Annotated in this window: 52 protein-coding genes (2 of these 52 cut by a window edge); 17 read left to right on the top strand and 35 right to left on the bottom strand. The window is 54.1% G+C overall.

Annotation, left to right across the window (positions count from 1 at the left end):
* Together ubiA and ACQKE4_RS06805 are read right to left on the bottom strand one after the other, a co-directional pair.
* Positions 1-521, bottom strand: the 5' portion of a protein-coding gene (ubiA, locus tag ACQKE4_RS06810; protein WP_427387505.1) for a 4-hydroxybenzoate octaprenyltransferase. Its footprint begins 370 nt before the window's first position; 521 of the gene's 891 nt are visible here — the first part of the coding sequence; the start codon lies at positions 519-521; the stop codon falls past the left edge of the window.
* A gap of 35 nt (positions 522-556) precedes the next feature.
* A complete protein-coding gene (locus ACQKE4_RS06805; RefSeq protein WP_427387504.1) occupies positions 557-1,120 on the bottom strand; it encodes a chorismate--pyruvate lyase family protein in 564 nt (187 codons plus the stop codon).
* A gap of 154 nt (positions 1,121-1,274) precedes the next feature.
* Here ACQKE4_RS06805 and ACQKE4_RS06800 point away from each other — a divergent pair, with 154 nt between their 5' ends.
* From ACQKE4_RS06800 to ACQKE4_RS06785, 4 genes are all read left to right on the top strand, one after another.
* The gene (locus tag ACQKE4_RS06800; protein WP_427387503.1) at positions 1,275-2,465 is read left to right on the top strand and encodes an NAD(P)/FAD-dependent oxidoreductase; all 1,191 of its coding nucleotides are present in this window, start codon (positions 1,275-1,277) and stop codon (positions 2,463-2,465) included.
* A gap of 128 nt (positions 2,466-2,593) precedes the next feature.
* Positions 2,594-2,866 (top strand): HU family DNA-binding protein, encoded by a 273-nt coding sequence (locus ACQKE4_RS06795; RefSeq protein WP_290825659.1) that lies wholly within the window; start codon positions 2,594-2,596, stop codon positions 2,864-2,866.
* Positions 2,866-3,222, top strand: coding sequence for a hypothetical protein (locus tag ACQKE4_RS06790; protein WP_427387502.1), 357 nt, complete (start codon positions 2,866-2,868; stop codon positions 3,220-3,222). The genes ACQKE4_RS06795 and ACQKE4_RS06790 overlap by 1 nt, the downstream gene beginning before the upstream one ends.
* A gap of 71 nt (positions 3,223-3,293) precedes the next feature.
* Positions 3,294-4,232: a LysR family transcriptional regulator gene (locus tag ACQKE4_RS06785; RefSeq protein ID WP_427387501.1), complete on the top strand. Its 939-nt coding sequence runs from the start codon at positions 3,294-3,296 to the stop codon at positions 4,230-4,232.
* Here ACQKE4_RS06785 and ACQKE4_RS06780 read toward each other — a convergent pair.
* The 6 genes from ACQKE4_RS06780 to ACQKE4_RS06755 all read right to left on the bottom strand — a co-directional run bounded on the left by ACQKE4_RS06780 (position 4,211) and on the right by ACQKE4_RS06755 (position 10,639).
* Positions 4,211-5,779 (bottom strand): aldehyde dehydrogenase family protein, encoded by a 1,569-nt coding sequence (locus ACQKE4_RS06780; protein ID WP_427387500.1) that lies wholly within the window; start codon positions 5,777-5,779, stop codon positions 4,211-4,213. The two genes, ACQKE4_RS06785 and ACQKE4_RS06780, sit on opposite strands and share 22 nt — an antisense overlap.
* Positions 5,776-6,666 (bottom strand): NAD(P)-dependent oxidoreductase, encoded by an 891-nt coding sequence (locus ACQKE4_RS06775; RefSeq protein ID WP_427387499.1) that lies wholly within the window; start codon positions 6,664-6,666, stop codon positions 5,776-5,778. Before ACQKE4_RS06775 ends, ACQKE4_RS06780 begins: the two co-directional genes overlap by 4 nt.
* Before the next feature lie 143 nt (positions 6,667-6,809).
* Positions 6,810-7,967, bottom strand: a complete 1,158-nt coding sequence (locus tag ACQKE4_RS06770; RefSeq protein WP_427387498.1) for a M20 aminoacylase family protein — start codon at positions 7,965-7,967, stop codon at positions 6,810-6,812.
* 10 nt (positions 7,968-7,977) lie between these two features.
* Positions 7,978-8,472 carry a hypothetical protein gene (locus tag ACQKE4_RS06765; protein WP_427387497.1) on the bottom strand — a complete coding sequence of 165 codons (495 nt, stop codon included), beginning with the start codon at positions 8,470-8,472 and terminating at the stop codon, positions 7,978-7,980.
* Positions 8,459-9,277 (bottom strand): DUF3100 domain-containing protein, encoded by an 819-nt coding sequence (locus ACQKE4_RS06760; RefSeq protein WP_427387496.1) that lies wholly within the window; start codon positions 9,275-9,277, stop codon positions 8,459-8,461. Before ACQKE4_RS06760 ends, ACQKE4_RS06765 begins: the two co-directional genes overlap by 14 nt.
* Before the next feature lie 138 nt (positions 9,278-9,415).
* Entirely contained in the window at positions 9,416-10,639 is a 1,224-nt protein-coding gene (locus ACQKE4_RS06755) for an MFS transporter (RefSeq protein ID WP_427387495.1), read from the bottom strand.
* Between the two features lie 254 nt (positions 10,640-10,893).
* Between ACQKE4_RS06755 and yccS the strand changes: the two genes are divergently transcribed.
* Positions 10,894-13,104 (top strand): YccS family putative transporter, encoded by a 2,211-nt coding sequence (gene yccS / locus ACQKE4_RS06750; protein WP_427387494.1) that lies wholly within the window; start codon positions 10,894-10,896, stop codon positions 13,102-13,104.
* Here the strand turns inward: yccS and recG are convergent.
* Together recG and ACQKE4_RS06740 are read right to left on the bottom strand one after the other, a co-directional pair.
* Entirely contained in the window at positions 13,095-15,173 is a 2,079-nt protein-coding gene (gene recG / locus ACQKE4_RS06745; protein ID WP_427387493.1) for an ATP-dependent DNA helicase RecG, read from the bottom strand. The two genes, yccS and recG, sit on opposite strands and share 10 nt — an antisense overlap.
* Positions 15,170-16,099, bottom strand: coding sequence for a hydrogen peroxide-inducible genes activator (locus ACQKE4_RS06740; RefSeq protein ID WP_427387532.1), 930 nt, complete (start codon positions 16,097-16,099; stop codon positions 15,170-15,172). Before ACQKE4_RS06740 ends, recG begins: the two co-directional genes overlap by 4 nt.
* 245 nt (positions 16,100-16,344) lie before the next feature.
* On the opposite strand from ACQKE4_RS06740, the gene ACQKE4_RS06735 reads away from it, so the two are divergent.
* Complete coding sequence (locus ACQKE4_RS06735) at positions 16,345-17,226, top strand: SDR family oxidoreductase (protein ID WP_427387492.1); 882 nt, start codon at positions 16,345-16,347, stop codon at positions 17,224-17,226.
* Positions 17,227-17,237: 11 nt separating this feature from the next.
* Here ACQKE4_RS06735 and ACQKE4_RS06730 read toward each other — a convergent pair whose 3' ends face one another.
* The 4 genes from ACQKE4_RS06730 to gmk all read right to left on the bottom strand — a co-directional run bounded on the left by ACQKE4_RS06730 (position 17,238) and on the right by gmk (position 20,956).
* Positions 17,238-17,627: a RidA family protein gene (locus ACQKE4_RS06730; protein WP_427387491.1), complete on the bottom strand. Its 390-nt coding sequence runs from the start codon at positions 17,625-17,627 to the stop codon at positions 17,238-17,240.
* A gap of 159 nt (positions 17,628-17,786) precedes the next feature.
* Positions 17,787-19,919 (bottom strand): RelA/SpoT family protein, encoded by a 2,133-nt coding sequence (locus tag ACQKE4_RS06725; RefSeq protein WP_427387490.1) that lies wholly within the window; start codon positions 19,917-19,919, stop codon positions 17,787-17,789.
* A gap of 30 nt (positions 19,920-19,949) precedes the next feature.
* Complete coding sequence (gene rpoZ / locus ACQKE4_RS06720; protein WP_007112267.1) at positions 19,950-20,207, bottom strand: DNA-directed RNA polymerase subunit omega; 258 nt, start codon at positions 20,205-20,207, stop codon at positions 19,950-19,952.
* Positions 20,208-20,323: 116 nt separating this feature from the next.
* A complete protein-coding gene (gene gmk / locus ACQKE4_RS06715) occupies positions 20,324-20,956 on the bottom strand; it encodes a guanylate kinase (protein ID WP_427387489.1) in 633 nt (210 codons plus the stop codon).
* Positions 20,957-21,106: 150 nt separating this feature from the next.
* Between gmk and ACQKE4_RS06710 the strand changes: the two genes are divergently transcribed.
* Positions 21,107-21,802: an extensin family protein gene (locus ACQKE4_RS06710; RefSeq protein ID WP_427387488.1), complete on the top strand. Its 696-nt coding sequence runs from the start codon at positions 21,107-21,109 to the stop codon at positions 21,800-21,802.
* Between the two features lie 16 nt (positions 21,803-21,818).
* Here ACQKE4_RS06710 and ACQKE4_RS06705 read toward each other — a convergent pair whose 3' ends face one another.
* Both ACQKE4_RS06705 and ACQKE4_RS06700 read right to left on the bottom strand, forming a co-directional pair.
* Complete coding sequence (locus ACQKE4_RS06705; RefSeq protein WP_427387487.1) at positions 21,819-22,070, bottom strand: hypothetical protein; 252 nt, start codon at positions 22,068-22,070, stop codon at positions 21,819-21,821.
* Between the two features lie 100 nt (positions 22,071-22,170).
* Complete coding sequence (locus ACQKE4_RS06700; protein ID WP_427387486.1) at positions 22,171-23,382, bottom strand: MFS transporter; 1,212 nt, start codon at positions 23,380-23,382, stop codon at positions 22,171-22,173.
* Between the two features lie 185 nt (positions 23,383-23,567).
* Here ACQKE4_RS06700 and ACQKE4_RS06695 point away from each other — a divergent pair, with 185 nt between their 5' ends.
* Positions 23,568-24,179: a DNA-3-methyladenine glycosylase family protein gene (locus tag ACQKE4_RS06695; RefSeq protein WP_427387485.1), complete on the top strand. Its 612-nt coding sequence runs from the start codon at positions 23,568-23,570 to the stop codon at positions 24,177-24,179.
* Positions 24,180-24,190: 11 nt separating this feature from the next.
* Here ACQKE4_RS06695 and ACQKE4_RS06690 read toward each other — a convergent pair whose 3' ends face one another.
* The 7 genes from ACQKE4_RS06690 to ACQKE4_RS06660 form a co-directional block, all read right to left on the bottom strand.
* A complete protein-coding gene (locus tag ACQKE4_RS06690; protein WP_427387484.1) occupies positions 24,191-25,066 on the bottom strand; it encodes a pirin family protein in 876 nt (291 codons plus the stop codon).
* A 146-nt stretch (positions 25,067-25,212) separates the two neighbouring features.
* Positions 25,213-26,952: a D-lactate dehydrogenase gene (gene dld, locus ACQKE4_RS06685; protein ID WP_427387483.1), complete on the bottom strand. Its 1,740-nt coding sequence runs from the start codon at positions 26,950-26,952 to the stop codon at positions 25,213-25,215.
* 35 nt (positions 26,953-26,987) lie between these two features.
* Positions 26,988-28,265, bottom strand: coding sequence for a TRAP transporter large permease (locus tag ACQKE4_RS06680; RefSeq protein ID WP_427387482.1), 1,278 nt, complete (start codon positions 28,263-28,265; stop codon positions 26,988-26,990).
* Positions 28,262-28,753, bottom strand: a complete 492-nt coding sequence (locus tag ACQKE4_RS06675) for a TRAP transporter small permease (RefSeq protein WP_427387481.1) — start codon at positions 28,751-28,753, stop codon at positions 28,262-28,264. The genes ACQKE4_RS06680 and ACQKE4_RS06675 overlap by 4 nt, the downstream gene beginning before the upstream one ends.
* Entirely contained in the window at positions 28,750-29,826 is a 1,077-nt protein-coding gene (gene dctP / locus ACQKE4_RS06670; RefSeq protein ID WP_427387480.1) for a TRAP transporter substrate-binding protein DctP, read from the bottom strand. The genes ACQKE4_RS06675 and dctP overlap by 4 nt, the downstream gene beginning before the upstream one ends.
* Positions 29,827-29,883: 57 nt before the next feature.
* Positions 29,884-31,470 (bottom strand): aldehyde dehydrogenase (NADP(+)), encoded by a 1,587-nt coding sequence (locus ACQKE4_RS06665; protein WP_427387479.1) that lies wholly within the window; start codon positions 31,468-31,470, stop codon positions 29,884-29,886.
* A gap of 42 nt (positions 31,471-31,512) precedes the next feature.
* Positions 31,513-32,646 (bottom strand): iron-containing alcohol dehydrogenase, encoded by a 1,134-nt coding sequence (locus tag ACQKE4_RS06660; protein WP_009288396.1) that lies wholly within the window; start codon positions 32,644-32,646, stop codon positions 31,513-31,515.
* Positions 32,647-32,762: 116 nt separating this feature from the next.
* On the opposite strand from ACQKE4_RS06660, the gene ACQKE4_RS06655 reads away from it, so the two are divergent.
* A complete protein-coding gene (locus tag ACQKE4_RS06655) occupies positions 32,763-33,734 on the top strand; it encodes a LysR family transcriptional regulator (protein ID WP_427387478.1) in 972 nt (323 codons plus the stop codon).
* A gap of 12 nt (positions 33,735-33,746) precedes the next feature.
* Here ACQKE4_RS06655 and ACQKE4_RS06650 read toward each other — a convergent pair whose 3' ends face one another.
* Both ACQKE4_RS06650 and ACQKE4_RS06645 read right to left on the bottom strand, forming a co-directional pair.
* Positions 33,747-34,787: a zinc-dependent alcohol dehydrogenase family protein gene (locus tag ACQKE4_RS06650; RefSeq protein WP_427387477.1), complete on the bottom strand. Its 1,041-nt coding sequence runs from the start codon at positions 34,785-34,787 to the stop codon at positions 33,747-33,749.
* Between the two features lie 82 nt (positions 34,788-34,869).
* Positions 34,870-35,445 (bottom strand): histidine phosphatase family protein, encoded by a 576-nt coding sequence (locus ACQKE4_RS06645; protein ID WP_427387476.1) that lies wholly within the window; start codon positions 35,443-35,445, stop codon positions 34,870-34,872.
* Between the two features lie 292 nt (positions 35,446-35,737).
* Here ACQKE4_RS06645 and ACQKE4_RS06640 point away from each other — a divergent pair, with 292 nt between their 5' ends.
* The 3 genes from ACQKE4_RS06640 (at position 35,738) to ACQKE4_RS06630 (ending at position 38,874) form a co-directional block, all read left to right on the top strand.
* Positions 35,738-36,808, top strand: a complete 1,071-nt coding sequence (locus ACQKE4_RS06640) for a Fic family protein (protein WP_427387475.1) — start codon at positions 35,738-35,740, stop codon at positions 36,806-36,808.
* Positions 36,809-37,321: 513 nt separating this feature from the next.
* On the top strand, positions 37,322-37,627 hold the full coding sequence (locus ACQKE4_RS06635; RefSeq protein ID WP_008957106.1) for a helix-turn-helix domain-containing protein: 306 nt from the start codon (positions 37,322-37,324) through the stop codon (positions 37,625-37,627).
* Positions 37,624-38,874 (top strand): type II toxin-antitoxin system HipA family toxin, encoded by a 1,251-nt coding sequence (locus ACQKE4_RS06630; protein ID WP_427387474.1) that lies wholly within the window; start codon positions 37,624-37,626, stop codon positions 38,872-38,874. The genes ACQKE4_RS06635 and ACQKE4_RS06630 overlap by 4 nt, the downstream gene beginning before the upstream one ends.
* A 205-nt stretch (positions 38,875-39,079) precedes the next feature.
* Here the strand turns inward: ACQKE4_RS06630 and ACQKE4_RS06625 are convergent, their stop codons facing one another.
* The 7 genes from ACQKE4_RS06625 to ACQKE4_RS06595 all read right to left on the bottom strand — a co-directional run bounded on the left by ACQKE4_RS06625 (position 39,080) and on the right by ACQKE4_RS06595 (position 50,474).
* The gene (locus ACQKE4_RS06625) at positions 39,080-39,898 is read right to left on the bottom strand and encodes a hypothetical protein (protein WP_427387473.1); all 819 of its coding nucleotides are present in this window, start codon (positions 39,896-39,898) and stop codon (positions 39,080-39,082) included.
* Positions 39,899-39,900: 2 nt separating this feature from the next.
* Complete coding sequence (locus ACQKE4_RS06620) at positions 39,901-41,820, bottom strand: AAA family ATPase (protein WP_427387472.1); 1,920 nt, start codon at positions 41,818-41,820, stop codon at positions 39,901-39,903.
* 13 nt (positions 41,821-41,833) lie between these two features.
* On the bottom strand, positions 41,834-43,999 hold the full coding sequence (locus ACQKE4_RS06615; RefSeq protein ID WP_427387471.1) for a restriction endonuclease subunit S: 2,166 nt from the start codon (positions 43,997-43,999) through the stop codon (positions 41,834-41,836).
* Entirely contained in the window at positions 44,000-45,046 is a 1,047-nt protein-coding gene (locus ACQKE4_RS06610; RefSeq protein ID WP_427387470.1) for a PDDEXK nuclease domain-containing protein, read from the bottom strand.
* Complete coding sequence (locus ACQKE4_RS06605) at positions 45,043-46,824, bottom strand: type I restriction-modification system subunit M (protein WP_427387469.1); 1,782 nt, start codon at positions 46,822-46,824, stop codon at positions 45,043-45,045. Before ACQKE4_RS06605 ends, ACQKE4_RS06610 begins: the two co-directional genes overlap by 4 nt.
* 21 nt (positions 46,825-46,845) lie before the next feature.
* Entirely contained in the window at positions 46,846-49,290 is a 2,445-nt protein-coding gene (gene hsdR / locus ACQKE4_RS06600) for an EcoAI/FtnUII family type I restriction enzme subunit R (protein ID WP_427387468.1), read from the bottom strand.
* A 305-nt stretch (positions 49,291-49,595) separates the two neighbouring features.
* Positions 49,596-50,474 carry a YicC/YloC family endoribonuclease gene (locus ACQKE4_RS06595; RefSeq protein ID WP_427387467.1) on the bottom strand — a complete coding sequence of 293 codons (879 nt, stop codon included), beginning with the start codon at positions 50,472-50,474 and terminating at the stop codon, positions 49,596-49,598.
* Positions 50,475-50,608: 134 nt separating this feature from the next.
* Here ACQKE4_RS06595 and rph point away from each other — a divergent pair, with 134 nt between their 5' ends.
* The gene (gene rph / locus ACQKE4_RS06590; RefSeq protein ID WP_427387466.1) at positions 50,609-51,358 is read left to right on the top strand and encodes a ribonuclease PH; all 750 of its coding nucleotides are present in this window, start codon (positions 50,609-50,611) and stop codon (positions 51,356-51,358) included.
* Positions 51,359-51,450: 92 nt separating this feature from the next.
* Here the strand turns inward: rph and ACQKE4_RS06585 are convergent, their stop codons facing one another.
* Positions 51,451-52,218 carry an exodeoxyribonuclease III gene (locus ACQKE4_RS06585; protein ID WP_290837757.1) on the bottom strand — a complete coding sequence of 256 codons (768 nt, stop codon included), beginning with the start codon at positions 52,216-52,218 and terminating at the stop codon, positions 51,451-51,453.
* 141 nt (positions 52,219-52,359) lie between these two features.
* On the opposite strand from ACQKE4_RS06585, the gene pyrE reads away from it, so the two are divergent.
* Genes pyrE through rep form a run of 4 tightly spaced genes read left to right on the top strand, consistent with a single transcriptional unit; the run spans position 52,360 to position 56,181 of the window.
* A complete protein-coding gene (gene pyrE, locus ACQKE4_RS06580) occupies positions 52,360-53,031 on the top strand; it encodes an orotate phosphoribosyltransferase (protein WP_427387465.1) in 672 nt (223 codons plus the stop codon).
* 47 nt (positions 53,032-53,078) lie between these two features.
* A complete protein-coding gene (locus ACQKE4_RS06575) occupies positions 53,079-53,633 on the top strand; it encodes a YfaZ family outer membrane protein (RefSeq protein ID WP_427387464.1) in 555 nt (184 codons plus the stop codon).
* 5 nt (positions 53,634-53,638) lie between these two features.
* Positions 53,639-54,124: a tRNA (uridine(34)/cytosine(34)/5-carboxymethylaminomethyluridine(34)-2'-O)-methyltransferase TrmL gene (gene trmL, locus ACQKE4_RS06570; RefSeq protein ID WP_427387463.1), complete on the top strand. Its 486-nt coding sequence runs from the start codon at positions 53,639-53,641 to the stop codon at positions 54,122-54,124.
* Positions 54,121-56,181: a DNA helicase Rep gene (rep, locus tag ACQKE4_RS06565; protein ID WP_427387462.1), complete on the top strand. Its 2,061-nt coding sequence runs from the start codon at positions 54,121-54,123 to the stop codon at positions 56,179-56,181. Before trmL ends, rep begins: the two co-directional genes overlap by 4 nt.
* A gap of 124 nt (positions 56,182-56,305) precedes the next feature.
* Here rep and ACQKE4_RS06560 read toward each other — a convergent pair whose 3' ends face one another.
* On the bottom strand, positions 56,306-57,130 hold the full coding sequence (locus ACQKE4_RS06560; protein ID WP_427387461.1) for a c-type cytochrome: 825 nt from the start codon (positions 57,128-57,130) through the stop codon (positions 56,306-56,308).
* A gap of 196 nt (positions 57,131-57,326) precedes the next feature.
* A protein-coding gene (locus ACQKE4_RS06555; RefSeq protein WP_427387460.1) for a GNAT family N-acetyltransferase crosses the window boundary here: on the bottom strand, positions 57,327-57,671 show its 3' portion. 585 nt of this gene lie beyond the right edge of the window; 345 of the gene's 930 nt are visible here — the last part of the coding sequence; its start codon lies off the right edge, out of view — the gene reads right to left on this strand; it ends in the stop codon at positions 57,327-57,329.

The raw sequence follows: 57,671 nt of genomic DNA, 5'->3' as shown, positions 1-57,671 counted from the left end.
CATGCTTCCAGCGGGACATAGCCCAACACGGCACCAAAGGCCATGGGAATTGCCCACGAGAACGCAGCCCCCAATACTACTTGTGGGAAATGGGTGTAGCGCTTCATAAACGGATAAATGATTGCCAGCGCCACACCGCCTAACGACAGTGCCACCGTAAACCAATTGGTCAGTAGCACTAAAATAAACGCCGCTGCCACTAACGCGATAAACAGCAGCTGCGCCTCGGTTTCGCTAATACGGCCAGTGGCTAGCGGACGGTGTTTAGTGCGTTTTACATGGCCGTCAAAATGACGGTCGGCATAATCATTGACCACGCATCCAGCCGCGCGCATGACGTAAACACCTGCCACAAAAATAAGCAGCACGTTTCGGCCTGGTACGCCTTCAGCGGCAATCCACAGCGCCCAAAGCGTCGGCCACATTAATAGCCAAGTGCCAATTGGCCGATCCAAACGCATCAGTTGGAAAAAATCTGCCACGCGAGCGAATCCTTTCGGCCGCAACAGTGAACGATCCATGCTTACCTCACGAAAAATAAGATGCAGACGTTAGCCTAGCGCGAAGGCAAATCAAGTTCATCCACCATCGCCCGCAAAAAATGCTCCTGCACTAACAGCGATAGTCCGCCATGCTGGAACACTGAGCGCCTTCCCCAGGGTCCTTCGCTGTTAAGATCATGCAGACTCGCGAAGTTAGCCGAATGCCTTGTCACTTCTAAGGGACCACGTACTAGATCTGGCTGTTGAAATAACCAACTCCCTAGCGACCGCTCACCCAGACGCTCCAAACGCTGCCCTTTTAATTGTGTCAGCGGAGCAACTGAGCGCGCCACCACCCAGGGGGTATCATCTAAACTGAGTGCCACTTCACGCAGCCATGCGTAACATTTGGGCCTAATGCCCAATGCTTGAGCCTCATCTGGCAACGGCCAGCCCACCCCTTGGCGTAATAGACGCACACGGAAAGACTTACCCTCGCCTGCTGCGGTTAACCGAGCAGTTAGCGAGTCCGTGGAGGCTACCCACTGCCACCAGGGGGCACTCATCGCCGGACGCGCCGCCGAGACAGGGCGCCAGCGTGGGAATATCTGTACTTGCCGGGAAGCAGGAGGCGTCACCGAGTTCTCCAAGCCAATAATCGGGGCTGCTAGTGTAACATGGCGCTCTGAATGGCTTTTATCTCAGCGGTTTTTTTAACGGCTCTGTTATAACGAACCTGTTTTAACGCCCCTGTTTAGCGACTCTTTCTTTAGCGACTTTCTTGGTGTTCGCATGTCCGCATCACATACACAGCTCTCTTCGTCACATGCTGCGCTGGTGATTATTGGGACTGGCATGGCTGGTATTGGCCTTGCCCGCGCCTTGCGCCGCCTGGGCGACCAACGTTCAATAGCGCTGATTAGCGCTGACAGCGGCGATGACTATAGTAAGCCACTGCTCTCCACTGGCTTTGCCAAAGGTTTAACGCCTGACCAACTAGCCCAACGAAGCGCCGCGCAACTTGGTGACGAGCTGAATGCCCAGATAGTTACCCACACCCAAGTAAGCGCTCTGGATGTGGATAACAAATTAATCCTTTTGGAAGATGGCAAAGCGTTCGGTTACGACGCTTTAGTATTAGCCACCGGCGCTGCGCCTCTGGTGCCTTTTAAGATCGCTGCCAGCGTGGCATCGCGCTGTTTTACCATCAATAATTTAGATGATTACCGCCGCTTTCATACCGCCCTAGGCCACCATACTGCCCGGGTCGCGATTATTGGTGCAGGACTAGTCGGCTGTGAATTTGCTAACGACCTGCATGCCGGAGGCCATCACGTCAGCGTCATTGCCCCTGAGGGAAGTCTATTGCCTCGTTTATTGCCCGCACCACTAGGCACTGCCTTGGGCGATGCCTTTAGCATGGCAGGCATTGATCTTCACCTCGGCCGCAAAATTGAATCGATAGCGTCAGGTCACGGTAAAGATATCGTCTTGCATTTAAATAATGATGAACCACTCAGCGCTGACTGCGTACTCATGGCAACAGGTCTTACGCCGCGCATAGCACTGGCCGAAGCCGCAGGGTTAACGGTATCGCCTAGCGGCATTCAGGTTGACCGCTACTTGCGTACATCGCACCCCGATATTTACGCATTAGGCGATGCCGCCTGTGTGGAGGGTATTAATGCAATGTATGTACAACCGCTGCAAGCAAGCGCTAAAGCACTGGCGGCAACCCTTGCAGGTACCCCGACCCCCGCGAGCTTCGGTGCTTGGCCCATCATTGTAAAAACACCGCTGCTGCCCGTGGTTGCCTATCCTCCACAAACCACGCCTGAACACTGGCGAATTGAAGGCGAAGGCGGCGATCTCAGCGCCTTGGCGGAAAATAAAGACGGACGTTTGATTGGTTTTGCGTTGACAGGGGGCTGTGTGAGAAGGAAAGTGGAGCTTTCCAGAGCAGCGCCTGCGCTGCTAGGCTGATTTTCGTCGCGTTCACGACTAGGATAGATAAGCTAACCTAATCATGGTGACGCACCCAACAACATGCATTTGCTGTACGTTCGATTATTTATCCAACGTTCGATTGTTTAATTAAAAGGAGATTCCTTATGCGCAAACCTGAACTCGCTGCTGCCATCGCTGAAAGTGCCGACCTGTCTAAAGATAAAGCAGGCCAAGTGCTAAACGTTATTCTGGATGAAATCACCAACAGCGTCGCCAAAGGCGAAGATGTTGCTCTCATCGGCTTTGGCACTTTCACTGTACGTTCACGCGCAGCTCGTACAGGCAAAAATCCGCAAACCGGTGCACCGCTGCAAATTCCAGCCAGCAAAAATGTCGCCTTTAAGCCTGGCAAAGCGCTTAAAGACGCCGTTTCCTAATGAAACTCAAGCTGACGCTGTGGCTACTGGGCTTAATGCTCAAACGTGCCCTGCGCCGCAAGCCGCGCTTTCGTGAACAGCTAGAACGTATGCGCGGCTTGGATTGGGGCATTGCTACAGAAGACCTTAGCATTGCCCGCCACTATCGCATGTCGCCGAAAAGCATCAGTACCGGTAAAGGGCTGCCCGTTGACTTGGACCTTGAGCTGCGTTTCCGGGATCAGGATACCGCCCTGAAAGTGCTCAAAAAGCCAACTCAACAGGCCTTTCTTGACGGCATGATGGACGGCAGCGTGCGCTTAGTGGGCGACTCAGCCGATATGAACAAGCTGCAGAAACTACTTAAGTATTTGTAGGATTGGCACAGGATAGCGGTGTAGTTAACATGAATTTTTTCTACACCAAAGCAGAGGTATAACAGCTTTCGATGGACATACCTCATCAGCGCTTAGTGTACTTCCGCGTTACCCTGGAGTCAGGCTCCGTGCGTCGCGCAGCGGCGCGCTTAGACATTGCCCCCTCGGCGGTTAGTCGGCAAATTGCATTGCTGGAAGAAGCTTTGGGGGCCACGCTCATGGAGCGTCAGCGCGACGGCATTTCTCCTACCCCGGTAGGAGAAATGCTGCTTGAGTACTGTGAACGCCGCGGTGCGCTTGATGAAGGCTTTATCACCTCACTTGAAGCCTACCAGCGTATGGAAACCGGCAAAATATCGCTCACCGTCGGTGAAGGCTTTGTCAGTGACTTAGTGGCTTCCCCGCTGCATGAATTTACCCAGCTTTACGCGGGCATCCAACTTGATATTCATATTGCAGGTACTTCCGGCATTATTGAGGCGGTGGTCGAAAACCATAGCCATATCGGCTTAATGTTTCACGAGCGAACCCACCCGCAACTGCGTTTCTGGGCCTCTAGCCCTCAGCCACTCATGGCGATCTTGTCCCCTGAACACTCCTTAGCCAACCAAACCTCACCGCTCACGCTTACCCAGCTTAGCGACCAGCCAATGGCAATGTGGGACCCCAGCCACGGGGTTCGCCAAATGGTCGATCAAGCCTTTCAACAGGCACGTATTGCGCCACGCCTAGCCATGAACACTAATTCAATGGTGGTGTTAGCTCAGTACGTTCGTAGTGGCATGGGCATTACCCTGCTGCCCGCTTTTGCCGTCGCCCATGATTTAGAGATTGGCACGCTCGTCGCCCGTCCAATAGATAACCCGCTATTTCAGCGCTCTCATGCCCACATGGTCACCCGCGTTGGCCGCCAGCAACCTAAGGCCAGTATTCTGCTGCTTCGCCATCTACAGCGCTGGATGCAGGCGTTTCGCGACCCAGCGTTACATCAGCCAACGCCACTGCCGTAACCAAAAGCGACGCTGGCCTCTGGCGCGGTTTCCACCCAGACGCTTTGTGGCACGGTATAATCGCGTAGGCCATCCAAACCACTGGAACGTCCAAAGCCGCTATCGCCAAAGCCACCGAACGGTGACATGACGCTGATCGCCTTATAGCTGTTAATCCACACCGTTCCCGCCCGCAATTGCCCGGCGACACGGTGCGCTCGCGCCACATCCTGGCTCCAAACGGCCCCGGCTAAGCCAAAGCGAGTTTCGTTGGCCAGTTGAATGGCCTGGGCTTCATCATCAAAGGCCATGGCCACCAATACCGGTCCAAACACTTCTTGCTGAGCAATCTCCATATCGGGCGTAACATCGACCAACACGGTAGGGGCAATAAAATACCCCTGGGCTTCGTCAGGCAAGCCTTCAGGACGCTTCCCCCCCGTTAACACTCTCGCGCCTGCTGCTTCGGCGGCCTCAATCATGCGGGTCACCTGCTCAAATTGGCGGCGATTCTGCAGCGGCCCCATGCGGGTTGCTTCGTCGCTGGGCAGGCCCACCGCAATCTGTTCCGCCGCCCGCGCCAAGCGAGTGGTAACTTTTTCAAACACCGAGCGCTCAATCAGTAAACGCGAGCCTGCCACACAACTTTGGCCAGCGGCGGCAAAAATAGCAGCTTGGGCGCCCGCTACCGCTTCATCCAGCTTGGCATCGGCAAACACAATATTGGCCGATTTGCCGCCCAGTTCTAATACACTGGGCACTAACCGCCGCGCGCCTGCTTCGGCAATCATCCGCCCACTTTGGGGCGAGCCGACAAATACTAACTTGCTGATGGTGGGGTGGTCGGTCAGTGCCGCGCCGGTCGTTTTGCCCAGCCCGTTGACGATATTGATCAGCCCTTTAGGCAGACCTTGGGACGCTCCTTTGCCCCCCTCTTCCAACAGCTTGGCAATCACCACAGAGGTGAACGGCGTTAACTCAGAAGGTTTTAATACGGCGGCGTTGCCTGCGGCAATGGCCGGAGCCAACTGCCAGGCACAGGTAAACATCGGCGCGTTCCAGGGGGTAATCTGCCCCACTACGCCATAGGGCACGTGGCGCACATAGTTAAGATGCGAGGTAGGCACCGGGATCACTTCACCATGCTGTTTATCGCACCAGCCCGCATAGTACTCAAACATCTCGCGCACTTTGCCCACTTCAGCCCGGCAGTCACGAATCGGTTTACCTGCGACGACGCTCTCCAACTGCGCCAGCGCCTCTTCATGGCCCTCCAAACCGCGCAAGGCGGCATTCATACGCCGCCCACGCTCGCTGGCGGTTAGTGCCATCCACTCACGCTGACCCCGCACAGCTGCTTGAGTGGCGCGTTCAATTAGCCCAGCGCCCGCATCGCGATAGCTCACTAGCGCTTCGCCAGTGGCAGGATTAATCAGGGTGATCTCTTCGCCTTCTCCAGCGACTAACGCGCCATCAATCCAGTTACTTAACAGCGTGTCAGTGGCTAAACCGAAGCCTTTCAGTAGTTCTGCAAGGTGGTCGCAGGCGTGTTGGCTGAGTGAGCTCATTGGTTGCTCTCCGCTTGGCTGGCACGGGCTAAAATTGGCGTAGTGATATGGTTGAAGTCATCGCTGTCGGTGGGCTGTTCGGGGCTTTCGTGCCAAGCATCGACCACGGCTTGTAGCAGAGGTAGCGGAATGCCCAGTTGCTCAGCAGCGTCTCGCGCTAGGCGCAGATCCTTACGCATCAAGCCGGTGGTAAAGCCAGAGTCAAAACGCTCGCTCAACACCCACTCGGGGAAGTTCACCTCGCTAATCGCGCTACGCCCGGAGCCACTATTGAGGCCCGCCAAACAGGCCGCGGGTTCAACGCCCGCCTTGGCTGCCATCGCAACGGCTTCGGCAGTGGTTATCAAGTGCGCTGCACACAGGTAGTTATTGGCAAGTTTCACCACATGACCGCTGCCTGGGCCACCCACATGGGTACGCTTGGCCGACATCGCCTCCAGCATCGGCATTACCCGCTCAATGGTCGCTTCATCGCCGCCCAACAGCATCCCCAGCTTGCCACTGGCCGCGCCTTTCGGCCCACCGCTTACCGGGGCATCCAACCAAAGAAGGCCTGCGGCGGTGACTTTTTCGGCTAATTCACGACTCACGGCGGGGTCGCTGGTTGACGTATCGACAATCACGCTGCCTTTCGGCGCCAGCGTAAGCAGGCCCGGTGATTGCTCAATCACTTCACGCACATGGGCTGACGTAGGCAGCGACAGCAGATAAACATCACTTGCGGGCAGGGCATCAGGAGCAACAACGGCTAGACCAAGGCCCTCAAGCCGTGAGCGTGCAGCGTCGAACAGATCGCTGCCCGTGACGGCAAACCCTGCGGCTTTAAGGGTAAGCGCCATATTGCCCCCCATCTGACCAAGTCCAATGACGGTAATGGTTAAAGACATCTTAAAACTCCCTAAGCGTTTTGTTAGTGGCGTAACGCTATGTTCGGTATCAATATTGGGCGTAGACGCTCCCCTACCCATTGGGCATCAGAGGAGCGAATAACGCAGTTAGTTAAGAAGAATCGCTGAATGACGATAATGAGTTAGACGAGTAGCGCTCTTACCAGCTCTACCCAGTAGCGCGCCCCTAGCGGTAACAGCGCGTCGTTAAAGTCATAGTGAGGGTTATGCAACGAAGCAGAATCCTCGCCGTTGCCCATCCAAATGTAAGCCCCTGGCCGCTCGGCCAGCAGAAACGAGAAATCCTCAGAAGCCATGCTCGGTGGCGGATTGCGGATCACATTGCCTTGGCCTAATAAGCCTTCCAGCACCGTGGCGCAGTGCTGGGCATGCTCCGGCGTATTAATGGTGGCGGGGTAGCAGCGCTGGTAATCCAGCTCAACGGTTAAGCCGTGAAACTCGGCTAAGCTGGCAATCGCCTGTTTGAAGCGCGCTTCCAAGTGCTCTTTAAGCGCCATATCGAAACAGCGCAGCGTGCCACGCAGCGCTACCTGCTCAGGAATCACATTAAACGTATCCCCTGCGTTAATACTGGTGAAACTCAGCACCGCCGATTTATCCGGGGGCGTTTCGCGGCTCACTAACCCTTGCAGTTGGCTGATCAATTGGCAACTTGCCAGCACCGTATCAATGCCCAAATGCGGCATCGCCGCGTGGCAGCCTTTACCGGTTAATGTCAGGCTGAAAATATCAAAGGCGGCCATCACGTCGGTATCGTGTACCGCCGCGACACCCACCGGCAGCCCAGGCCAGTTATGCAGCCCGTACACAGCATCCATTGGGAAGCGTTCAAACAGCCCTTCTTCGACCATCACCCGGCCGCCGCCGGCGTTCTCTTCGGCGGGCTGAAAGATAAACACCACCCGGCCTTTGAAATCCGGCTGCTGCTTTAGCGCCCAGGCAGCGCCTAACAGCATCGTGGTATGGCCATCATGGCCGCAGGCGTGCATTTTTCCAGGCGTTTGCGAAGCGTAAGCAAGCGCCGTCTCTTCGCGAATATCCAAGGCGTCGATATCGGCCCGCAGGCCGATGGTCTTGCCTTCACCGTGCAGGCCATCCAAGGCGGCAACCACTCCTGTGCCCGCGATGCCCGTGGTCACCTCAAAGCCCCACTCTGTCAGTAACGCTGCAATGCGCGCGCTGGTGCGGTGCTCCTCAAAAGCCGTTTCAGGGTGCTGGTGGAAATCGTGGCGCCAAGCGGCGAGCTCAGCATTGTCCGGTAACTTAACAGAAGCAGTCATCGTCCTATCCTTAAAGCATGATGTGGGCGACAACGGCAGAGCCGATAAAGGTACCGGTGAATACCAGCAAGGCCACGATCACCAGCTTCCAACCGGTTTGCTTGAACATGGCAAACTCACGCCCGGTGAGCGCCAGCCCGGCATAGGCCAATACCGGCGTGACCACCGCCAGAAAATCTACCTCCGCCAGCCGTGCGATTATCCAGCCATTACCGGGAAAGAACGGCAGCGTCGCGATAATACTGATCAGCGATACCCAGGCCACGCTAGGCAGGTAAAAGGGGCTTACCCGGCCTATCACCAAGCCGATGATGACCATGGTGTAAAGAATTAGCATCCCAGGTAGCGCGTCTAACAAAGGCGCCCCATTGACCACATTACTAAACCAGGCCGCGACACACACCGCCGCCAGCACCAAGGCCGTTTTGCCGAGTTGGTTTTCCGGACGCAGCTCTTTTAAGGCTTCAGCATCAAACTGATCAACACTGCTTTCATGGGTTTTCATGACGAACCTCCTGACGCGAGCCTTTTAAGCGCTTATACATCCACTCGGTAATCGGTAGCGCGATAAATAATGAGATATACAGGCCTGTGGCATAAGTGAGCAGGTTACTTGCACCTGCAAAGGCCAGGAGTTCATCACGGGAACCCGGGACTGCTTCCGCTAACGCCGCAGAACATGCCGCTACCATGCTGCCACTGCCCACCCCGCAGGCCATGGCCAGAGCACGAATATCGAGAATATCCAGCGACGCAATATAGCCCGCCATTAGGGCGAAATAGAGCGTACCGAACATGGTGCCTACCACGTAGACGCCCATAATACCGATGCCTTCAGGGCTTCTTAGCCCGTAACGGTCTGAAATAATGGCAATATTGGGTTCGCGAGCAATCGAGTAGGTAGCCCCAATCGCTTCACGGCCCATTTTGAGCACTAATACGGCAAAGGGCAGCGCGATCAGCATAGTGCCGAGATTACCTAGCTCCTGAAGAATCAGCGCGGGGCCTGCGGCAATGATCTGCTCCATCGCTGGGCCAATGGTAGAGCCAAACTTGGCAATAAACGGCAAAATAGCGATCAGAATGATCGGGCCCGCCGCATTGCTGACAGGCTTGGGAACCACTTTGCCCATGGCCGAAAAAAGATGGGGGTTAAACAGCACGCCAATCACAAAGGCGTATAACAGCGGTAGTAAGAGTAGTGTTCCCGGCCCGAGCGGAATTCGCACGATGCCTATCCACTCAGAAAACATCGACGTCACAATCACCATTAAGTGAAGACGCCAGTCCAGCAGCAGCTTGAGATCCATTGGAATGATCCTGTTTTTTTAGTGTCACTCCGAGTATCGAAAGGTTACCGTTCCAATCATAGTGCTTTAGTGCGCTATTTTTTAGAACACGGGATATATCAAACATTTTAGATAGGCCGCTACCCTAGCGGGAAGCGGCTAAACGCTTACCTTAAGCGGCGATGAAGAGACGCCACGGTCAAAGCACAGCAACCAAACGACCACAGCTATTCCTGCCACGCCAGCAAGTGCCAAAAACGCCGCTTCATAGCTAAACCAGCTTGCCACAATGCCTGCAAAACTGGCACTAAGTGCCGCACCAACGCCTTGAATGGTCATTACTGCGCCTAAGCCCATGTTCACCCGTCCCGTACCACGCAGTATTTGTGCAACGATACCGGGGGTTGCCACGCCTAATAACCCCGCTCCAATCCCATCCAATATTTGCACCGGAACAACGCTCCAAAGCCCTGGAATAGTCGCAGCCATTACGCCACGAATAGGCAGCACCAGCAGAGCCACCAAAAATAGCAGCCAATAGCCATTTTTATGGGAGTACCAAGCCGCCAGCAGGGCCATGGGAATCATCGTCGCCTGGGCAATCACAACAGTACCGGCGGTATAAACGGCGGGATTCATCAGCTCATTAGTCGCCACTCGCTGTCCTAATAATGGCAGCATGGCGGCGTTGCCTAGGTGGAAAAGCAGTAGCGTAAGGCCGACGATCAGCAGCATAGGATGATCCTGAAATACCTGCTTTATGCTGACTGACTGATGCGTTGTTTTATCCAACCCACGCGCCTCCTCATAGTCAATATCAGCAGGATTGATCTTAAGCACCAAAAAAATCGTCAGCGCGGCCATAAAGGCCATCAAATAAAACACGGCCTCGACGCCATAAAAATAGCCTATTAAAGCGGCCAGTATCGCAGCGGTGGCATTACCGCCATGGTTATACGCTTGGTTTTGACCCAACTGATGAGCAAGGCCGATTTGGCCCACGAGTCCTAGCGTTAAGCTGAGGATGGCAGGGCCAATCGCCGCTGCGGCAATACCCGTCACAATCTGCGAAAAAGCGATAAACCAGGTTTGCGGCCAAAACAATAAAACAAGATTCACTGTGGCCACCAGCAGCGCACAACAAATCACCAGCAAGCGTTTGAAGTGGGTGGCATCGGCTAGCATACCTGCGGGTGTTGTCGCTAACAGGCTCGCGAATCCAGCAACGGTCATCACAAAACCAATTTCTGCAGGTGCCCACCCTAGGGCAACGAGATAAATGCCTAAAAACGGGCCAAGACCATCGCGTACATCGGCTAATGAAAAATTCAATAGCGATAATGCGCGTGTAGAGCGGGATGCACTAAGCCGTTTATCATTCATATAAGAGCCCTATTAAAACGACTATTAGCCAAGAAATGGCGCCGTAAAATCAGCTAAACCAAGAGAGCAGCTGTACAGCAATAATCTTATTTCAATCTATTACGTGAATATGACGTAGCATTTACATCGCATAGAAGGCGGCAGTATAGGCTTGCTTTGCTTAACGTTGACTGAACAGATAGCGACAAATGCCACGGCAACCTTCTATACTATCCGCTTATACTAAAGTCTAATAATCAATCATAAGAGACGTTATGCCCATTTCATTGCCGCTGCGGCGCCTTTGGACCCTCGATAAATTTGCCTATAGCCTGCGCGTTTTTATAGCGTTCAGCGGTGCCCTGATGCTTAGCGGTCTAATGGGTGATGTCGCACTGGTAATCCCACTGTTTCTAGGCATTATCGCCTGCGCGCTTTCTGAAACTGACGATAGCTGGCAGGGGCGCTTTCAGGCCCTGCTGGTAACGCTGGTCTGCTTTACATCGGCGTCTTTTATTGTGCAGTGGCTGTTTCCCTGGCCGTGGCTATTTGTTATCGGGCTGGGCATTTCCACCTTTACCCTGATTATGCTCGGCGCTATCGGCCAACGTTACGCCACGATTGCCTCTGGCACGCTGATTCTATCCATCTACTCGATGATCAATATTGAACAGCACGGTGGCGTAGATGCGGACGTCGCGACGCGCCAGCTGCTGCTGTTGGCCGGAGCAGCATGGTACGGATTAATTTCCGTGGTGTGGTGCGCGCTGTTTTCCCGCCAGCCGGTTAAACAGAGCATGGCGCGCGTATATAAAGCGTTAGGCGAGTTTTTGATTCTGAAATCGGCGCTGTTTGAGCCCGTGCGGGGCGTGGATGTAGAAGCGCGTCGAGTAGCGCTGGCGCGGCAAAACGGTAAAGTCGTTGATGCGCTTAACCAGGCCAAAGAGATGATTTTTAGGCGCTTGGAAGGTCAGCGCGGCGACCAAAAGCTAAATCGCTACTTGCGCATCTATTTCATCGCCCAGGATATTCACGAACGCGCCAGCTCCACCCATTACCCCTATAGCGCGCTCAGCAAAGCCTTTTTTCACCACGACGTGCTGTTTCGTTGCCAGCGGCTGCTGGACCAACAGGGGCGTTCCTGTCGGCAGTTGGCCAAGTCACTACTGCTGAACCGCCCGTTTGATCACCAACAGAGCGAAGAAGCGCTGGCTGATTTGCATGCCTCGATTGACAACCTGCGTGACCGAGGCAAGCCTGAGTGGCGCCCGCTGCTTTACCCTTTAAGTGCCCTGGCCGACAACCTGGCTACCTTGGAAGCCCAGCTTGCCAGCGCCCATAATCCTGACGCCAGCGAGGAGCGGCGAGACAGCTCGCTTTATGACCGCTCGCCGTCAAGCTTGCTGGAAGCGTGGAAGCGGGTGCGGCTGAACTTTACACTGGGCTCCCCCACCTTCCGCCACGCGGTGCGGCTCTCCATCGCGCTGATGACCGGCTACGGACTACTGCAGTGGATTGATCCCGAACAGGGCTTCTGGATTCTGCTTACCACGCTGTTTGTGTGCCGCCCCAACTTTGCTACCACGCGGCGATTCTTGTCTCAGCGGATGTTGGGCACGGTATTGGGCTTGGTGGTGGGTTGGGCGTCGATCAGCCTGTTTCCGCAGCCACTCGTACAAAGCATGATCGCCGTGGCAGCAGGAGTGTCTTTCTTTGCTAACCGCGAGAAACATTATGTCATCGCTACCGCCTCTATTACTTTGCTGGTGCTATGCAGCTTCAACCAGGTGGGCGATGGCTTTAACCTGATCATGCCGCGCCTGTTCGATACCCTGATCGGCTCGTTAATTGCGGGTTTAGCGGTATTTTTCATTCTGCCCGACTGGCAGGGGCGCAGGCTGTATCGCGAGGCCTCCAACGCGCTGAATAATCACCGCCGTTATTTAGAGGAGATCATCCACCAGTACGAAGATGGCAAACAGGATGATTTGGCTTACCGCCTGGCCAGGCGCAATGCCCACAATGCCGATGCAGCGCTCTCCACCCTGCTGACCAATATGCTCCACGAGCCGGGGCATTACCGCAAACTGGATGCGGATAGCGGCCTGCGTTTCCTGGTGCTATCCAACACCCTGCTCAGCCATCTTTCTGCCCTGGGCGCGCACCGTCACCAATTAGCAGAAGATGAGGACGACGCCACGTTTGTGCCGGTGGCAAAACGCATTGGTGAGCTGTTAGGCCAGATTGCAGAACGGTTGAATCAACGCCAACCGATTGAAGCACTGACAGATCAAGCCGCCGAACTGTTAGCCCAGTTAGAGGAGCAAGCCGAGGAGACGGGAGATGAGCAGGCGGTCACGCTCTATCGCCCTATCCAGAGCCAGTTGCGCCTTATTACCGAGCAACTGGCACCGTTGGGCGAAGCGGCTAATCGATTGGTAGGCAATGAAGCACCTGAATCAAACAGCGCTAGCGTTCACACTTGACCGTAACGCCCTGCGGCTTCACCTAGCCAACGGCGTACCAATACGGCGGTAATGTCGGCGTTGCCTTGTAGCGTTTGAGCGAGTGCGGTGACCCGTTCTAACAGGTCAGCATCGCGCTCCAAATCGGCGATCTTCATCTGCGCCAGGCCTGTTTGGCGAGTGCCGAGCACTTCGCCGGGACCGCGGATTTCCAGGTCTTTTTCCGCAATACGGAAGCCATCATTGGTTTCGCGCATCACTGCCAAGCGTTGGCGGGAGCTTTTTGATAGCGGCGGGTGGTAGAGCAGCACACAGAAGCTTTCCGTGCTGCCACGACCCACGCGACCACGGAGCTGGTGTAACTGGGAAAGCCCCAACCGCTCGGGGTTTTCAATAATCATCAGGCTGGCGTTGGGTACATCCACGCCCACTTCAATCACTGTGGTCGCTACCAGCAGATCCAGCTCGCCCGCTTTGAACGCGGCCATCACCTCGGCTTTCTCGCTCGATTTCATCCGCCCATGAACCAAACCCACAGCCAGCTCAGGTAAAGCGACCGTTAACTCATCACGAGTCACCTCGGCGGCCTGGCACTGCAGCACTTCGGACTCATCAATCAGCGTACACACCCAATACGCCTGTCGGCCTTCGCTGCAGGCAAGCTTAATGCGCTCTACCACTTCCGGGCGGCGCTCATCGGGCACCACCACGGTTTTCACCGGCGTACGGCCGGGGGGCAGCTCGTCGATCACAGAGACATCCAGATCCGCGTAGGCGCTCATGGCCAGGGTTCGTGGAATGGGCGTGGCGGTCATGATCAACTGATGCGGGGTCAGCCCGCCCGCCTCGCCTTTTTCACGCAGTGCCAAGCGCTGATGCACGCCAAAGCGGTGCTGCTCGTCAATAATCGCCAGACCTAGACACTCAAAGTGCACATCATCTTGAAATAGCGCGTGGGTGCCCACCACCATACGCGCACGACCATCGGCAATGGCCGCCTTGGCGTCCAGCCGCGCTTTGCCTTTGAGCTTGCCCGCCAGCCACGCCACTTCGATACCCAGCGGCTCAAACCAGGCTTTAAACGAGCGGTAGTGCTGCTCAGCGAGGATCTCTGTAGGTGCCATGATCGCCGCTTGGCAGTTGCCCGCCAGGGCACACAGTGCCGTCATGGCAGCCACCACGGTCTTACCCGAACCCACATCACCCTGAATCAAACGCAACATGGGCGCTGGGCGACTCAAATCATGACCAATCTCTTCCAGCACACGGCGCTGGGCACCGGTCAACGCAAACGGCAGTTGAGCTAAAAAGCGCGCCTGCAGACTGCGCCCGGAGGGCAAAGCGGGGGCGCCGTCCGCCTGAATGCGCAGGCGCACTTCACGCAGGCTTAGTTGGTGAGCGAGCAGCTCTTCCAGCGCCAGCCGCCGCGTGGCTGGGTGATGGCCGCTGGTCAACTGCTCTATATTCACATCGGGCGGTGGCTGGTGTAGCAAGTGCAGGCTGGCATGCAACCCTGGCAGTTGAAAGCGCTGCAGTAGTGCGTCGGGGATCACGTCAGGCAGCGCCTCGGGGGCATTGTCGAGCAACGCCAGTGCCTGCTGGGTCAATGCCCGCAGGCGCGGTTGATTCAAGCCTTCTGTGGTGGGGTAAATCGGCGTGAAGTACTCCTCCACCGGGGTTTCACTGCCGCCACTGAGGCGGTATTCAGGGTGATAGATCTCTAAGCCGGTGGCGCCAGCCCGCGCTTCACCAAAAGCGCGCACCGTGACACCGGGGCGCAGCTGTTGTTGCTGTACGGGTGAGAAGTGAAAGAAGCGCATACTCAAGATACCGCTGGCATCGCGAAGACGTACCAGTAGACTGCGGCGGCGCCCTTTGACGACATCGCAGGCGGTCACTTCACCCTCTATCACCGCTTCTTGACCGGCACGCAGCAGGCCAATAGGCGTCAGCCGTGTGCGGTCCTGGTAGCGCAGCGGCAAATGGAACAGCAGGTCGCTCACCCGCTCAATTCCCAAGCGGCCAAGCTTTAGCGACAGCGCTTCCCCCACGCCTTTCAGGGCCGTAATAGGTGCGCTGAGATCGCTCATGGGACGCTTTTCACGGTCTTGGTAGGCTGCTGGCAGTGACTGATTGCCTGAATCAGTGCTTCAATCGCTTTGGGCCGGGGGAAACTCGCCCGCCAGGCAATCGCCACGGTGCGCGAAGGCGCGGGCTCAGCAAAGGGCCGACTTACCAGCATGGCATTTTCATACTGATTGGTGCCCAGCGCTGACTGCGGCAACACCGTAATGCCCAATCGGGAAGCGACCATATGACGAATGGTTTCCAGCGATCCACCTTCAGCAATCAGCGTATTGTTGGGGCTATTGAGCTTTTGAGTAATCGCCGGGCAGGCCTCCAGGATCTGATCACGGAAGCAGTGGCCTTCACCGAGCAGCAGTAAGCGCTCTTCCAGCAAGTCCTCTTTATTGATCGATTCGCGCTCTACCCAGCGGTGATTGGCGGGCATTAATACTTCGAAGGCTTCGTCGTAGATCGCTTTGGTGACCACGTCAGTTTCGGTAAAGGGCAGCGCCACAATAATCACATCCAGCTCGCCACTTCTTAGCTTGGCGCGCAGCGTACCTGTCATGCCCTCTTCAATGTACAGCGGCATTTGCGGGGCTGCGTTAGCAAGCGCAGGCACTAGATGAGGAAATAGGTACGGTCCAATAGTATAAATAGCCCCAATGCGCAGCGGGTTCGCCAACTGGTCTTTGCCAGCACTGGCCAGCTCAAAAATCAGACTGCTCTGTTCCAGCACGCGCTGGGCCTGGGCAACGATTTTTTCGCCTAGCGGGGTGACCTGTACAGTAGATTTGGAGCGCTCAAACAGTGGCGTTTCGAGCTCATCTTCCAATTTTTTCACGGCCACCGACAGCGTAGGCTGCGATACATGGCAGCGTTCTGCCGCACGGCCAAAATGACGCTCCTGGGCGAGGGTTACGATGTAGCGAAGTTCTGTTAAAGTCATAGCGGTGCCAGTGGCATCCTCTCGTAGCAGCTCGTGACCATGGTTCTTACGAAAACCTAACATCATGACAGTCAGCGGGACGGAAAAGGACAAGCAAGCTCTACCGACGCTGTTTTCAACGGCTGTGTTTTAAATCGGCATGTTCTAAACCGATATGTCCTAAACCTACAGTGTTCTAAACCGACAATGTCATATTTGGTAGAGACTTTGTATCTAATAGGGAATATTAATCAAAGGAGTGCACGGTGAAGCTAACCGTATTGATTATCGGCTGTGGCGATATTGGGATCAACCTTGGGCGCGAGTTGTTGGACGAAGGGTACAAAGTGATCGGTCTACGCCGCAACGTCGAGGCCTTGAAGGGCACCGGTATTAAACCGCTAAAGCTGGATTTAAAAGACCTCGAAGACGCCCATGCCGCCAGCCTTCCCCACGCTGACTATGTTGTTTATACGGTTAGCGCTGACCGTTTCGAAGAGAGCGCCTATCAAAGCGCCTACCCAGAAGGTTTGAAACGCGTGCTGAGCGTGATGGAACAGCACAAAACACCGCCGCGCCGGGTATTCTTTGTTTCCTCAACCAGCGTGCATGGTCAGCAGGAAGGCGAAGTCGTTAACGAAGAGAGCCCCACCGACCCTTCAAGCTTCTCTGGCACGCTGATGTGCGAGGCCGAGCAAACACTAATCAGCCATTCGCTACCCGGCACGGTGGTGCGCTTTTCAGGCATTTATGGCCCTGGTCGTGATCGTTTGATTCATCAGGTCGCTGAAGGCCGCGTCGCCGCGATCACGCCCGTGATCTACTCCAACCGTATTCACCGCGACGACTGTGCGGGCATTATCGCGCACCTGATTCGTCATCAGGAGAGCGGCGAAACGCTTGAAGATATCTACCTGGGTAGTGACTGCGAACCGGTCACCATGCATAACGTGATGATGTGGCTGGCTCAGCAACTTAAAGTAGAAGCCACCGAAACAATGCAGTCGCCGTTACGCCGCCGCGCCAGTAAGCGTTGCGATAACCAGCGCATTATTGACGCTGGCTATCAGTTCCGCTTTCCCAGCTACCGCGAAGGGTATGCACAGGTGCTGAAAGAGGGCGGCTTTTTAGAAGTTAATAAGGTCTAGTACACCTTCGCCTAGTCGCCGATGACCATGACGGCTTCTGCTTCCACTTGGCTGCCTTTGGGCAGCGCTTTCACACCGACGGCGGCACGAGCAGGGAAAGGAGCGGTGAAGAATTCTTCCATGACTTGGTTAACAATCGCAAAGTTATCCAAGTCCACCAAGTACAGATTCAGCTTAACGATATCGCTTAGCGAACCTGCCGCCTCTTCACATACCGCTTGTAGGTTAGTGAAGACTTGGCGTGCTTGCGCTTCAAAATCCTCAGAAACAATCACCATGGTCGCGGGGTCCAGCGGAATCTGACCAGAAAGATACACCGTGTTGCCCGCTTTAATGGCCTGGGAGTATGGACCAATAGCCGCGGGGGCTTTGCTGGTATTGATAACAGCCTTATTGCTCATGCGATGTCTCGCTCCTCTAGTGGGTGATACCTACGTCAAATAATGAATAAATAATCGGATGGTTGTAAAACGCAATGCTAAAAAATCTATTTTAGTTAATAAAATCAATAGTCTTCGCTACCGATCATTGATCAGTAAGTAGTGACTGATTGTGCGGTATTAGTTGGCGAGTCGGGTAATTTTGCCAACGTTGGGTAGATTGCGAATGCGTTTGATAATTCGCGCCAGGTGCACACGGCCTTTCACCGATAGCGTCAACGTTACCGTCGAAAGATGTGCATCGCGCTCTTCAATGCCAATACGCTCGATATTGGCGTCCGCATCGGTTACCAACCCGGCAAGCTCTGCGACCAGCCCACGGCGGCTCTCAATTTCAATCCGTAGCGCCACCGGGAAGTCTTCATCGATGGTGTCCGACCACTCAAGCGCAAACAGCTTATCGGGATCGTTTTTATCGGCAACGTTTTTACATTCGGCGCGGTGCACGACTAAGCCTTTGCCAGTAGAAAGGTGGCCCATCACCGGGTCGCCCGGTAGCGGGTGGCAGCAGCGCGCAAAGTTAGTCACCATGCCCTCACTACCGCTGATCACGACGGCTTTGTTGCCTTCAATGCCTGCGGGATGCTCATAAGTATCATCACCATGGGCGGCATCGACTAACCGGCGAGCCACCACATGGGTCATACGATTGCCTAGCCCAAGCGACTCCAGCAGTGACTCTTCGGATGCAACGTCCAGCTCTTTAAAGGCGCGCTTGATGGCACTCTCATCCAGCTCTTCCAGGCTAGTATCAAACGGCGCTAACGCCTTATTGAGTAACCGCCGCCCTAACATAACGGCTTCGGTTTGCTGCTGATATTTAAGTGCATGACGAATCGCTGAACGCGCCTTTGCTGTGGTCACGAAGTTTAGCCAAGCAAGATTGGGCCGCGCCCCAGGGGCAGTGATAATTTCCAGCGTCTGTCCGCTCTCTAAGCGCGTTGAGAGCGGTGCTAAATGGCGGTCAATTCGACAGGCGATGCAGTTATTGCCGATATCCGTGTGTACGGTGTAAGCAAAGTCGATCACGGTCGCCCCTTGGGGCAGCTCCATAATGTCGCCTTTCGGCGTAAATACGTAGATATCATCGGGAAACAGGTCATTTTTGACGTGTTCGATAAATTCTAACGAATCGCCAGCATGGCGCTGCATTTCGAGCAGGCCTTTGACCCATGCGCGAGCGCGGGCGTGGCTACCTTCGGCAATCGGGTGCGAGGTTTGTCCTGCTTTATAAAGCCAGTGGGCGGCGATGCCGTTATTGGCCATGGCCTCCATTTCGCGGGTGCGTATCTGCACTTCAATCGGCATGCCGCGAGAACCAAACAGGGTGGTATGCAGGCTCTGGTAGCCGTTGGCCTTTGGGATAGCAATATAGTCTTTAAAGCGCCCGGGCACTGGCTTATAAAGGTTATGCACTACGCCTAAAATGCGATAACAGCTGGCAACGTCTTCGGTAATGATGCGAAAACCAAACACATCCATGATTTCAGCAAAGGGCTTACGCTGGTCGCGCATCTTTTTATAGATTGACAGCAGGTGCTTTTGGCGCCCAATCACCGTGCCGTTAAGCTCATCATTATCTAGGCTTTTTTGCAGCGAAGACTGTATTTCGCGCATGGCACTACGGCGATGGCCGCGCGCCTTGGCAACGGCGCGTTTAATGCGCTCTGCGCGCATCGGGTGAATCGCTTGAAAGGAGAGATCCTCAAGCTCAATGCGAATAGTGTTGATGCCCAGGCGCCCGGCAATGCGGGCGTAAATCTCTAGCGTTTCCCGGGCGATGCGGCGTTTTTTGTCTGGGCGCAACGCACCCAGGGTGCGCATATTGTGCAGCCGGTCGGCCAGCTTGACGATAATGACGCGAATATCCCGCGACATCGCCAGCACCATCTTCTGGAAATTTTCCGCTTGGGCGACGGCTTTATCTTCAAAGGTGATCTGGGTAAGTTTTGAAACCCCGTCCACCAGTTCTGCTACCGGTTTGCCAAACTGTGCCACTAAGGCCTTTTTGGAGACGCCGGTATCTTCGATGACATCGTGCAGCATGGCGGCCATCAGGCTTTGATGATCCATGTGCATATTGGCAAGAATATTCGCCACCGCTAGCGGGTGGGTCACATAAGGCTCGCCGGAACGCCGACGCTGGCCGTCATGAGCCTGCTCAGCGTAGTAGAAGGCGCGCTTGACCTGCTGGATCTCATCCGGGGGTAAATAGCCGCCGAGTCGATCGGCCAGGTCATCAATGGTGAACATCTACCGCGCCTCTATCGGTTCGTTGTAACGTTAGTCGTCGATATGAGTAGGCGCCATGGCTGGGCGCGGACGCACAGCGGCTTCAACTGGCTCGTCCAGTACCGTGTGATCAACCAAGCCTGCGGCAATTTCACGCAGCGCCATGACCGTGGGCTTGTCATTTTCCCAGGGCAGTAACGCGTCACGGGAGCCGCGCGCCAGTTGGCGAGCGCGCTGGGTAGAAATCATTACCAGCTTGAAACGGTTTTCAACATTTTCAAGACAATCTTCAACGGTTACGCGAGCCATGGGAGCCTTCCTGTTATGACGGAACCGGGCCGACGCCGTATGAGAAAGAAACGGAGCCGACCCAGCAAAAAAACGCATTTAAAGCTGTATTCAAAAACACAGTAGAACCGTATAGATTACTCGACCGCAGGCGTCTGTGACAAGAGCGCAGCTAACAGCGATGCATGACGCTCACTCATTACTGGGCGGCTTAAGCGACGGCTGATCACCAGCGACTGCAACTCATGCAGCGCGGTGGTGAAGTCATCATTAACCACGATGTAATCATATTCATGGTAATGGGACATCTCGCTAACCGCATCGCGCATACGCCGGGCAATTATGGCGTGCTCATCGGTGCCACGGCTAGCAAGACGACGCTCCAGCTCTTCCCGCGAGGGTGGCAGAATAAAAATCGAGACGGCCTCGGGCATTTGTTCACGCACCTGCTGCGCGCCCTGCCAATCAATTTCAAGAATCACATCCTGGCCTGCTGCCAACAACGTCTGAACCGCCTGGCGCGATGTGCCATAGTAATTATCGAATACTTTGGCATATTCGAAGAACTCACCGCGCGCAATCATCGCTTCAAACTCGGACACATCAGTGAAATGATAATTCACGCCATTCACTTCCCCCTCGCGCTTGGCACGAGTGGTGTGCGATACCGACACTTGAATACCATCAAGGCTTTCAATTAGCTCACGTACCAAGCTAGTCTTGCCAGCACCTGACGGGGCAGAAACGATAAAAAGCGTACCTTGGGACATTAAATGCTTTCCCTTCAGTTAGCGAAAATTAGCAGCAAAAAAGTAGCGAATAGTTAAGTAGAGCGGTAGCTGCGAAGCAGCAAGGCGCGCAGTATCGCACAACCCTCGCTACGACTGTAGCGTTTCGCAATGGCACACACGGAGGTAGGCATGCGAAGTACCCTATTTATTTTAGGCTTAATTGCGCTGGGTGTGGCGCTGCAAAAAGGCATTATCGAGGTTCCCCGCCACTGGGCGCCCTGGGCTCCCCTGCATATTGATGACCCTATCACCCCGGTGACTAAACTTAAGCTAAGCCGCCTGGCGGATGATCGCGAGGGCTGTTTAGCGGCGTTAGATACCGTGCCTGATGGCGAACTTAGCTACACACCAATGGCAGATTACTCGCCGACGGCGAGCTGCCCACTTACCAATATTGTGCGCATGCAATCCAGTAACGTTTCCTTTAACCAAAGCTTTGTAGCGACCTGCCCCTTGGCACTAGCCTGGGTTATGTATGAGCGCCATGCGTTACAGCCTGCAGCGGAAGAGATTATGGGTAGCCGGGTGAGCCAAGTTAACCACGTTGGCAGCTTTGCCTGCCGTAATGTGTATGGCCGCGAATCCGGCAGGCGCAGTGAGCACGCCACCGCTGAAGCGCTAGATGTGACTGGATTTCAATTTGAAAATGGGCAGCGCATTACGCTGATCAATAATTGGGATGATGAAGGCGAGGTGGGGGAGTTTTTACGCGCGGCTCGGGATGGCGCCTGCGACTCCTTTGGTAACGTACTAGGGCCTGATTACAATGCCGCGCATGCCGATCACTTTCATATGGGCATGCGCGGTTTTAGGCTGTGTCGCTAAACAGGTTTATTTAGACTTAGTCGAGGCTAATGTCATCAGCATCCGTAGCAGCACCGGTAGCAGCGCCTACGCCGCCACCAATGACAGCACCTTGAGTAACACTACCGCCAGTAGCTGCCGCAGCACCTGCGCCCACAGCCGCACCAACACCTGCTCCGCTAGCGGCGCGTTCACCGGTGGAGGTGCCACAACCTGCTAAACCAATCGTCAACGCAACAATCGCACTCAAGGCCATAATACGCGGGGCTTTCAAAGCTTGGATTTGCATAGTCATCTCCTTATGAGGGTGGGGGTACACCCCTTATACCCTAGAAAGAAAACGCCAACATTACCACTATTAACAACGGTAACTTATTCAACGGCGGGTATCAGGTATTGTGAATCAGCGTTCCATAAGTGCGTTTTTCTAACCAACGCCCGGCAGCAAAGATAACCAGCCCACAGCACGCTAAACCTGCGCCTACCAAGCCCGTGCTTGACCAGCTAAACCCAGCACTAATCGCCAAACCGGCAAGCCACGCACCCAGTGCGTTCGCCCCATTGAAGGCGGCATGGTTAAGCGAAGCCGCCATGGTTTGGGCATCTTCTGCCACATCCATTAGGCGAGTTTGCAACGAAGGTGCTAGCGCCATACTCGTGCCCACCAGGCCGACAAACAGCAGCCCCGTCCAAACGTTATTCGCAGCGAAGTAAAATAACCCCTGAACCACGCCACACCAAAGCAAGATAAGCGGAATAGCGCGCATCAGATTTTTATCTGCCATACGCCCACCGATTAAATTACCGGCGATAGAGCCCAGGCCAAAAATGACCAACACTAATGGCCCTAGCGACTCGCTCATGCCCGCTTGCTGGGTCAAGGTGGGCATCACATAACTAAAAATAGCGAACATGCCACCGCAGCCAATACAGGCAAGCGCCAGCACCACTAACACGCGCTGCTTTAACAGCGCTGAGAGCTCACGCAGCGGGCTTGCGAAAGTATCGACCGCTTGAACAGGCACATAAATGCGGATCAGCAGGGCGGTTAATAGCGCAATAACGCCCACCCCGACAAACGCGATTTGCCAACCAAACTGGTTGCCCGCCCAGGTTCCCAGCGGGGCGCCAATTAAAATGGCGACCGTTAACCCCATCATCACCCGGGAAATAGCGCGGGCCCGCTGGTCTACCGGTACAGCGCCCGCCGCCACCAGCGCCGCAATGCCGAAAAACGCCCCGTGGGGCAAACCAGCCAGAAAACGCAGGCCCACAAATGACCAGAACCCCGGTGCCATGGCGCTGGCAATATTGCCCACCGCAAACACCAGCATCAGTATGATTAACAGGGCCCGTCTAGGTGCTCGCGCGGCTAGCGCGGAAATCAGTGGTGCGCCCACTACCACGCCCAGGGCGTAGCTGCTGATCGCGTAACCCACTTGCGGCACCGTGACAGCTAAATCACCCGCGACACGGTTCATCAAGCCCATAATGACAAACTCGCTGGTACCAATCCCAAAACCACCCAGCGCCAACACAAATTCAGCCACGCGCGGGTTACGCGCCAGCTCTTGAGACGACGATGCTGCCGAATCCTGCATGCTTATCTCCTTGGGATACCGAACAGTTGGTACCTCGATTAGCGCTAAATGATCGCAGGATTAGACGAAAGTAGAAATACACAACCTTCAAAAAGTTAGCTAGCGAAGAAGATAAGCGCCAAGGTTTCACGCTTTCACTCCTGCTTTGCTAGTGTGAAGCTTTTACTTAGACGCGTGAGGCAATAATGACGCCCGAAACCATTGAACAAGCCATGCAAGCGTTAGCGAAAGCTGACCCGGATATTGCCCGAGCTTACCCCTTAGTCGGTGCGCCTGCTCCACGCCAGCATAACCAGGGTTTTGCGACGTTTTTCAGTACGATCGTCAGCCAACAGCTTTCCACCGAAGCGGCCCGCGCGATTATGGGCCGTGTTAATTCCCTGCTGCCCGAGCTGCACGCCAAAGCGGTAATGGAGATGGAAGGCCAAGCTTTGCGAGATGCAGGCCTCTCCTGGCGCAAGATCGAATATGCCAAAGGGTTGGCAGAAGCTGAATTGGCGGGCACCTTCAGCGCCGACGGTTTAGCGCATTTAAGCGATGACGAGGCGATTGCTGCGATCACTGAACTGCGCGGCTTTGGCCGTTGGAGCGCCGAGATCTACCTGATGTTTTCGCTAAAACGCCCGGATATCTTCCCCGCGGATGATCTTGCCCTGCGAGTCGCGCTAGGCCGCTTAAAAGGCATGGACGACAAACCCACGCCTAAGCAGGCCCGCCAGTTAGTGGAGCCCTGGGCGCCCTGGCGCAGCGTGGGCTCGCTGTTTTTGTGGCATTACTATCGCGGCGAACCGCTGTAGGGCGTTGGCCTTTAAAGAGTGAGTCCACCAAATTTGCCGTTCTGATAGTCCTCTACCGCCTGGACAATCTCTTCACGGGTGTTCATTACGAAGGGTCCATGTGAGTAGACAGGTTCATCAATCACCTCACCATGACCAAACAGTAGGCGAGCATCGCTGCTGGCTTCGATAACAACGCTATCGCCATCGCGGCCTACTTCGATCAGATGGTGCGGCTGAACGGGTTCGCCGCCCACCTCAACATTGCCCTCCACCACGTAGAGAAACGCCTGCCGCCCGACTGCGGCGGGTAGTTGCTCCCGAGCACCGGCAGGCAGTCGTAACGTCGACATAAACACGCCGGTTAGCGACTCAATAGGCCCCGCCTGCTCCTGCCACTGCCCGGCAATCAGGTTCAGCTCACCACCACCCGGCAGCGCAATGGCGGGTATCGATTCATGCTGCAGGCCCACATAGCGCGGTTCGCTCATCTTTAAGCTAGCTGGCAGATTTATCCACAGCTGCAAAATCTCTAACGGGCCGCCGTCGTGCAGAAACTCGGGTGGCGAAATTTCCGCATGTACAATGCCGCTGCCCGCGGTCATCCACTGTACGCCGCCCGCGTTGATCACGCTTTGATGCTTGGCGCTATCTGCATGGGCAAGCGAGCCTTCCAGAATAAAGGTGACCGTCTCAAAGCCACGGTGTGGGTGCGGGCCAAACGGCAACCCCTGATTGTTAGCGGGGTAGGTCTGAGGGCCGTGGTGGTTAAGAAACAGAAACGGATCAAGCTGGTCCACCCCTGGCCCCGGCAGCGGCCGACGAGTCACTAAATCGCCAATATCATCGCGCTTGGCCGGGTGCTGGGCGATTACGCGGCGCACTGTTTGATTAGTATCTGTTGGCATAACAACCTCCTTATCAATACCGCCCAGCGTAAAACCTACAGCCACGGATGAGGAGCGAATAATTTGCCTCGTTTCGTTGCAGGAAATTGAAAAACGGGTTCTTTTCGCGGGCAGGCACCGGCCAGAGGGAAACGCCGCAGCCCACGTTATCGCCAATCACGCTGTTTTGATGTCTTACCAATCCCGGGGTTGAACTGATTGGTAGGGTCGAGTTGCCGATAGAAATCGCGCAGCGCTGGCTTAGCATGATACAGATGCCCCACATTGTGCTCGGCTGGATATTCGGCTCCCCGGGCATCGAGCAGCGCACAAATCTCCTGCTCCAAGGCGTGACAATCCTCGCCTTTTTTCACCAGATACTCCTGATGCAGCACATGGCAGAGAAAATGTCCCACATAGAACTTGCGCTCGATCCGCGCCTCGATCTCGGGCGGCAAGGTCTCGAACCAGTCGAGGGCATCCCTCGGCAGCGCCACGTCAAGTGCCACGATATCTTCGACCGTTCGCGGATGAACGGCTCGGTAGCGCACCACGGCGCCCCCTGAGGCGAAGCGATTGAGGAACGCGGCGCTACCCTCCTCATCAGTACACTCGAAGAAGTCACTGTGCTCGGCTGGGAATCGCTCTGCCAGATAGGCGCGCATTTCAGCGATGCACTCTCCCCCTGTGCGCAGCATCAGATGGTGTGTATAGCGGTCACGGTAATCGAGCAAGCGTCGTGGCATATGTTCGGGGAACAGCCGGGACGCAGCCTGAAGCAGCCGGTCAGACAGATGGCGGCCCAGGCGCAGCGACTCGGTGACACCATCGAACCAGCTTTTCGCGGCAAAGGCTTTCGGTACGTTCAGGGTGCCGAACCGGCGGATGAACAGGAAAAGATCCTTGCCATAGGCGTGCGCCATATCAAAGGCATCTTTATGCATGTATTCGCCAGCGATGGGCAGGTGCTGGAACTGACCGAGCAGGTCTCTTCTGATCTGCTGCAACTGGTCGGGATCATTGGTGCCTATATAGAAGACGCGCTCGTTGGACGCAGCGGGGAAGGTGTCCATCCGTACCGCAAACACGGCCAGCTTTCCTGCAGAGCCGGACACTTCATAATGGCGGCGTGGGTCGGCGTTGAAGCGCGCAGGCGTCGAGGCCGAGATATCGCGCACGTGCGTTTTGTACTCTCGGTCGGATGCCCAGGCGGTCTCGCTCATCTGGATATCGCTTGGTGAGTAGTGGCCTCTGTCCAAGCGGGTCAGTACCTCTTCCGGCGAGTTACCCAGCTCAATCCCCAGGTGATTCACCAGCACCAGCTTGCGCTCCGGGGTCACCTGAGCGAAGAGAGATAGCTGCGTATACGCGGGCCCACGCTGTACCAGCGAGCCGCCCGAGTTGTTGCAAATGCCGCCGGTCACCGACGCGCCAATGCAGCTCGACCCAATCACGGAGTGGGGTTCACGGCCCATGGGGCGCAGCGCATGCTCCAGCCGATCCAGCGTTGCTCCGGGAAGACAAATAGCCTGACGCCCCTCGTCGATTAAATCGACCCGGTCGATGCGCAAGGTATTGATGATCACGATGGGCCGGTCATAGCCCGTTCCGAAAGGGGTAGAGCCGCCGGTCAGTCCGGTATTGGCGGCCTGCATGATGATAGCAACATCGACGTCCACACAGGCTTGTAATACCTGCCACTGCTCCCAAAGCGTACCTGGCTCGACCGCGGCCATCACCTCTCCATCGCCGTAACGGTAGCCTTTACGAAAGCGGTGGGTGGCGCGGGTGCCGACATGCACATAACGCTTGCCCGTGACGCTTTGCAACTGAGCAATGAGCGAACTGGCCATCTCTGAATACCCATCAATAATGTTCATGGTGAGCAGAGTGCGCTGCCCCGACATCGGGAGAGCGCTCTCCGCACGCTTTGACTGCTTAGTTAACGCGCCATGGTGCCCGGTAGGAACAGCGAGAGCTGCGGCACGAAGGTGATGATCATCAGGCAGGCAATGACGACGGCTAGAAACACCAGCAAAGGCCTTAACATGGCGGTTATCGAGCAGCCTGCAATTTGCGCGGCGGCAAACAGGTTGACGCCCAACGGTGGGGTAATCATCCCCAGCGCAAGGTTCACCACCATGACGGTGCCAAAGTGCACCGGCTCGATACCCACACGCAGCGCGGCATCCTGCAAGATCGGCGCGAGCACCACGATGCTGGCACCGGTCTCGATGAACATGCCCACCACGAACAGCATAAAGTTGATGGCCAGCATCAGCGAGGTTGGGCCATCGAAGGTGCTGGTCAACCAGAGCGCCGCGGCATCGGGCACCCCCTGACGATTCAACAAGTAGCCCATCAAACTGGCGGCACCGATGATGAACATGATCACCGCGGAGGTGACCACCGATTTACGAAACGCCAGCGCAACGTCTTTGAAGCTCATTTCACGGTGCAGGAGGAGCCCCACCACCAGCGCATAGACGACGGCAATGACGCTGGCCTCGGTGGGCGTGGTTACACCGCCATAAATACCGCCCATAATCAGTATGGGCATCACCAGCGACCAGACCGCTCGCCGAGTCGCGTCGAGGCGAGAGAGCCTTCCATCGCCATCGCGCTTGCCCCACCCCTTGATCCGGCACCAGATGAAAATGGTGACCATCAGACTAACGGCAATCAATACCCCAGGCAGCACCCCCGCGAGAAACAGATCCGGAATGGAGGTCTGCGTGGCGACACCATACAGAATCATGGGAATCGAAGGGGGTAGAATCACGCCAAGCTCCGCCGAAACCGCCATCAGGGCCGCCGCGAAGCCAATGGGATAGCCGTAATCGCGCATGGCAGGAATGAGGATAGCCCCTACGGCAAAGGTAGTAGCAACACTCGATCCCGAAATAGCCGAGAACATCATGCAGGTCAGCACACAGGTGATGGCCAAGCCCCCCTGCAGTTGGCCGGTAAAGGCGCGTGCAAACTCGACCAGCCTGCGCGACAGCCCACCCACTTCCATCAAATTGCCGGCGAGAATAAAGAACGGAATGGCGGCTAGCGGGAATTTATCCAGCGCGATAAAGATCTGCTGCGGCACCACGAGCAGCGGCAGACTGGTAAAGCCCACCAAGCCGATCATCGAGGCCAAACCGATGGCAATGGCGACAGGCACCGATATCGCAAACAGGATCAGCATGGAGGTGATCAGCGCACTGGTCATGACGGCTCTCCTTTACCTGCTTGGATAAAGTGAACGATGCTGCCCAGCATGGCGAACACCGCCCCCACTGGGAGGGCGGCGTATCCCCAGCTCATCGAGATATTCAATCCCGCCATCTGCTGAAAGCGCACGCGGGACGCCACCTCCCAGCCAAACCAGAACAGCGTGGCAAACAGCGTCAGACACGACAGCAGCGTGACCAGCTCGATCGACCGTCGCACTCGACCCGAGGTCAGCAACTTGGCTAAATCGATGGCTACGAATGCCCCCCGCCGCAGCGCCACCGAACAGCCCAGCAGTACCATCCAGACCAGCGCCAGACGGGTCAGCGCTTCCGACCAGACCGATGGGGCTTGGAAGACGAATCGGCCCAGCACCTGCCAGAAGCTGGCTCCTACCGCAATCGCCAAGGCGCAAGAGGCGGCTAACGCCACCCCCATTGCAATGCCTCGATCAATGCGCTGGATCGTGGCGATGCCCCTGCTCATTCGGCGCTCCAGTCTCGGATGGCTTGCAGCCTCTCGGCACCGAATTCGGCTTCGAAATCGGCGTAGGCACTGGCCATGGCATCGCGATACGCCTGGATGTCATCGATCTCCACGATATCGATACCGCGGTCACGTAGCGTCTCGATGCCGACTAGCTCATCCTTTTCCACCCGTTTACGGTTCGCGGCCGCCGCAAACGCCCCGGACGTTTTGAGGGCGGCTTGTTGCTGTTCGTCCAGCCCCGCAACGAAATCGGGGTTACAGGCAAAAATGCCAGGGGAGTATACGTGGCGCGTCAGATAGAGATGCTGCTGCATCATATCGAGGTTGTTCGCCAGAATGACCGGAATCGGATTCTCCTGGCCATCCACCGTGCCCTGCTGCAGGGCGGGCGGAAGCTCAGAGAACGCCATCGGAGTAGGCAACACACCGGCCGCCTGCCAAGCCGCGATATGGATAGGGTTCTCCATGGTGCGGATCTTCATCCCCACCAGATCGTCCGGCGACGCGATGCTTTTGGAACCCGTGGTCAGGTTGCGAAAGCCATTCTCCATCCAGGCCACCCCTTCGAGACCATAGCGGGGAAACAGCGCCAGCAGTTCCTGGCCGGTCTCACCGTCCAGCACTCCGCGCGCATGCTCGTAACCATCGAACAGAAAGGGTACGTCCAGCACACGGGTTTCGGGCACGAAGTTGCCTAGCGGGCCCGCCGATACGATGGCGCACTCCTGCGTGCCGAACTGAACGCTCTCCAGCGCCTCGCGCTCATTGTCCAAACGCTGGATGACAACATTGATGGCGCCCTCGGTTTGCGCTTCGAGGCTCTGCTTGAACGCGATGGCAGCCTCGCCGAAATGACTGTCGGCGGGTGACGAGTGGGTAACGGTCAACACGGTTTGCCCCAATGCCGCTGATACCCCCCAGCTCATCGAGAGTGCTAGCGTTCCCGCTATCGCGGCGATCTTGCCGTATCCAAAATAAGCCATATGCTTACTTCCTGAATTATTATTGGAATTCATGCCTGCTACCGCTTGAACAGCGAGGTTTTTAAGAGTTGGCGTTTTGAGTTTCATTTTTTATGGTACCTGTGTTGTTTTATTGTGGTGATGTATTGCGCGTGAACCGGCGCGCTATCCGAGCGCGTCCCGGCTGAGTTGCCCGTTGACCAAGCGCATCAGCCCTAGCGGATTGGCGTTTTGCAGGGCACTCGGCAGGCAGGCATCAGGGTAGTTCTGAAAGCAAACGGGGCGCAGGTAGCGGTCGATCGCCAGCGTGCCGACCGAGGTACCGCGGGCATCCGAGGTCGCCGGATAAGGCCCGCCGTGAACCATCGCATCGCACACCTCCACCCCCGTGGGGTAGCCATTGAGCAGCAGCCGCCCGGCGCGATGCTCCAACTGCGTCATCATCTCCGCGTGGGCGGAGAGATCTTCCGGCTCGGCGTGCAGGGTGACGGTCAACTGCCCCTGCATAACGTCGAAATAGCGCGCCAGTGTCTCGCTATCCGGCACCGTCACGACGATGGTGGTCGGCCCAAAGACCTCGTCCTCCAGCGGGCGATCCGACCTGAAGAGACAGTCGGGTGTCGCGCGGAACAGGTGCGCTCGCGCTTTGCCCGGTTCAGCGCTGCCCCCGGTTATCTGGGTGACCTCGGGCAGTTCAGCGAGCCGCGCAACGCCTTGTTGGTAGTGCTCCAGGGTCTGGCGGTTTAGCATCACCTGTTCATCGGCACTCGCCAGGGCATCGCCCAACGCGGTAATAAACTGCTCCGTTTCCGGGGAGTCCACCGCCAACACCAGCCCCGGGTTGGTGCAGAACTGGCCGCACCCCAGGGTGACCGACGCCGCTAAATCGGTGGCGATGCGCTCGCCTCTTTCCCGCAGCGCCGCCGGCATCAGCCAAACGGGGTTGATGCTCGACATCTCGGCAAACACCGGAATAGGCTCCGGCCGTTTAGCTGCCAGATCGCAAAGCGCCCGTCCGCCCGACAGCGAGCCGGTAAAGCCCACCGCCTTGATACCCGGCGCCTGTACCAGGTCTTTACCGACCCCACTGCCATAGATCATGTTGAACACGCCCGCAGGCATGGCGGTGTTGCGTGCCGCTCGCTCGATGGCCTGTGCGACCCATTCGGCGGTCATCACGTGGCTGGAGTGGGCTTTGACCACGACCGGGCAGCCAGCGGCCAGTGCTGACGCGGTATCACCCCCCGCCACGGAAAACGCCAACGGAAAGTTGCTGGCCCCGAAGACCGCCACCGGCCCAAGGCCCATCTTGACCTGGCGCAGATCAGGGCGCGGCAGAGGGGAGCGCTCGGGCAAAGCCAGATCGATGCGCGCCCCTAAAAAGTCGCCTCGGCGCAACACCTCGGCAAACAGCCGTAACTGCCCGCTGGTACGCCCCCGCTCACCGTTGATGCGGGCGGCAGGTAGCGCCGTCTCACGCACGACGTCATTGATGAAGTCATCGCCCAGTGCGTCGAGCTCATCGGCAATCGCTTCCAGAAACTGTGCACGCGCTTCTGGCGCGAGCTGACGAAAAGCTGGGTAAGCCGCAGAGGCGGCCGCTACCGCCTGCTCGACCTCTTCCACCGTCGCCTGAAAGTAGGCCAGATCATGGTGGCTACCATCCGCGGCGGCGACGCTGGCGAGCGAGGCCTGGCCCTGGCCGCTGCGCTCGCCGCCAATGAACTGCTGGCCGGTCAACGTGGTACTCATACTTTGCTCTCCCGATGGTTCAGAGGAATCGCTCGCCAAGACTTACAGCGAACATTCGAGAAGTTGGCGGTAGTCGTTGGCGCTAGCATCGATGGGATTGGTCTTGTGGCTGTGATCCGCCAGCGCCCCCTTGATGATGTCGTCGAACATGGCCGAGGTGATGCCGAGCTCGCCCAAGCCCGTGGGGAGATTCAGGCGTTTCGTTAGCGCCTGCATGGCATCCGCCACGTCTTGGCCCGCTGGCAGGTTCATCGCTTGGGCCATCCGGGCCAGTTTGTCGTCCTTGACCATCGTGTCGGCCTGGGCGTTGAAGCGGATCACTGCGGGCAGCAGAATGGCGTTCAGGGTGCCGTGGTGCAGCGACGGATTGAGCCCACCCAGCGAGTGACTCAAGCTGTGCACGCAGCCAAGCCCTTTTTGAAAGGCCAGCGCGCCCTGCATGGAGGCACTCATCATATTCGTGCGTGCCTCACGGTTGCTAGGCTCGTTGACCGCGGTTTCGATATGCGCCCAGGCGCGCCGCAAGCCATCCAGGGCAATGCCATCTGCCGGAGGATTGAACGAGGGTGCCATGAAGGTTTCCATGCAGTGCGCGATGGCATCGATGCCCGTTGCTGCGGTCATGCGGGCGGGCAAGCCAAGCGTCAGCTCGGGATCGCAGATCGCCAGTTTGGGGACGACATGGGGCGACAGCACGCCCACCTTGCGGCCATCGTCGAGAATCAAAATGGCTCCACGGCCAACTTCGCTGCCGGTACCCGCCGTTGTCGGGATGGCAATCACCGGGGCGGTCGCCGAGGTAATCCGTGACATGCCACCTTCGATGACGGCGAACTGGCGCAGCGGCCCGGGGTGCGCCACGCTCACCGCCACGCCCTTGGCGAGATCGATGGGCGAGCCACCGCCCAGCGCGATCACACCATCGCACTGCTGGGACTGATAAAACGCCACCGCCTCGCGTACCGCGCCCTCATTCGGGTTGGGCGGCGTACGGGTAAAGACAGCAGCGGGGTGATCCAGGACACGCTGTATTCGCTCCAGTAGTCCCGCCTGTTGAATCCCTTCATCTGTTACAATCAGCGGGCGATGGATACCCAGTCGGGTGCATTCGTCTTGCAGTAGATCGACGCTGCCGTCGCCAAACTGTACTTGGGTCACGTAGTTGATGAGTGCCATAGCGTGTTTTCGTCTTTGTTAATTATTCGGAAATAGAGTGACTTGCTGCATTGACTATATTCACGTGAACCAACGCTGGATAATGACAACCTCTGATAGCGGCATAACGAAAATTCATGTCTACACTAACGTCGATCATCTCCCGCCTGCGCATGCGCCACTTGCGTCTGCTGATTGCCTTGCATGAGCATGGCACGGTGCAAAAAGCGGCCGAGTCCGTGGCGCTAACCCAGCCAGGGGCCACCAAGGCACTCAATGAAATCGAAGCCATGCTGGGCGTACAGCTGTTTCAGCGTACACATAAGGGGCTGGAAACGACGGACATGGGGCTCTGTGCGGTGCGCTATGCACGCCTGATCAACACGGATCTGGCCCACTTCCATGAAGAGTTGGAAAGCATGCAGCAAGGCCGTGGTGGCCGACTGGCGGTGGGATTGATTATGGGGGCTGTGCCACTGATTTCGGCGGCGTTGTCGCGGGTTCGCAGCCTGCAGCCGGCGATCTCCATAGAGGTGGTCGAAGACACCAGCGCGCGCCTGCTCAACTTACTTGACCGTGGTCGCCTCGATGCCGCTATTTGCCGGTCGCGAGTCAATCAAAGGCCGCATCTTTACACTAGTCTAGACATCCACGAGGAGGAGTTGGCGGTCATTTGCCATCCTGACAATCCGCTCACTCGCCATTCAGCACTGACACTCGCCGATTTATCTGACACCTCGTGGATCGTGTATCCAGCCAACATGCCGATGCGGCTGCTGCTGGAACGCGAGTTTCATGAGGCCAAGGTACCGTTTCCGCTCTACCCTATCGAAACGGCATCCGCTTTCACGAGCATCTCGATGCTTGGCCATGACCGCGAATCAGTCGCGCTGATGTCGGTCGATGCCTCAAAGCCCTTTGTCGATGCCGGCATGATGGCAAGGCTACCCATTGAGTTGCTCTCACGTAGCGAGCCCTATGAACTGGTCACCCGCAAAGGGGCTAGCGTGTCCCCCGCTAGCCAGCTATTCATGAAGGAAGTGGCGCTGGTCGGCAATTTACACGCGGATGCCGATGCTCATATCAAGTGGCTATGTAGCAAAAGCTAGCGGCGCACCGGTTCAAAACTCCGTGACAACAGTCACACCCGCCCCTTCAAACTTATCCATATTCATCAGCGCATCAATCGACTGTTCAAGCGTAATCCGCTTGCCAATCAGCTTTTCCGGCGCCAGCTTGCCCGATTGAATCATCGCCAGCATGGCGTCATAACGGTGTGCCTGCATGCCATGGCTGCCGAGTATTTCAAGCTCATTGGCGATCACCTTGCTCATGGGAATAGCGGGGGTGCTGTTCTCAGCCAACATCAGCCCGACCTGAATATGCTTGCCCCGTTTACGCAGGTTGCTGATGGAGTTAAAGCAGGTCGTCGGGTGGCCTAGCGCATCCAGGGATACGTGAGCGCCACCACGGGTTATTTCCGCCACTGCTTCCACCACATTAGCGACCTTGGCGGCATTTACCGTGGCAACGGCGCCTAATTGACGTGCTAGCTTAAGCGCATCCTCTGAAATATCGATAGCAACAACGTTAGCGCCGATAGCGTTGGCAATCATGACGGCAGAGAGCCCCACACCACCGCAGCCGTGAACCGCCACCCACTGCCCTGCGGAGGTTTGGCCCTGATCGACCACCGCCCGAAATGAAGTAACAAACCGACAGCCCAGGCTGGCCGCGGTGGCAAAGTCGAGTGTTTCGGGTAGTGCCACCAAGTTCACGTCGGCGTAGTGAATGCGCACATACTCGGCAAAGGAGCCCCAGTGGGTAAAACCAGGTTGGAACTGGCTATCGCAAACCTGATGATTGCCGGAGTGGCACTCAGGGCAAGTACCGCACCCACCCACGAACGGCACCGTCACTCGATCGCCAATGCGCCATTTCTGTACGTCTTTACCCACGGCTTCCACAACGCCTGCCAGCTCATGCCCCGGCACATGGGGGAGCTGGATATCGGTATCGTGCCCCACCCAACCATGCCAATCGCTGCGGCAAACCCCGGTCGCCATGACTTTCACCACAACGCCGTGGGGGTCAGGCGTAGGGTCAGGTAGGTATTGGATGCTAGGTGGGGCGGAAAATTGCTCAAAAACAACGGCTTTCATAAAGAATTCCTAAACTATATCGCTTTTTTACTTTATAACCGCACCCGCAGATAACGAGCAACTTATTGGTCACTAACAGTTATTATTGGCCACTAACGCTTAGCCGCCCCACCACCTGAAACGAATCAACCGTTGGGCGTAACACAATCATCTCGCCAGAACCCACACCGCCGCCAATCAGCGCGGTGATATTCACCTGATGGGTAATCAGTAGCAAATTGCCCGCTCCCTGCCATGCGGCAATCTGCTCTTGAGCGGTTTGGGTGATGAGCCCCTGATCACCTTGACCGCGAAAGAACGAATCTAGCCAGGGAGTAGGCTCTACCGGCCCCAGCGCCATCAAATCAGCGGTATCCAGCGCCCGGCACCAGCGTGATGAATACACCGCCGCAATAGGGATATTCCGTGCACGAAACGCACGACCAACTGCCTGCGCCTGAGCACGGCCACTCGCAGAAAGATTGCGCTGAGTCTCGCACTGCTCCAAAACAAAACCCGGCGGGTCGCCAATACCAGGGGCTAAGGAGTGGCGCATTAGAATGACCAAGCCACCCTCTTTAAGCGCCTGCCAGGTAGCTTCGTTTGCTTGGGCGCTGATGGGCAGGATAACCAGCACGCTTAGCAGCAGGGTTAATGTGAAGTGGCTTAGGGTTCTCATCGGGAGATATTCAAGCAGGCTGGAAATGACATTCAGCCTATCTCAGTCGGCTAATTATGAGTAGCGGCTCAGTCAACGCGGTTGCCGCCGTCAGCCGCTGTAAACGTTCGGCCTACTCCGAGAGCGCGGCGCGTAGTATCACGCTGTTAGCGTCGGGAGTGAATACACCGATAGTGCGCCCCAGTTCCGCAATGGGTATCGACTTTCATATATAGAAAAATGCTATTTTCTTTGCATATGACGTTCGATATGTATAGATTTTTCTTTTTTCTATACATTAAAAGGATTAACCGTGCTGCCATTCCTTCCTCTTGACGCCATAGAGCAGTGGGAAACCCGAGCCGTATTAAAACAAGCGGCTCAGGCGCACCGTTACCTGGCCGAGCTTAAAGGCGTTGCCGCGACTATTCCCAATGAAGAAATTCTGATCAACACGCTCACGCTGCAGGAAGCACGGCATAGCTCTGAAATTGAAAATATCATTACCACTCAGGATGAGCTTTATCGGGCAGTGGTAGCCGATGAAGCCAGCATAGCTCCCGAAACCAAAGAAGTGCAGGATTACGCTACTGCCCTTCGCGCCGGGTTCAACAGCGTTCGGCAAAGCCGATTACTTCGCCTCAATGACATTCTCGTTATTCAGGAAACGCTTGAGAAAAATCGAGCTGGCTTACGCAAGCTACCGGGTACAGCTCTAAAAAACCAAGCGACTGGCGAAGTGGTTTACGAACCACCCCAGTCCGCACAGGTAATCGTCGAACTAATCGAAAACCTAGTGGCTTACATCAATGATGACACCCTTTGCGATGCCGACCCACTGGTTAAAATGGCGATCATTCACCATCAATTTGAAAGCATTCACCCGTTCTACGACGGTAATGGTAGAACAGGACGAATCATCAATATGCTGTACCTGGTTGCCAAAGACTTACTCGACCTGCCCGTGCTTTACCTCAGCCGCTATCTAATCCAGACCAAGGCGCGCTACTACGAAGAGTTGCAAGCAGTCAGAGACACCGGCAACTGGGAACCCTGGTTGCTTTACATGCTGGAAGGGGTAAGCCAAACGGCTCAGCAAACCATCGACTTAATCAGTCACATTCGCGAGCTAATGCAATATACAAAGCACAGAATGCGCGAGGAGTGTCCCAAGATTTATAGACAGGAGCTGCTTAACAACCTGTTTAATCACCCCTATACCAAAATTGAATTTGTGATGGACGATTTAGGCGTTAGCCGCATCACAGCCACTAAGTACCTAGAAGAATTGGTAAGCACTGGCCTACTGGATAAAACCAAAGTAGGTCGCAGCAACTTTTATATCAATACACCGCTGATGACCCTTTTTCTTGAGCGCGGTTAAATCAACGTTTAAGCAAACGTGACCCGCAATGACGGCACCAACTTGGTAATGGTCGATTAGTCTGACTCAGTTTGATGAATACACCGCCGCAATGGGATATCCCGCTCACAAGTCGCTATCTTCAAGCGCTTGCCAGGTGGCTTCATTTGCCTAGGCACTGATGGGCAGCATGCCCAACACACCGAACCGCTGGGTCAAGGCTTTGATGGCACCAACTTGCGCCAGTTTTATCAAAGCTTTCCAAAACGGAACGCAGTGCGTACCGAATTGAGCTCGACTCACTACCGCACCCTGTTAAGGGTGGAAAATGCTCAAACCCACGACTGGTATTTGTAAGAAGCGATCAACCAAAGCTCCAGAACCAGAACTTAGGACTATATTCCTATAATTCAAAAAAAAAGGGGAACATAGTACCTAAGCTTTTCGTGCTTCGATTGGCCAACTTGTAAATATTGGACTATATTCCCATTATATATTTAAAAATGGGAATATAGTCCCTTTATTGGTAATCGTATGGCAAAGCGAAATTTACACAGCGTGCTGTTTCCAAAGCAGCGCAAAATTCTCACTCATTTTGGTGAGGATTTGTTGCTGGCGATGAAGCGTCGTGGGTTAACCAAGAAGATGCTCTGCGAACGAACTGGGTTTGATCATAAAACCGTGAACAAGGTATTTGCTGGCGATCCTGGTGTGGCGATTGGCACCTATTTGAAAATCATGGCTGTGTTGGGCATGGAAAGTAACTTCTCTGAAGTAGCCGCACATGACGAGTTAGGGATCAAACTGCAAAACATTAAACTACTGGAAGGTTCAAAATGAGCCGTGAGTTGGTAGAGGTTTATGCAGATTGGCATCCCATTGAGCAACCATTATTAATTGGTCAGTTGGCTTATAGTGACTCAAGTCGTGGCGGCGTATTTAGCTTTACCTATGACAGAGCTTTTTTAAAATCACCCTACTGTTTGCAAATTGACCCCTTGCTGACTCTGCATGCCGGTGAGTTTCACAATGACGAAGCAGATAAAAACTTTCGTGCATTTTTAGATTCATCGCCAGATCGCTGGGGACGTATTCTGATGCAGCGCAGGGCGGCTATCGAAAATCGCAAAGGTATTCGGCCGAGTAATCGATTAACGGAGCTCGATTATTTGCTTGGGGTACATGATTCCTACCGCATGGGTGGAATTCGCTTTAAAAGACCAGACTCACCTCATTTTCTTGATAACAATACCGAATTTGCGGCGCCACCCATGGCAGCGCTTCGCGAGTTAGAGCATGCTGCCATCCAAATTGAAAAAGACGATAACATCGACAGTGATGAATACTATCAGTGGTTGAAAATGTTGATTTCTCCCGGCTCTTCTTTGGGCGGTGCAAGGCCAAAAGCCTGTGTTACTGACGAGCAAAACCACCTGTGGATAGCCAAATTTCCAAATTTAAATGACACCTTCGATGTCGGTGTGTGGGAGATGGTGTGTTATGAGCTTGCCTTAGCGGCCGGGATTGAGATGTTTCCAAGTGAGATCCGAAAACTCTCGACTCGGCACCATACCTTTTTGACCAAGCGCTTTGATCGGATGGGTGACAAACGCCTACATTTTTCATCCGCCATGACGCAGCTCCAGTACTACGATGGTGAGCATTCTCAGGGTGCTAGTTATCTTGAAATCGCAGAATTTCTCTCTAATCAGGGGGCACAAACAAAAGCTGATCTTGCCCAATTATGGCGACGGATTGTGTTTAACATTGCGGTGTCGAACACAGATGACCACTTGCGTAATCACGGTTTTCTGTTAACTGACAAAGGCTGGAAGCTATCACCTGCTTACGATTTAAACCCCATTGTGGGAAAGCTAGGCCTTCACCTGAATATTACCGATACAGACAACGCTCTCGACTACCAGCTTGCCTTTGAAGTGCAAGATTTCTTCAGGCTGACTCAAACCGAGGCAAGGCAAATTTACGATGAGGTTTTAAATGCAGTGAAGCGGTGGCCATTGGTTGCACAGCGATTAGGCATCAGCCGAGCAGAGCAAACGATGAAGCAAGAGGCCTTTAACGTGTAATAGGCGTCGAGAGCAAAAATACCTGACATCGCGATCCTGACCGATCATCACTCTACCTAACAGCTGTCAAGATTTGCGAACTGGTTAGCGAAGGCAAATCGGTTGCAGATGGTCACATCGGGGTTCCAGTAGATTTTGTACCCGATGGGTTGGCATAGTAGGTCGTTGAGATTGATGGGGAGTTTGCCCATTTTCTTTTTTCCCCCTACCGTTCAAATACTGCAGCAATCACTGCTTCAGGTGCTTTTTTTCGAATACAAGCTTCTGCTACTGATGAAAACTCCATATCGTATTTTACTGTTGCCTTTAAGCGAGCAATCGACATTTCCTTCGTTAGCCAAACCAAAGCATGGACACCATGTTGTGCCCTAGCCCCACGATAGTCTTCAATTATCGATAGACATTCATCCCACTTTTTACCGCGCTTTTGATTTAGGCGGTTAATACGATTCAAACCCAAAATTTCGATAGTTTTTTCTGCTTTGAATTGCTCTAATTCATCAATATCACCAGCTAATACCGCTACACAGCCGTCATCATCTCTGTCATAGGAGATCAGTCGTGTTTGGTCAGTTAATGGGTCAATCAATACTGCACCCTCAAGCTTAAGCAGTATATCTGAGCAATTAATGACAGCACGTTGTTCGCCAGCAATAATAGGAAATACATCACTTTTTTTACTGTTGATTAAGTGTCCAGCTATTACATAGTTTTTCCAGTTAAATGTGAGCCACCAATAGCCACTTTCGTAACTTCCATCTAGGTTTTTTACACGGCCTTTGGGGCGAAAATGATCTACATGTATCGGGGATATAGATTCTTCGGCTTCTGTGTACCAGCACTTATTGGCAAATTGGCCCATAAGCCAGTTACGGATACGGGCATCTCGCCAGAAGCCTTCATGTTCATCAAGTATAATTTTCCGGGCTGCTTCATCAGGGGCCGCTTGTAATTGCGCAGTTATAGCCTCAGCTTCGGCAACCCAATCGGCTGGTGGTGTGCCTGTAATAATTACTTTTCGCATGCTTACACCTTCAACTTCTCAGCCAGCTCTTGCGCGAGCAATGACAAATCATCCATACGTTGGGCTTTTACTAGCTGCTCCATGATTTTCTCGGCCTTAGCATTTTGTTCGTTTAACTCATCTTCGCTAAGTAGTTTATCAAGCGGCTTGCTGCGCACTTTGTACATTTGCTCGATAAAGAGCTGATACATCGGATCGCGATATTCTCGTGAGAACCCTAAATCATCAAGGCGAACCACTAGGTAATGAAGTTCTTGCTGCTCCTCATGACTCAAACCTTCATGCTTGCGTTTCGCAAGCAAATCGTTACGACGTTGCAGCATGTTCAAAGTGTGGTGGTCTAGAGTAGAAGGCAAACCAAACATCTCACTTTTTAACAAACCAGATACACCCATCCCTTGAGGATCTTCAACAGGTGGCTCGATCAATGTTTCACCATCGCTTTTACTAATAATGTGAACCTGTTCTTTTCTCAGTGAACCAACCATCATCGGGTCGTGAGTGGTGATCAGGATTTGCGATTCACCTTGCATCAATGAATTCTTTCCAGAACTTAAAACGCCTTCAATATCGTCAAAGTAGCGTAATTTCCAGATAGGGTTTAAGTGAGTGTCGGGTTCATCTAATAAAAACAAACAGTGGTCTTCACGGGTGATGCGCATCAGGCCAAGTACAGTGAGCATTTGCAGCTCGCCTTCGGAGAGTTGGGTGAAACTCACTTTGCCGCCGTGCTCGTCTCGTTTTTTCACGGTGATGCGTACTTCGTCAATCAAATCGCCGATATAAGCACCTTCGGCATAACGGAAAAAGCTATCTGGCCCACCAACCAGTTCGCCCAGTTCTTTGAGTTTTTTGTTGTTCGGCACATAGAGGTACAGCTGCTTTTGCTTTTCGGTACGGCCGCGAAAATCAATTTGTTTACTAACTTCCTGCTCGATGGGTGCCCAGGCCACTTGCCAGAGTTTTTCCAGAAACTCACTGACCACATTGCCACGGGCATACCAAAAGCGCGGATCACCCTCAATCAGTTCATGTTCGTCAAACTTGCCGCCACGGCGTTTTTCGCGCAGCCGGTGGGGCTCTTTGAGTACAAACAGAGCGGACTCCAGTGATTCGATATGCAGATTATTCAGTACCTTTTGAAATACCGGGTCGTCGGATAGCAAACAGGCTAGCAGCACCAACTGGCTGTGCCCGCCCCGGCAATAAAACAGACGGCGTAATCGGTCATCACCTAATCTTTCTCGCCGCTTTTGGCGTTGCTCTTCAGCTCGGTCGAGAAATTTAGCTCTTTGTTCTTCAAATGGCTTGAGTTCATCTTGTATTGCCTGATACTCAGCTTGCTCCTCTTCACTCATTTCATTAACTGATTTCCCTTCGAACTTTCTGAGTTCGTCTTGGAGATCAATCATCCTCGGTGAGTTGGTATAGGCGTTCAGTTCTGAATCTGAAAAAACCTCATCAGTGGTGATTTCCTGTCGCTGATTAAAGCGCCGTTGATGCTCCTGAAATAACTGCTCAATGCGCTCATTTCGGCCTGAGTAGTAAGCAAAAATATGCGAAGGCAGCAGCTCACGATTTTTAAGCAGATAGCCTTGGGACTCGCTTTTGCCATCGATCCACACGTAGGGTCGTTTTTCGGCACCCGCTTCAATACGCACAATACGGCCACGAATTTCATATTCCAAGGTGTAGCCAAAGGCGGCTTCCCGATTGAGATCGACATCGCGAAACAGAGTGATCAGTGCCTCGATTAGATTGGATTTGCCGGTGCCGTTTTGGCCGATCAAGGCATGGCTGCGAATGCGTTTGGCAGGCTCATTCGTGGGCGCACCCGTGACCGGCTCCAGCTCGGTGGCAAAACTCACTTCCAAGTTGCGAAGGTTACGAAATTCCGGAATTTCAAGGTGTTTTAGTTGCATTTAAGGATATTCCTTAATCTTCTTGAAGGACTTTGCTCTCAGCTGGTGAGTGCTGAATGATCCATCCATTCTGGATTTCTAATTTGAGTTGTTCATCGAAGGCATTTTTGCTCTGTCCAAATTTTCGCCATAAGTCATTTTCATACATGGCTTCGCCATTCTCTTTTATCAGACGAATTAGTTTTGCTGCTTTGTCTTCAAAACAAATTTTGTCTACGTTCAAATCATCCTTTAGCCATAAAACTGTAGGTTCTAACACCCAACCGTTAACCACTTCGGTTTTTAATTGCGCATAAAATTGGTCGATTGTTTTATCGAGCCCCCAGTGCTGCCATAAATCTTTGGCCCTCATTTCGCCGTTACGCCGAGCGAGAATAGTGGCCAGTGGTGCCTGGGCTTTGACATTGGGTGGCGCGCCCAAACGCACAGGAGACACTAGTTCAGTTTTCGGGGCTTTCATGGGCTCCTCCTCTTGCTCGATAGCGATACCGGTGAGGGCGGCAACTGCACTTGATACTAGGTTCGCTGCGATGCGTTGCTTCTTCGATAACTGTTCCTCAAAGCGATTACATACTTCAAACAGCGCATCGATGATTTCAACAATCGAGTCTTGCTCTTGCTTTGGAGGAACCGGAACCACTAGATCTTCAACGCCACCCACGCGCAAGTGCTTTACCGTCATTCCAATTGCAGCCTCCACCATGCGAGTCTGAAAACTGGGGCTTCTAATTACATAAAGCAGGAATCGATTATTAAATAACTCAGGAAATAACCGGATAAGCATTGTGCGCTGACCAAGGCATACTTTTTCACCCTCGGGCACAATTGCCGCTTCACCCATTGGAGCTTCCCTTGTAAAGAAAATATCACCGGCTTTAGGCGGCATTCTTCTTGCCCAATAGGAGAATGTTTCTTCGGTAATTTTTTTTGTATTGGCTAACTTCATTTCACCATTGCGAATATCAGTTGTTCTAATCAGGTGAATTCCACTCGCCACATAGGGTGCGGTCTTGTTGTGACAGTCCACAACAGCCTGAGAAATTTGCAAAAATGTCGCCCAAATCCAGTGTTCTGGTAGCCTAGTATCAGGAACATTGAACTGCTGCGTACGTAGTTTCCTAAGCATTTTCTGTGCTTCTTTTTTCTCCTGATCTTCGACTTCCTTTGACCAAGCAGCTCTTTGCTTCGATATCGTCTCCAACAGTTCAGTGCCCGTCGAGTCATGACGCTGCTCAATATCAGACAGATTGCCCGATACGGCTAAATCGAGTATTAATCCTCTGAAAGCGGCCACATCCTCCGGCGCGGAGAACAGTTGTCCGAAGTTGGCTTCCAGTCTTTCCCAGTTTTCTTGCAGCTCATGGGGGCTTTGGCTGGTGGCAACGGCTTGCAGGGTGACGCGGCGCAACTGGTTTTGCAGGGTGCGGCGTTGTTGCTGCTGCGCCTCCAACTGATCGCATAAGGCCATCAGCTCATCGACTTTGGCGACGATGCGGGATTGTTCGTCAGTTGGCGGCAAGGCTGCGGGAAGAGCAAGCAGTTTATCCTGTTTGATGCCTGAAACTGTTGTTCCTGTACCACTAACTTCTCGAGTTTTATACAGAATCACAAAGAAATCAGCATTTACTTCTTGCGGTAATTCAAGTGCTTTTAAATCTTGATTTATCGCCAGCGGCACACGATTCACTGCAACTTTCCCTAATCCCATTCGTGTACAAACGATAATTCTTCCAGCCGGGATTAAATTGGTCGAACTGTTTTTTAGCCCATCCTCGGTAATGTGATCTTGCGTACTGTCTAAAAACTTAAAATCCTTCAAGTCCTTTACACTAGCCCAAGGGATATCGCCCGCCCAATAACTAGGATTATTCTTGGAAGGTGTGCCCCCTCCTGTAATAGTTAACGCCAAATCTCCAAGCCGACATGCGGCCCAATGTGCTGGAATCTTGATGTTTGAACGTAAAACAGGTTCTTGCGCTGCAATGACTTTCCTAGTTTCAAGGTGCTCGCGCTTTTTCCTAAGGATGGATTCGAGCAACGGAGAAGCATCTATTGGATTATCAACTGAAATTAAGTCACCAGACGCCGCCAGATGCAAAATCAACTCCCGCAACCGCGCCACGCTCCCCGGTGCGTTGGCGATATGACCAAACTCAGCCAAAAACTGCTGTGCGTCCATTTAGTTATCCTCCCCACGGTTGTCCAGTCGCGCCCGTGAGCGTTCAATGGCCTGATGCAATTTAGCTTGTAGTACTTCTTTGGGGGGTAAAGCAGTCAAATATTCAGCGACATGGATGCCGCTGGCATCCAACTCTAAGAGTTCGATTTGCTCCTGCTTTTTACCGCTGCACAGAATAATACCCAACGGCGCAGCTTCGCCCGCTTCCTGTTCATGCTTGGCAAGCCAACGCAGATACAACTCCATTTGGCCTTTGTGCTCGGCTTTAAAGTCGCCCAGTTTCAAGTCAATAGCGACCAACCGTTTCAGCCGGCGGTTGTAGAACAATAGGTCGATGTAAAAATCATCGTTGTCGATCTGGATGCGTTTTTGTCGTGCGACAAAGCTAAAGCCGGCTCCTAGCTCCAACAGAAATTGCTCCAGATCACGCAGAATAGCGTCTTCCAGATCTTTTTCCAGGTAGCGGTCATTCAGGCCCAAAAAATCGAGAACGTAAGGGTCTTTAAGCACTAGGTTTTGGCTCAGCGAGCCTGTTTGGCGCAGGTTGGCTAATTCTTGCGTTAGCAACATTTCAGGTTGTTTAGACAGGGCGGTTCGCTCAAACAGCAGGGTGTTTTTTCTTTCCCGCAATTGGCGCACACTCCAGCTCTCCTGCGCGCACATCTGACTGTAAAAGTCGCGCTGAAGCGTATCTTTTAGGTAAATCAGCTCTAAAAAATGGCTCCATGACAATTGTCTCGACAGTGTCGAGACAATCTGCCCAGCGGGGTAAGTCTCGGCAAAGCGCAGCATGTGGCGCAGGTTTTTGGCAGAGAAACCGCGGCCATACTCCTGCTCTAATTGTCTCGACAGTGCAGAGACAATTTGCTCGCCATAGGCAGCACGTTCACCCTGAAGCACTTCATGGTGAATACGCTGGCCAATTTGCCAGTAGAGGATCGTTAGTGCGCTGTTGACGGTCGTGGCCAGTTGTTGGCGACCCTGCTCAATCAGCGTGCGGATATCACCAAGCAGTTGTTGGTCGGTCGGTAAAGCTGGCTTGCTCATGCGTCTTCTGCCTCTGGGCTAAAGTGATGGGCAAGGGCTGCCGCCAGTTCGCTTTTGAGCTGGTTTTCGGTTTCTTCAATTTCACCCAAGAGTTGTTTGTATTTGACCAGTAGCTCATCAGGGTCGTGGCTTTCTTCTTCAGGGCCATTCGGATTTTTAATATCCAAATTAAAGATGGGCCAATAAATACGGTCGCCTGCGGACTGCTCGTCGCGGGCTTTTAAGCGCAGCGTTTCACTTTCGCTGCGCAAGCTTTCCATTTCATCGTCCACGCTTTGGCGTTGTGTTTTATCGTTGTTTCCTTTAATAGAGCCACGCAAGTCGCGAATGCGGTTTTCCAATGCGCTGGCTTGGTTATTAAGCTGCTCAGCATTATCCCAATGCGGTTTGGCAGCAGCTTCGGCCTGTTCGCGCTTGGTTTTAAAATCGACCCTCCAAGCGAATTCGTTTTCCTCACGGCTGGCAAAGTCATCGCTTTCATCGCCCCACCAGTCTTGCTCGGGTTTAAATTCTTCCAGGCGTATGGGTTTGGTTTTGCTATAGCTTTTGTAGCCCGGCGGATAGGGGTGTTCGTAAAACCAAATGGTGTCGGTGTGGAAATGCTCGCTGCCATCATCTACCCGCGTACCTTTGGTAAAAAACAGCAGGTTGGTTTTGATAGTTGTGTAGGGAGCAAATACACCTTTGGGTAGCCGGATAATGGTGTGCAGTTTGCATTCTTGCAGCAGCAGCTTTTTTAAAGTTCCTTTAATGCCATCACCAAACAAAAAACCATCGGGCAGAACTACGGCGGCCCGACCGTTTTCTTTTAGAAGCTTTTTGATAATCAGCGCCATAAACATATCGGCGGTTTCGCGGGTTTTTAAATCGGCCGGGTAGTCGCTGCCGACGCCGTCGTCTTCATAGCCGCCGAAGGGCGGATTGGTGATAATGCAGTCCACCTTGTCGTTGGCACTCCACTCGTTCCAACCAATGCCAAGGGTATTTTTGTGTTCAATCTGACTGGGCACATCAATGCCGTGCAATAGCATGTTAGTGGTGCAGAGCAAGTGCGGCAGTTGCTTTTTCTCAATGCCACGAATCAACAGTTCAATGGCGTGCTTGTCTTCGGCGCTCGACTTCGAGGTAAGCTGGTTGCGTAAGTGGTCAATGGCGGCGGTTAAGAAGCCGCCTGTGCCGCAGGCTGGATCCATCACGGTGTCACGCTTGTCTAATCGCGGGTTAACGCGATCAGCCATAAAAGCGGTGATAGCGCGTGGTGTATAAAATTCACCGGCATTACCTGCGCCGCGCAGATCGTTTAGCAGTTGCTCGTAAACATCACCAATCTGCGAGCGCGTCGTGAAGTCGTGAAAATTAATGGCTTCTTCAAGCTTTTCGATCACCGCCAGCAACTGGGTGCCAGACTTCATGTAGTTGTTGGCATCTTGAAAGACGCTGCGAATGACCTTGTGTTGTGGGCTGGCGTTGGCGTCCAGCTCTTTCAGCGCCGGGAATAATTGATTGTTAACAAAGCCGACGATATCCGAAGGGGCCATTTTATGGGATTTTTTGCCTTGGCCGTCGTTATTCATCTTGGCCCAATTGCGCCAGCGAAACTCTTCCGGCAGTGGTGATTGATAGTTGGCGTTATCGTCTTCCCACTCTTCCTCGCGCTGGTCAAACACTTTTAAAAAGAGCAGCCAAGTGAGCTGACCCAAGCGCTGCGCATCACCATCGACGCCATCGTCTTTGCGCATGATGTCTTGAATGGATTTTATGGTGCTGCTGAGATTCATTAGGTTTTCCAGTACTCGTCGTTAAGCGCTTTGGTCGTCGTAAAGCGCTTGTTCTAGTTCGTGAATAGCTTGGGTGTACTGCTCGATACCACCGAATATGCCGCGGCGAATTTGGGTTTTACTACCGAACTGGTCGAAGGGTGGTAGCTCCAGTACTTTGGCATCTTCAATATCTTGCACGCCGTGGTGAGCAAATTTTTCCAGCAGGACTTCGAGCACGACGCGGGCTTGTTCGCCGTATTTACCGAACACATCGCGTTTTTTCACCTTGTTAGCACGTTCACGCCGGGTGAGAGGCTTTTGGTTAAAAGCGACATGAGCCACCAGATCAAAAGCGTCCAGCTCACTGCCGTTGGGAACAGCTTGCTGCAATATCTCCAGCGGTATCCCATGTTCGGCAAGTTCTTTCAGCACCACTTGCTTACGCTCGGCCCCATTCCAACGGCGCAAAAAGTCGGTGAGGTTGCCAAATTCAGCCTGCAGGGCTTTTTGAATATCGGCTTTGAGTAGGACTCGGTAGTCGTCAGTAATCAGTTTGCCGTCGGCGTCCAGATACTGTTCGAGTATCACAGCGACCCGAACGTTGACATCCCCGATCACGTATTTGGTGCGGCCTTCTCTCTCTCCAGTATTGCGGCCATCATCAAACCCGCCGGTTGTGCCGGTATCGTAAGGTGGAGGCTCCACTTCACCAATACCAGAGGTGCCTGTGATATCGGGTGGCAGATCTTCCGGCGGTAGTTCGTCAGGGGGGATTACCGGGTCATCAGGCTTGGGTTCATAAATGACGACGGGGTCTCCATCGAAATCCGGATCAGCAAACAGTCGTGTGGCACCCTTGAAGTCCATGATGGCGAAGTAGAGCTTTTGGTAATCCTCGCGTAGGCGAGTGCCACGACCAATCATTTGTTTAAATTCGGTCATGGAATTGATGTTTTGATCGAGCACAATCAGCTTGCAGGTTTTGGCATCTACCCCGGTAGTAAGCAACTTAGATGTGGTGGCAATAACCGGATAGGGCTCGTCGTTATCAATAAAGTAGGAAAGCTGGGCTTTGCCTTCATTATCGTCACCGGTAATGCGCATCACATAGCGGCGGTTACTGGCAGCAGCGGGAATCAGTTTTACCAGTGCTTGACGCATACGCTCGGCGTGATCTTGATCGTCACAAAAGACAATCGTTTTGGCCATGGGGTCGGTGGCTTTCAAATACTCCCAAACTCTTCTGGCCACCAATTCGGTGCGTTTTTCCAACACTAAGTTGCGATCAAAATCTTTGGTGTTGAACTGGCGCTGTTCCACCAATTGGCCGAGTTTATCGACCTTCCCTTTTTCGGGTGTGTAGCCCACGGCATCCACGTCCGTGGCTATACGGATCACTTTGTAAGGAGCTAGAAAGCCATCTTCAATTCCCTGTTTGAGCGAGTAGGTGTAAATGGGGTCGCCAAAGTAGGTGGTATTGCTGATGTCTTTGGTTTCTTTCGGCGTGGCGGTTAAACCCAGATGGGTGGCGCTGCCGAAATACTCTAATATATCACGCCAAGCAGAATCATCCGCTGCGCTGCCACGGTGGCACTCATCAATCACGACCAGATCAAAAAAGTTTGAGGGAAACTGGCGGTAGATTTGTTTCCACTCTTCTCGGCCGGTCACAGCCTGATAAAGAGCAAGGTAGATTTCGTAGTTCTTTTTGGCTTCTCGATTAGTGACCTTGTGCATGACTTCGCCAAAGGGGGCAAAGTCTTGTTGCATGGTTTGATCCACCAAAATGTTGCGGTCGGCCAAAAATAAAATGCGTTTTTTGGCTTTGGCTTTCCATAAACGCCAGATGATTTGGAAGGCAGTGTAGGTTTTTCCGGTGCCCGTTGCCATAACAAGCAGCACACGCTGCTGGCCTTTAGCAATTGCTTCGATGGCGCGATTAATGGCAACACGCTGGTAATAACGGGGCTCTTTGCCACTACCATCGCTATGAAAGGGTTCCTCGACCAGTTTTACCGCTTCCGGCGCTACTAAGCCTTTCCATTGCTGATACAGAGGCCACAAATCTGCCAGGGATGGCAACTCATTGAGTGAGATCTCTCGTTCGATAGGCTGAGTAATGCCGGTGCGATCATGCAGCAAAAAACCTGCTCCGTTGCTGCTGATAGCAAAAGGGGCATCTAGCATTTCGGCATAGGTCAGTGCCTGCTGCATGCCGTGGCCGACTGAAAATTTTGATTGTTTAGCTTCAATAACGGCAATGGGCACGCCGGGGCTGGCGTAAAGCACATAATCAGCGCGCTTGGGGCCGCCCTTTGCATTAGGATTTTTCACCCGCGCAGCCAGCTTTCCCCGCACCATAACGCGCCCATCGGTAAGGTTCACTTCTTCCCGAAACTGATTCTGTTGCCAACCCGCCTGCAGAATGGCTGGCGTGATGAACTTGGTGCAGATGTCTCGCTCGCTGAGCTGGTGTTTATCCATCGAGATGCATCCCTTTATTTGTGCTTATGGTCATCGTAATCTGCCACACCGCCGCGCATCCGCTCATCTACCTCTGGTAAAAACAATAAATGTACGTTTTTCCATTGGGCTAGAATTTGCCATTGTTGAATTGCTTCCTCCACACAATGTGGAGTGGCCATTAGCTAATTGAGTAGACAGCGGCATTGATTGATATATGAGCCAGAGCGCTTGCACATTGTCGCATTGACTTAGATCGGGATAGAAGGTGAATTGCCCTTACCCTTTCAGCAAGACCAATACTTCTCAGCAAGGCCAATACTTCATTACTCAATATTCTGAATCTGCTCCCGCATCTGCTCGATCAGCACCTTCAACTCCACCGCGCAGCGAGTCGTCTCAGCCACCACCGATTTAGACGAGAGCGTATTGGCTTCGCGGTTGAGCTCTTGCATCAGGAAGTCCAACCGGCGGCCTTTGGGGCCTTTCTGGGCGAGCTGGTGGCTTACTTCTTCGATATGCGCCGTCAGGCGGTCTAGCTCTTCATCTACATCGGCTTTTTGCGCTACCAATACCAGTTCGGCTTCCAAGCGTTGCGGGTCGAGCTCAGTTTTGGCGATTTCCAGCCGCTCTAGTAGTTGGGCGCGTTGGCGCTCTAGAATCTGTGGCAACAAGCTGCGCACGGTGGCGACCTGTTCGCTGACGGCCGTCAGGCGAGTAGTAATCATCTCCGCAAGCTTTTCGCCTTCGCGGGCGCGGGCGTCAATCAGCTCATTCAGTGCTTGGTCAAACAGTGTTTTGGCGGCGGCTTTGATGGCATCTTGATCGAGGTGCTGGGTTTCCATCACACCGGGCTGGTTGAGTAGCGCCAGCGTGGTGGGCGGCACGGCGCTGGGCACTTGCTGCTGTATGGCCGCTAGTGCATCGGCAATTTCTTTCAGGCGCTGGGCGTTCACGGCAGGCGCTTGTGCGGTGTCGGCACTCTCGAATCTTACGCTGCATTCAACTTTTCCACGCGCCAAGCGGGTGCGCAGCGCTTCGCGCAGTACCGGCTCTAAATCACGCAGGCTTTCGTGCAGGCGAAAATGGGGCTCTAAGTAGCGCTGATTCACCGAGCGGATTTCCACCTGCAGGGTGCCGAAAGGGGCTGCCTGCTCGGTGCGGGCGAAGGCGGTCATGCTGTGTACGCGGCTGGAAGCGGCCATGGTTTTTCCTATTAATAAATAGCGGTTCATAAAGCATTGCCACCAGTCTACCCGATAGGCCAATAAGCGCGCGCCCAGACGTGTACAATGGGCGGCTTTTCCTTGTAATTCGTTTATTGTGAGAGGTGTTATTTGTGAGCAGTGCTAAGCGTCCTGACGTTGTTCGCCCTAGTGGTCGCCAGCCTGACCAGCTTCGTGAGATTCGCCTGACCCGCGACTTCACTCGCCATGCGGAAGGCTCTGTACTGGTGGAGTTTGGCGATACTAAAGTGCTGTGTAACGCCAGTGTAGAAGCCACTGTGCCGCGCTGGCTGCGTGGCAAGAATCAGGGCTGGGTAACGGCTGAGTACGGCATGCTGCCCCGCGCGACGCATTCGCGCAGTAATCGGGAAGCGACCCAAGGCAAACAAGGTGGCCGCACCCTGGAAATTCAGCGCTTGATTGGCCGCAGCTTACGCGCAGCGGTGAATTTGAAAAAGCTGGGTGAGTTCACCATCACCGTGGATTGCGATGTGATCCAGGCTGACGGCGGCACCCGCACTGCTGCAATTACCGGTGGCTGCGTGGCGCTGGTGGACGCCATTCGCTACCTGCAGCGGGAAAAGAAGATCAAGGGCGACCCCTTCAAGCAGCTGGTCAGCGCCATTTCCGTGGGTATTTACAAGGGCGTGCCGGTGCTGGACCTGGACTACCCGGAAGACAGTAAAGCCGATACCGATTTGAACGTGGTGATGACCGAAGGCAGCGACTTAATTGAAGTGCAGGGCACCGCCGAGGCAGGCGCATTTAGTCGCGCTGAGTTGAACGCTATGCTCGATTTGGCTGAAAACGCGGGTAATCAGTTGCGTGAGCAACAGCGTGAGGCGTTGGGTATTCGCGGTTAAACGTGAATGCCTGCCATAATGCAACAAGCCGACCCTAGAGTCGGCTTGTTGCGTTATTACCCAGGACGCGGGAAAAATTCGCTGGTTAGTGCTTAGAGCGCTAGGTCGTACTCAATGATCAGCGGTGCGAACTCGGAGAAGGTCGCATCGTAATCAATCCACGCGTCAACCACATGACGGCGGAAGTTGGGGCCGACTAACTGATAGTCGATCCGCCAGCCTTCTTGGCGTTCACGGGGCACGTCTTGGTCAAGCTTCGGCCACCAGGTGTACTCACCTGCATCGCGATTAATTTCGCGGAAGGTGTCGATAAACCCGGTGGGGCCAAGCACCTGATCCATCCAGGCGCGCTCTTCGGGGCGGAAGCCTGAGGTCAGTTGGTTATCCGACCAGTTGGCCAAATCGACGGTTTTATGGGCAATATGCCAGGTACCGCAGAGGATGTATTCGCGGCGTTTGCGCGACATCTTCGTCAGGTACTCTTGGTACTGATCCATAAACGCCTGTTTGGCTTTTTGGTCACTTCCGTCAGGCATCAAGAAGGAGACGATACTGAAGCGTTCATAATCCGCCTGCAGAAAACGTCCTTCATGATCACACTGAGGGAACCCAAGGCCATACATAATCGCCTTGGGGATTTTGCGACAATAAAGCGCCACACCGGAGAAACCATCCTCTTCAGCATCCAGAAAATAGCCTTCATAGCCTTCCGGATAGAGAATGTGATCTCCCAGTTCGAAGCTTTTTGCCTTGATGTTCTGCACGCAGACTACGTCGACATCCTGCTGAGCCAGCCAGTCCAGGAAGCCACGATCAACGGCATCACGAATACCATTGACATTGATGCTGGCAATTTTCATAAATCGTCCCTTTTGCGTCGCTGCTGTATGATACCCGACGTTTAGACGTTTGGGTAAAGGCAGCGACTAAAACTTGCCATTTACCCCACTTTTATTGTTGCTTTCGTGCCGATTTAAACCTACAGCCTAGTGAGGAATGCCGTGGCTACCACTCTACAACCCTACCAGCGCGACTTTATTGCCTTTGCCATTGAGCAAGGCGTGCTTAAGTTTGGCGAGTTTACGCTTAAATCCGGCCGTGTCAGCCCTTACTTTTTCAACGCCGGGCTGTTTCAAACCGGTCGCGCGCTGGCCAAGCTGGGGCGTTTTTACGCTCAGGCGATTGTCGATAGCGATTTAAATGCCGACGTTCTGTTTGGCCCAGCGTATAAAGGTATTCCGCTGGCGGCGGTGACAGCAGCAGCTCTGGCAGACCATCACGACCTGGATATGCCCTACTCCTTCAACCGTAAAGAGGCCAAAACCCACGGTGAAGGCGGCAATATTGTTGGCGCGGCGCTTTCTGGCAATATTTTAATTATTGACGATGTGATTACCGCAGGCACCGCTATCCGTGAAGTGATGACACTGATTGAGCAGAGCGGTGCGCATGCTGCGGGCGTTATTATCGCCCTAGATCGTCAAGAGCGCGGTCAGGGCGAACAGAGCGCCATTCAGGAGGTGCAGGCCCAGTATGGCATGCCGGTGATTAGCATTGTTACCCTTGAGCAAGTGTTAGAATATCTTGAAGATCAGAATGGGCACGAAATGCTGGCACGCGCTGCGGCAATTCGTGACTATAGACGTTGCTATGGTGTGGGTGGGAAGCAGTAATATCTACCCCCCTTGGGTGAACCCAATCAATAAAGAGTATTGATGTTATGCACAGAAAAATCACCTTGATGACCATCGCCCTTGCCACACTGTTTTTTGGTCAGCAGACCTATGCCCTGAGTGTAGCCGCTAGCGCTGGCAACAACAGCTATGGCGTTGAAGCCAGCCAGCGCCTGCTTCCCACACTGCGCGGCTCGATTGGCTATATGCATTCCGATGACAGTGGTCGTCATGCTGATATCTACTCAGCTTCCTTAATGTTTACACCTCCACTGCCCGTTCTCGACCTCTCTGTCGGCACTCGCTATCAGTATATGGATACGGGGTTCGGTAGTGGCGGTGGTTTTGGTCTAGCGGGATCTGCGTTTGTGCCTACGCCTATCCCACTCACTAGCATTGGGGGCTTTGGCTCTTATACGCCTGACGCTTTCACACACGGCAACCTAGAAGAAAGCTATGAATTTGGTGTCCAGGCGCGTGTCAATTTATTTAGCCAAACATACCTGCATGGTGGCTACCGTTATTTCCGCACCGAATTCGAGGGGCAAGGCAGTCAGACGCTCGATAGTGGCCCAGTGTTCGGCATCAGTGCTGGGTTTTAATTTCCATGCTCGATATCGTTCTTTATCAGCCGGAAATTGCCCCGAATACCGGCAACTTAATCCGCCTCTGTGCTAATACTGGCTTTCGTCTGCATCTCATCGAACCGCTTGGTTTTACGCTTGATGACAAGCGTTTACGGCGAGCCGGGTTGGATTACCATGAGTGGGCCCAGGTTAAATGCCATGTTAGCTGGCAGGCCTTTTTAGAGGAGGCCAAGCCAACGCGGGTGTTTGCCATATCAACGCGCGGTCAAACAGGCTATCACGAACCCTCGTATACTGAGGGCGACGCACTGGTATTTGGTCCCGAAACTCGCGGCCTTCCGCAACCAATGCTGGATGCGCTACCGGCATCCCAACGTTTGCGCATTCCCATGTTACCCGATAGCCGTAGCCTTAATCTCTCAAATGCCTGTGCGGTACTGGTTTTTGAAGCGTGGCGGCAGCTCGATTTTGTCGGTGCCAGCCCGTTCGACAAGAACCTAGCATGAGCACCACCAGTATCACTCAGCGCATTAAGCGCCTTAATCCTCGTCAGCAGGAGGCGGTGCGCTATATTGATGGCCCCTGCTTGGTACTGGCAGGCGCAGGTTCCGGTAAAACCAGCGTTATCACCACCAAAATTGCTTACTTGGTTCAAGCGTGTGGAATGAGCGCGCGCAAGATCGCCGCGGTTACCTTCACTAATAAAGCCGCTCGTGAGATGAAGGAGCGTGTGGGCCAGATGCTCCATGGCAAAGAGGGCCATGGGCTGACGGTGTCTACCTTTCACACTCTGGGGCTGAATATTATCCGCGGCGAGCTTAAAACCCTGGGCTATAAATCGGGCTTTTCGCTCTTTGATCCGGAAGATGCCAAGGCGCTGCTGCGGGATTTGATGAACAAAGACGCCCAGGTGGATGCCGAGCAGATCAACGCCGTGCAGAGCAAAATTTCTACCTGGAAGAACGAGTTAGTACTACCCAGTGATGCACTTTCGTTTGCTGCGGATGATGATGAGCACTTTGCCGCTCGGGTGTATGAAGCTTACGTGCGCCACTTAAAAGCCTACAACGCGGTGGATTTTGATGATCTTATTCTGCTGCCAGTCGTGCTACTTCAGCGCGACCCTGAGGCGCTAGAGCGCTGGCGGCGCAAAATCCACTATATGCTGGTGGATGAGTATCAGGACACCAATGTCTCCCAGTACTTGTTGGTGAAGCTACTGATGGCTGAGCGCTCCACCTTTACCGTGGTGGGCGATGATGATCAGTCAATTTACGCTTGGCGCGGCGCCCGCCCTGAAAACCTGATTACTCTTGGGGAGGATTTCCCGCGCTTAAACGTCATTAAGCTGGAACAGAACTACCGCTCTACCGCCACTATATTGCGCGCGGCCAACACGCTCATCGCTAATAACCCCCACGTTTACGACAAAACGTTATGGTCAGAAATGGGCGACGGTGCGCCTATTCGGGTGATTGTGAATCGCCACGAAGAGGCCGAATCGGAACGGGTCGCCAGCGAAATGCTGACTCGGCGCATTAAGGAAAAAGCCGAGTGGCGCGATTTTGCGGTGCTTTATCGTGGCAACTTCCAGGCCCGGCTATTAGAACTCAAGCTGCAGCACTATCAAATTCCTTACAAACTCTCAGGCGGCACGTCGTTTTTCTCACGCAATGAGATCAAAGACACCATGGCTTATCTTCGCTTGTTGATTAACCCCGCCGATGACAACGCCTTTTTACGTATTGTGAACGTGCCGCGCCGTGAGGTTGGCCCCGGTACGGTGGAGAAACTAGCCAACTACGCCACCGAGCGCTCAATTTCGCTGTTCGCTGCCTGCCATGAGCTTGGCCTGGAGCAGCAGTTGCCAACGCGTTCGGTAGAGCGGCTATCACGCTTTACTCACTTTATCGATGGCGTGCGTAAGCGCATGGATCAGGGCGATGCGATTGCCGCCATTCGCGATATGCTGCGGGATATGGATTACGAGGCGTGGCTGTATCAAAACGCTAGCGCGCCTACCGTCGCTGAACGACGCATGGGCAACGTGTGGATATTGATCGACCAATTAGAAAAGTCACTCAACCGCGACCCGGAAGAGGATACTGCGTCAACTGAGACGGAAACCGATGGCGTCGAAGCCGCTATCTCGCGCTTGGTACTGCGCGACATTCTGGAACAGCAGGCAGAAGAGGATGACTCGGATAGAGTGCAGCTGCTCACCATGCACGCCTCCAAAGGGCTGGAGTTCCCGCATGTTTATTTGATGGGGCTAGAGGAAGACCTGCTGCCCCACCGCAACGCCATTGAAGTAGGCACCGTGGAGGAAGAGCGGCGCTTGGCCTATGTGGGTATTACCCGGGCGCGGCGTACGCTGACGTTGACGCTTGCCCGCCAGAGAAAAGCCTACGGTGAGCTGATGGACTGCGCGCCCAGCCGCTTTTTAGAAGAGTTGCCGGCTGAAGATTTGGAGTGGGAAGGTCGCGCAGATAAAGAAGACCCGGAGAAAAAGCAGGCCCGCGGTAAAGACGCCATTGCTGGTCTGCGCTCGCTGCTGGGATAGATACTATTAGTGACCTATGAAGGCAACAAAACAGGCAAAAAAATATCCACAGGGCGTCCATCAAAACACCCTGTGGATAAGATAGTTAATCTACCTAATATCTCGCGATATAGCGCTATTTAGATTACTCGACCTCAGCAATCATATGATCAACGATCGCTTCTACTTCTTCATCAGAAAGGTTCGGATTGCCGCCTTTGGCGGGCATGGCGCCAATGCCGTTGATCGCGCTGGCATATAGCTCATCGGTACCTTTATCTAAACGATCGGCCCATCCATCTGCATCGCCCATGGCCGGTGCGCCAGCAACGCCGTTGTCATGGCACGCTGCGCAACCAGAGCTTGCATAAAGTGCTGCACCGTCTAAATCGCTTGCTCCACCGTTCGCTTCTTCAGCAGCTGCTACATCTTCTTCCGTAGCGGTCTCTTCAGTAGCCGCCATATCTTCTTCAGAGGAGGCGGCTTCTTCCGTTGCGGCATCATCATCATCGCCACCGCTAAGCTCCGGCACATCCATCACCGGCTCAACAAGGTAAGCAGTAGCGGCTTCAACTTCTTCATCGGAAAGGTTGGGGTTACCACCGCGGGCAGGCATGGCGCCAATACCGTTAATGGAGTGTTCCAACAGCGTGGCAAAGCCCTGCTCTGTACGCTCTGCCCAGGCGGCTTCATCACCGCGAACCGGCGCACCTGCCGCGCCAGTTTCGTGGCACGCCATACACACCTGGTTATAGATACCGCCGCCATCAACGCCACCGCCATTACTGGCGCTTTCGCTAGGCGGTGCTGCCGCCGTTCCACAGTCTTCACCTTGTAAACAGAGTTGCCCTACCGGCGCCAACCGCTCGGCAATCGCATCACGTGCGGCATCGTCTTGGGCATACACATAGGATGTACCCGCCATGACGCCGAGGGCCGCCAGCCCGCTCATGATCAGCTTAGCTTTCACTCTCACCACCTCTTGAGTATTGTCATAAAACTGTTGTTCTCAACCCCTTTGCGCTGCAACACCATCATTGATCATGCGCGGCCGAGACGCCAAGACGTGCTTATTTAACTAGTATAACGGCAACGCAAAGCGCAACAAAATGCTACTAAGCGCGCCTATGCCCCCAGCGGCTGCTATTTATGCCTTTTTTAAACGGTTAACGCCCCTGGTTACTTGTCCAAGCGAATAAGCGCTGCTGGGCATAGCATTTAAAACCTGCCTGCTTATAAAGCTGCTTGGCAGGTAAATTGAGTTTATCGACCGCTAGCATAACCTCTTCTATACCCGCATGTTGGGCAAGCTGCAGCGCCTGATTTAACAGCGCACGACCAAGCCCTCGGCCGCGCCATTTGGGCGCAAGCCCCATGAGCAGAAGCTCCCAGCGGCCTAACGCCTCACGAGGCGCCAGCAACAGTACGCCCACAAGCACCTGTTGATAACGGATAGCGTACCAGTGTCGTGGCGCTTGTGGGTCTTGCTGATAAAAACCCACTAATAATTC

This window comes from Halomonas sp. NPDC076908 (assembly GCF_050269715.1).
In the GTDB taxonomy this organism is placed as follows: Bacteria; Pseudomonadota; Gammaproteobacteria; order Pseudomonadales; family Halomonadaceae; genus Vreelandella.
This window is presented reverse-complemented; position numbering and strand designations above follow the sequence as displayed.

Excerpts from the sequence above, each read along its gene's own strand:
- hsdR (WP_427387468.1), bottom strand. The coding sequence starts at position 49,290 with ATGGATAAACACCAGCTCAGCGAGCGAGACATCTGCACCAAGTTCATC.
- ACQKE4_RS06765 (WP_427387497.1), bottom strand. The coding sequence starts at position 8,472 with ATGAAAACCCATGAAAGCAGTGTTGATCAGTTTGATGCTGAAGCCTTA.
- ACQKE4_RS06790 (WP_427387502.1), top strand. The coding sequence starts at position 2,866 with ATGAAACTCAAGCTGACGCTGTGGCTACTGGGCTTAATGCTCAAACGT.
- dld (WP_427387483.1), bottom strand. The coding sequence starts at position 26,952 with ATGTCGGGGCAGCGCACTCTGCTCACCATGAACATTATTGATGGGTAT.
- ACQKE4_RS06595 (WP_427387467.1), bottom strand. The coding sequence starts at position 50,474 with ATGGCCGCTTCCAGCCGCGTACACAGCATGACCGCCTTCGCCCGCACC.
- ACQKE4_RS06635 (WP_008957106.1), top strand. The coding sequence starts at position 37,322 with ATGGCAAAGCGAAATTTACACAGCGTGCTGTTTCCAAAGCAGCGCAAA.
- ACQKE4_RS06705 (WP_427387487.1), bottom strand. The coding sequence starts at position 22,070 with ATGCAAATCCAAGCTTTGAAAGCCCCGCGTATTATGGCCTTGAGTGCG.
- rpoZ (WP_007112267.1), bottom strand. The coding sequence starts at position 20,207 with ATGGCTCGCGTAACCGTTGAAGATTGTCTTGAAAATGTTGAAAACCGT.
- ACQKE4_RS06610 (WP_427387470.1), bottom strand. The coding sequence starts at position 45,046 with ATGAGCAAGCCAGCTTTACCGACCGACCAACAACTGCTTGGTGATATC.
- ACQKE4_RS06695 (WP_427387485.1), top strand. The coding sequence starts at position 23,568 with ATGACGCCCGAAACCATTGAACAAGCCATGCAAGCGTTAGCGAAAGCT.
- recG (WP_427387493.1), bottom strand. The coding sequence starts at position 15,173 with ATGAGCGATCTCAGCGCACCTATTACGGCCCTGAAAGGCGTGGGGGAA.
- ACQKE4_RS06730 (WP_427387491.1), bottom strand. The coding sequence starts at position 17,627 with ATGAGCAATAAGGCTGTTATCAATACCAGCAAAGCCCCCGCGGCTATT.
- ACQKE4_RS06675 (WP_427387481.1), bottom strand. The coding sequence starts at position 28,753 with ATGAGCAGGGGCATCGCCACGATCCAGCGCATTGATCGAGGCATTGCA.
- ACQKE4_RS06690 (WP_427387484.1), bottom strand. The coding sequence starts at position 25,066 with ATGCCAACAGATACTAATCAAACAGTGCGCCGCGTAATCGCCCAGCAC.
- ACQKE4_RS06660 (WP_009288396.1), bottom strand. The coding sequence starts at position 32,646 with ATGGCACTCATCAACTACGTGACCCAAGTACAGTTTGGCGACGGCAGC.
- ACQKE4_RS06650 (WP_427387477.1), bottom strand. The coding sequence starts at position 34,787 with ATGAAAGCCGTTGTTTTTGAGCAATTTTCCGCCCCACCTAGCATCCAA.
- ACQKE4_RS06740 (WP_427387532.1), bottom strand. The coding sequence starts at position 16,099 with ATGACTTTAACAGAACTTCGCTACATCGTAACCCTCGCCCAGGAGCGT.
- gmk (WP_427387489.1), bottom strand. The coding sequence starts at position 20,956 with ATGTCCCAAGGTACGCTTTTTATCGTTTCTGCCCCGTCAGGTGCTGGC.
- dctP (WP_427387480.1), bottom strand. The coding sequence starts at position 29,826 with ATGAAACTCAAAACGCCAACTCTTAAAAACCTCGCTGTTCAAGCGGTA.
- ACQKE4_RS06620 (WP_427387472.1), bottom strand. The coding sequence starts at position 41,820 with ATGCAACTAAAACACCTTGAAATTCCGGAATTTCGTAACCTTCGCAAC.
- ACQKE4_RS06785 (WP_427387501.1), top strand. The coding sequence starts at position 3,294 with ATGGACATACCTCATCAGCGCTTAGTGTACTTCCGCGTTACCCTGGAG.
- ACQKE4_RS06625 (WP_427387473.1), bottom strand. The coding sequence starts at position 39,898 with ATGCGAAAAGTAATTATTACAGGCACACCACCAGCCGATTGGGTTGCC.
- ACQKE4_RS06710 (WP_427387488.1), top strand. The coding sequence starts at position 21,107 with ATGCGAAGTACCCTATTTATTTTAGGCTTAATTGCGCTGGGTGTGGCG.
- ACQKE4_RS06655 (WP_427387478.1), top strand. The coding sequence starts at position 32,763 with ATGTCTACACTAACGTCGATCATCTCCCGCCTGCGCATGCGCCACTTG.
- ACQKE4_RS06665 (WP_427387479.1), bottom strand. The coding sequence starts at position 31,470 with ATGAGTACCACGTTGACCGGCCAGCAGTTCATTGGCGGCGAGCGCAGC.
- ACQKE4_RS06760 (WP_427387496.1), bottom strand. The coding sequence starts at position 9,277 with ATGGATCTCAAGCTGCTGCTGGACTGGCGTCTTCACTTAATGGTGATT.
- ACQKE4_RS06645 (WP_427387476.1), bottom strand. The coding sequence starts at position 35,445 with ATGAGAACCCTAAGCCACTTCACATTAACCCTGCTGCTAAGCGTGCTG.
- ACQKE4_RS06755 (WP_427387495.1), bottom strand. The coding sequence starts at position 10,639 with ATGAATGATAAACGGCTTAGTGCATCCCGCTCTACACGCGCATTATCG.
- ACQKE4_RS06585 (WP_290837757.1), bottom strand. The coding sequence starts at position 52,218 with ATGAAAATTGCCAGCATCAATGTCAATGGTATTCGTGATGCCGTTGAT.
- trmL (WP_427387463.1), top strand. The coding sequence starts at position 53,639 with ATGCTCGATATCGTTCTTTATCAGCCGGAAATTGCCCCGAATACCGGC.
- ACQKE4_RS06775 (WP_427387499.1), bottom strand. The coding sequence starts at position 6,666 with ATGTCTTTAACCATTACCGTCATTGGACTTGGTCAGATGGGGGGCAAT.
- ACQKE4_RS06795 (WP_290825659.1), top strand. The coding sequence starts at position 2,594 with ATGCGCAAACCTGAACTCGCTGCTGCCATCGCTGAAAGTGCCGACCTG.
- ACQKE4_RS06725 (WP_427387490.1), bottom strand. The coding sequence starts at position 19,919 with ATGTTCACCATTGATGACCTGGCCGATCGACTCGGCGGCTATTTACCC.
- ACQKE4_RS06800 (WP_427387503.1), top strand. The coding sequence starts at position 1,275 with ATGTCCGCATCACATACACAGCTCTCTTCGTCACATGCTGCGCTGGTG.
- ACQKE4_RS06615 (WP_427387471.1), bottom strand. The coding sequence starts at position 43,999 with ATGGACGCACAGCAGTTTTTGGCTGAGTTTGGTCATATCGCCAACGCA.
- ACQKE4_RS06780 (WP_427387500.1), bottom strand. The coding sequence starts at position 5,779 with ATGAGCTCACTCAGCCAACACGCCTGCGACCACCTTGCAGAACTACTG.
- ACQKE4_RS06575 (WP_427387464.1), top strand. The coding sequence starts at position 53,079 with ATGCACAGAAAAATCACCTTGATGACCATCGCCCTTGCCACACTGTTT.
- ACQKE4_RS06605 (WP_427387469.1), bottom strand. The coding sequence starts at position 46,824 with ATGAATCTCAGCAGCACCATAAAATCCATTCAAGACATCATGCGCAAA.
- ACQKE4_RS06700 (WP_427387486.1), bottom strand. The coding sequence starts at position 23,382 with ATGCAGGATTCGGCAGCATCGTCGTCTCAAGAGCTGGCGCGTAACCCG.
- rep (WP_427387462.1), top strand. The coding sequence starts at position 54,121 with ATGAGCACCACCAGTATCACTCAGCGCATTAAGCGCCTTAATCCTCGT.
- ACQKE4_RS06630 (WP_427387474.1), top strand. The coding sequence starts at position 37,624 with ATGAGCCGTGAGTTGGTAGAGGTTTATGCAGATTGGCATCCCATTGAG.
- yccS (WP_427387494.1), top strand. The coding sequence starts at position 10,894 with ATGCCCATTTCATTGCCGCTGCGGCGCCTTTGGACCCTCGATAAATTT.
- ACQKE4_RS06680 (WP_427387482.1), bottom strand. The coding sequence starts at position 28,265 with ATGACCAGTGCGCTGATCACCTCCATGCTGATCCTGTTTGCGATATCG.
- ACQKE4_RS06770 (WP_427387498.1), bottom strand. The coding sequence starts at position 7,967 with ATGACTGCTTCTGTTAAGTTACCGGACAATGCTGAGCTCGCCGCTTGG.